General features: G+C 55.9%; 50 protein-coding genes, 1 pseudogene and 1 other annotated feature (2 of these 52 cut by a window edge). Of the genes and pseudogenes, 35 read left to right on the top strand and 16 right to left on the bottom strand.

Going from position 1 to position 57,671, the window contains the following annotated elements:
* The 4 genes in view from FHN83_RS20945 to xthA are tightly spaced (at most 21 nt apart) and all read right to left on the bottom strand, a layout consistent with a single transcriptional unit that may run on beyond the window.
* Window positions 1-276, bottom strand: the 5' end (the start) of a protein-coding gene (locus tag FHN83_RS20945) for an ABC transporter permease subunit (protein WP_139564813.1). 1,260 nt of this gene lie to the left of the window's left edge; only the first 276 of its 1,536 coding nucleotides appear in the window; it begins with the start codon at window positions 274-276; its stop codon lies beyond the left edge, outside the window.
* Window positions 249-1,412 (bottom strand): ABC transporter substrate-binding protein, encoded by a 1,164-nt coding sequence (locus tag FHN83_RS20950; protein WP_419146422.1) that lies wholly within the window; start codon window positions 1,410-1,412, stop codon window positions 249-251. Before FHN83_RS20950 ends, FHN83_RS20945 begins: the two co-directional genes overlap by 28 nt.
* Before the next feature lie 21 nt (window positions 1,413-1,433).
* Complete coding sequence (locus FHN83_RS20955; RefSeq protein ID WP_419146423.1) at window positions 1,434-2,114, bottom strand: TVP38/TMEM64 family protein; 681 nt, start codon at window positions 2,112-2,114, stop codon at window positions 1,434-1,436.
* Between the two features lie 6 nt (window positions 2,115-2,120).
* Window positions 2,121-2,930 carry an exodeoxyribonuclease III gene (gene xthA / locus FHN83_RS20960; protein ID WP_039029044.1) on the bottom strand — a complete coding sequence of 270 codons (810 nt, stop codon included), beginning with the start codon at window positions 2,928-2,930 and terminating at the stop codon, window positions 2,121-2,123.
* A gap of 157 nt (window positions 2,931-3,087) precedes the next feature.
* Here xthA and FHN83_RS20965 point away from each other — a divergent pair, with 157 nt between their 5' ends.
* The 12 genes from FHN83_RS20965 (at window position 3,088) to ves (ending at window position 18,095) form a co-directional block, all read left to right on the top strand.
* Window positions 3,088-5,628: a type VI secretion system Vgr family protein gene (locus FHN83_RS20965; protein WP_139564816.1), complete on the top strand. Its 2,541-nt coding sequence runs from the start codon at window positions 3,088-3,090 to the stop codon at window positions 5,626-5,628.
* A 2-nt stretch (window positions 5,629-5,630) separates the two neighbouring features.
* On the top strand, window positions 5,631-7,583 hold the full coding sequence (locus tag FHN83_RS20970) for a lipase family protein (protein WP_139564817.1): 1,953 nt from the start codon (window positions 5,631-5,633) through the stop codon (window positions 7,581-7,583).
* The gene (locus FHN83_RS28660; RefSeq protein WP_255296450.1) at window positions 7,570-8,226 is read left to right on the top strand and encodes a hypothetical protein; all 657 of its coding nucleotides are present in this window, start codon (window positions 7,570-7,572) and stop codon (window positions 8,224-8,226) included. Before FHN83_RS20970 ends, FHN83_RS28660 begins: the two co-directional genes overlap by 14 nt.
* 165 nt (window positions 8,227-8,391) lie before the next feature.
* Window positions 8,392-9,168 (top strand): hypothetical protein, encoded by a 777-nt coding sequence (locus tag FHN83_RS28665; RefSeq protein WP_255296451.1) that lies wholly within the window; start codon window positions 8,392-8,394, stop codon window positions 9,166-9,168.
* 50 nt (window positions 9,169-9,218) lie between these two features.
* Window positions 9,219-9,992 carry a hypothetical protein gene (locus tag FHN83_RS28670; protein WP_255296452.1) on the top strand — a complete coding sequence of 258 codons (774 nt, stop codon included), beginning with the start codon at window positions 9,219-9,221 and terminating at the stop codon, window positions 9,990-9,992.
* 400 nt (window positions 9,993-10,392) lie between these two features.
* A complete protein-coding gene (locus FHN83_RS20990; protein ID WP_139564818.1) occupies window positions 10,393-11,613 on the top strand; it encodes an aspartate aminotransferase family protein in 1,221 nt (406 codons plus the stop codon).
* Window positions 11,610-12,644 (top strand): arginine N-succinyltransferase, encoded by a 1,035-nt coding sequence (astA, locus tag FHN83_RS20995; protein WP_139564819.1) that lies wholly within the window; start codon window positions 11,610-11,612, stop codon window positions 12,642-12,644. The genes FHN83_RS20990 and astA overlap by 4 nt, the downstream gene beginning before the upstream one ends.
* Entirely contained in the window at window positions 12,641-14,128 is a 1,488-nt protein-coding gene (astD, locus tag FHN83_RS21000) for a succinylglutamate-semialdehyde dehydrogenase (protein WP_139564820.1), read from the top strand. Before astA ends, astD begins: the two co-directional genes overlap by 4 nt.
* Window positions 14,115-15,440 carry an N-succinylarginine dihydrolase gene (gene astB, locus FHN83_RS21005; protein ID WP_139564821.1) on the top strand — a complete coding sequence of 442 codons (1,326 nt, stop codon included), beginning with the start codon at window positions 14,115-14,117 and terminating at the stop codon, window positions 15,438-15,440. The genes astD and astB overlap by 14 nt, the downstream gene beginning before the upstream one ends.
* A 10-nt stretch (window positions 15,441-15,450) precedes the next feature.
* On the top strand, window positions 15,451-16,416 hold the full coding sequence (gene astE, locus FHN83_RS21010; RefSeq protein WP_139564822.1) for a succinylglutamate desuccinylase: 966 nt from the start codon (window positions 15,451-15,453) through the stop codon (window positions 16,414-16,416).
* 338 nt (window positions 16,417-16,754) lie between these two features.
* A complete protein-coding gene (spy, locus tag FHN83_RS21015) occupies window positions 16,755-17,243 on the top strand; it encodes an ATP-independent periplasmic protein-refolding chaperone Spy (RefSeq protein WP_039029050.1) in 489 nt (162 codons plus the stop codon).
* A gap of 294 nt (window positions 17,244-17,537) precedes the next feature.
* Entirely contained in the window at window positions 17,538-18,095 is a 558-nt protein-coding gene (gene ves, locus FHN83_RS21020; RefSeq protein WP_138368773.1) for an environmental stress-induced protein Ves, read from the top strand.
* Here the strand turns inward: ves and cho are convergent.
* Window positions 18,064-18,951 carry an excinuclease Cho gene (gene cho / locus FHN83_RS21025; protein ID WP_176556508.1) on the bottom strand — a complete coding sequence of 296 codons (888 nt, stop codon included), beginning with the start codon at window positions 18,949-18,951 and terminating at the stop codon, window positions 18,064-18,066. The genes ves and cho overlap by 32 nt on opposite strands.
* 85 nt (window positions 18,952-19,036) lie before the next feature.
* On the bottom strand, window positions 19,037-19,864 hold the full coding sequence (gene nadE, locus FHN83_RS21030; RefSeq protein ID WP_039029053.1) for an ammonia-dependent NAD(+) synthetase: 828 nt from the start codon (window positions 19,862-19,864) through the stop codon (window positions 19,037-19,039).
* A 231-nt stretch (window positions 19,865-20,095) separates the two neighbouring features.
* Here nadE and osmE point away from each other — a divergent pair, with 231 nt between their 5' ends.
* From osmE to chbG, 7 genes are all read left to right on the top strand, one after another.
* On the top strand, window positions 20,096-20,437 hold the full coding sequence (osmE, locus tag FHN83_RS21035; RefSeq protein ID WP_039029054.1) for an osmotically-inducible lipoprotein OsmE: 342 nt from the start codon (window positions 20,096-20,098) through the stop codon (window positions 20,435-20,437).
* A gap of 275 nt (window positions 20,438-20,712) precedes the next feature.
* The gene (gene chbB / locus FHN83_RS21040; RefSeq protein ID WP_039029055.1) at window positions 20,713-21,030 is read left to right on the top strand and encodes a PTS N,N'-diacetylchitobiose transporter subunit IIB; all 318 of its coding nucleotides are present in this window, start codon (window positions 20,713-20,715) and stop codon (window positions 21,028-21,030) included.
* Between the two features lie 84 nt (window positions 21,031-21,114).
* Window positions 21,115-22,473 carry a PTS N,N'-diacetylchitobiose transporter subunit IIC gene (gene chbC, locus FHN83_RS21045; protein ID WP_039029056.1) on the top strand — a complete coding sequence of 453 codons (1,359 nt, stop codon included), beginning with the start codon at window positions 21,115-21,117 and terminating at the stop codon, window positions 22,471-22,473.
* 46 nt (window positions 22,474-22,519) lie between these two features.
* On the top strand, window positions 22,520-22,873 hold the full coding sequence (gene chbA, locus FHN83_RS21050) for a PTS N,N'-diacetylchitobiose transporter subunit IIA (RefSeq protein ID WP_039029057.1): 354 nt from the start codon (window positions 22,520-22,522) through the stop codon (window positions 22,871-22,873).
* A 28-nt stretch (window positions 22,874-22,901) separates the two neighbouring features.
* The gene (chbR, locus tag FHN83_RS21055; RefSeq protein ID WP_139564823.1) at window positions 22,902-23,720 is read left to right on the top strand and encodes a transcriptional regulator ChbR; all 819 of its coding nucleotides are present in this window, start codon (window positions 22,902-22,904) and stop codon (window positions 23,718-23,720) included.
* 103 nt (window positions 23,721-23,823) lie between these two features.
* Complete coding sequence (locus FHN83_RS21060; protein WP_139564824.1) at window positions 23,824-25,179, top strand: 6-phospho-beta-glucosidase; 1,356 nt, start codon at window positions 23,824-23,826, stop codon at window positions 25,177-25,179.
* A gap of 11 nt (window positions 25,180-25,190) precedes the next feature.
* Complete coding sequence (chbG, locus tag FHN83_RS21065) at window positions 25,191-25,946, top strand: chitin disaccharide deacetylase (protein WP_139564825.1); 756 nt, start codon at window positions 25,191-25,193, stop codon at window positions 25,944-25,946.
* 97 nt (window positions 25,947-26,043) lie between these two features.
* Here chbG and katE read toward each other — a convergent pair whose 3' ends face one another.
* Complete coding sequence (gene katE, locus FHN83_RS21070) at window positions 26,044-28,302, bottom strand: catalase HPII (RefSeq protein ID WP_139564826.1); 2,259 nt, start codon at window positions 28,300-28,302, stop codon at window positions 26,044-26,046.
* A gap of 197 nt (window positions 28,303-28,499) precedes the next feature.
* Here katE and cedA point away from each other — a divergent pair, with 197 nt between their 5' ends.
* Window positions 28,500-28,754, top strand: coding sequence for a cell division activator CedA (gene cedA / locus FHN83_RS21075; RefSeq protein WP_139564827.1), 255 nt, complete (start codon window positions 28,500-28,502; stop codon window positions 28,752-28,754).
* A 438-nt stretch (window positions 28,755-29,192) separates the two neighbouring features.
* Window positions 29,193-39,041 carry an autotransporter outer membrane beta-barrel domain-containing protein gene (locus FHN83_RS21080; protein ID WP_176556509.1) on the top strand — a complete coding sequence of 3,283 codons (9,849 nt, stop codon included), beginning with the start codon at window positions 29,193-29,195 and terminating at the stop codon, window positions 39,039-39,041.
* Window positions 39,042-39,103: 62 nt separating this feature from the next.
* Here the strand turns inward: FHN83_RS21080 and FHN83_RS21085 are convergent.
* From FHN83_RS21085 to hxpB, 4 genes and pseudogenes are all read right to left on the bottom strand, one after another.
* Window positions 39,104-40,495 (bottom strand): annotated as a pseudogene (locus FHN83_RS21085) (L-cystine transporter).
* Window positions 40,496-40,624: 129 nt separating this feature from the next.
* Window positions 40,625-41,215, bottom strand: coding sequence for a metal-dependent hydrolase (locus FHN83_RS21090; RefSeq protein ID WP_039029065.1), 591 nt, complete (start codon window positions 41,213-41,215; stop codon window positions 40,625-40,627).
* A 92-nt stretch (window positions 41,216-41,307) separates the two neighbouring features.
* Entirely contained in the window at window positions 41,308-42,069 is a 762-nt protein-coding gene (gene kduD, locus FHN83_RS21095) for a 2-dehydro-3-deoxy-D-gluconate 5-dehydrogenase KduD (protein ID WP_139564829.1), read from the bottom strand.
* 149 nt (window positions 42,070-42,218) lie between these two features.
* Window positions 42,219-42,887, bottom strand: coding sequence for a hexitol phosphatase HxpB (gene hxpB, locus FHN83_RS21100; RefSeq protein ID WP_039029067.1), 669 nt, complete (start codon window positions 42,885-42,887; stop codon window positions 42,219-42,221).
* Between the two features lie 145 nt (window positions 42,888-43,032).
* Here hxpB and FHN83_RS21105 point away from each other — a divergent pair, with 145 nt between their 5' ends.
* On the top strand, window positions 43,033-43,569 hold the full coding sequence (locus FHN83_RS21105; protein WP_039029068.1) for a YniB family protein: 537 nt from the start codon (window positions 43,033-43,035) through the stop codon (window positions 43,567-43,569).
* 39 nt (window positions 43,570-43,608) lie between these two features.
* On the opposite strand, the gene FHN83_RS21110 is transcribed toward FHN83_RS21105, so the two are convergent.
* The 3 genes from FHN83_RS21110 to pfkB all read right to left on the bottom strand — a co-directional run bounded on the left by FHN83_RS21110 (window position 43,609) and on the right by pfkB (window position 45,887).
* Complete coding sequence (locus tag FHN83_RS21110; protein ID WP_139564830.1) at window positions 43,609-44,469, bottom strand: fructosamine kinase family protein; 861 nt, start codon at window positions 44,467-44,469, stop codon at window positions 43,609-43,611.
* A gap of 105 nt (window positions 44,470-44,574) precedes the next feature.
* Entirely contained in the window at window positions 44,575-44,865 is a 291-nt protein-coding gene (ghoS, locus tag FHN83_RS21115; RefSeq protein ID WP_139564831.1) for a type V toxin-antitoxin system endoribonuclease antitoxin GhoS, read from the bottom strand.
* Between the two features lie 89 nt (window positions 44,866-44,954).
* Complete coding sequence (pfkB, locus tag FHN83_RS21120) at window positions 44,955-45,887, bottom strand: 6-phosphofructokinase II (protein WP_039029071.1); 933 nt, start codon at window positions 45,885-45,887, stop codon at window positions 44,955-44,957.
* A gap of 292 nt (window positions 45,888-46,179) precedes the next feature.
* Between pfkB and FHN83_RS21125 the strand changes: the two genes are divergently transcribed.
* Window positions 46,180-46,938: a DUF481 domain-containing protein gene (locus tag FHN83_RS21125; RefSeq protein WP_139564832.1), complete on the top strand. Its 759-nt coding sequence runs from the start codon at window positions 46,180-46,182 to the stop codon at window positions 46,936-46,938.
* Window positions 46,939-47,193: 255 nt separating this feature from the next.
* Window positions 47,194-47,427: a hypothetical protein gene (locus tag FHN83_RS21130; RefSeq protein WP_072036628.1), complete on the top strand. Its 234-nt coding sequence runs from the start codon at window positions 47,194-47,196 to the stop codon at window positions 47,425-47,427.
* A 189-nt stretch (window positions 47,428-47,616) separates the two neighbouring features.
* Here FHN83_RS21130 and yniD read toward each other — a convergent pair whose 3' ends face one another.
* Window positions 47,617-47,724, bottom strand: coding sequence for a small membrane protein YniD (gene yniD / locus FHN83_RS21135; RefSeq protein ID WP_138368780.1), 108 nt, complete (start codon window positions 47,722-47,724; stop codon window positions 47,617-47,619).
* A 100-nt stretch (window positions 47,725-47,824) separates the two neighbouring features.
* Window positions 47,825-47,917, bottom strand: a complete 93-nt coding sequence (gene yncL, locus FHN83_RS21140; protein WP_072036629.1) for a stress response membrane protein YncL — start codon at window positions 47,915-47,917, stop codon at window positions 47,825-47,827.
* Between the two features lie 328 nt (window positions 47,918-48,245).
* On the opposite strand from yncL, the gene thrS reads away from it, so the two are divergent.
* From thrS to btuD, 11 genes are all read left to right on the top strand, one after another.
* The gene (gene thrS, locus FHN83_RS21145; RefSeq protein WP_139564833.1) at window positions 48,246-50,174 is read left to right on the top strand and encodes a threonine--tRNA ligase; all 1,929 of its coding nucleotides are present in this window, start codon (window positions 48,246-48,248) and stop codon (window positions 50,172-50,174) included.
* Window positions 50,175-50,177: 3 nt separating this feature from the next.
* A complete protein-coding gene (gene infC / locus FHN83_RS21150; RefSeq protein WP_023616141.1) occupies window positions 50,178-50,720 on the top strand; it encodes a translation initiation factor IF-3 in 543 nt (180 codons plus the stop codon).
* A gap of 97 nt (window positions 50,721-50,817) precedes the next feature.
* Window positions 50,818-51,015, top strand: a complete 198-nt coding sequence (gene rpmI, locus FHN83_RS21155) for a 50S ribosomal protein L35 (protein ID WP_003030583.1) — start codon at window positions 50,818-50,820, stop codon at window positions 51,013-51,015.
* A gap of 51 nt (window positions 51,016-51,066) precedes the next feature.
* A complete protein-coding gene (gene rplT, locus FHN83_RS21160) occupies window positions 51,067-51,423 on the top strand; it encodes a 50S ribosomal protein L20 (RefSeq protein WP_000124850.1) in 357 nt (118 codons plus the stop codon).
* Window positions 51,424-51,540: 117 nt separating this feature from the next.
* Window positions 51,541-51,664, top strand: a sequence feature (Phe leader region).
* Window positions 51,546-51,590 (top strand): pheST operon leader peptide PheM, encoded by a 45-nt coding sequence (gene pheM / locus FHN83_RS21165; RefSeq protein WP_001386830.1) that lies wholly within the window; start codon window positions 51,546-51,548, stop codon window positions 51,588-51,590. It overlaps the preceding feature by 45 nt.
* A gap of 40 nt (window positions 51,665-51,704) precedes the next feature.
* Window positions 51,705-52,688: a phenylalanine--tRNA ligase subunit alpha gene (pheS, locus tag FHN83_RS21170; RefSeq protein WP_039029074.1), complete on the top strand. Its 984-nt coding sequence runs from the start codon at window positions 51,705-51,707 to the stop codon at window positions 52,686-52,688.
* A 15-nt stretch (window positions 52,689-52,703) separates the two neighbouring features.
* The gene (pheT, locus tag FHN83_RS21175; protein WP_139564834.1) at window positions 52,704-55,091 is read left to right on the top strand and encodes a phenylalanine--tRNA ligase subunit beta; all 2,388 of its coding nucleotides are present in this window, start codon (window positions 52,704-52,706) and stop codon (window positions 55,089-55,091) included.
* A gap of 4 nt (window positions 55,092-55,095) precedes the next feature.
* Window positions 55,096-55,395, top strand: a complete 300-nt coding sequence (gene ihfA, locus FHN83_RS21180; protein WP_006820203.1) for an integration host factor subunit alpha — start codon at window positions 55,096-55,098, stop codon at window positions 55,393-55,395.
* Between the two features lie 101 nt (window positions 55,396-55,496).
* On the top strand, window positions 55,497-56,477 hold the full coding sequence (gene btuC / locus FHN83_RS21185) for a vitamin B12 ABC transporter permease BtuC (RefSeq protein WP_139564835.1): 981 nt from the start codon (window positions 55,497-55,499) through the stop codon (window positions 56,475-56,477).
* A 35-nt stretch (window positions 56,478-56,512) separates the two neighbouring features.
* Complete coding sequence (locus tag FHN83_RS21190; RefSeq protein WP_138368784.1) at window positions 56,513-57,064, top strand: glutathione peroxidase; 552 nt, start codon at window positions 56,513-56,515, stop codon at window positions 57,062-57,064.
* A protein-coding gene (btuD, locus tag FHN83_RS21195) for a vitamin B12 ABC transporter ATP-binding protein BtuD (protein WP_139564836.1) crosses the window boundary here: on the top strand, window positions 57,064-57,671 show its 5' portion. Its footprint extends 148 nt past the window's final position; only the first 608 of its 756 coding nucleotides appear in the window; the start codon lies at window positions 57,064-57,066; the stop codon falls past the right edge of the window. The genes FHN83_RS21190 and btuD overlap by 1 nt, the downstream gene beginning before the upstream one ends.

Raw genomic sequence — 57,671 nt, forward strand, 5'->3', positions numbered from 1 at the left:
CAGATGGTTGCACAGCCGCCGCCAGCGGCTGCCGGGCCACAGGGCGGCCACCACCGCGAGGGCCAGCATCAGCGCCCCGGCGGCGGCTATCAGGGTAGAAACCAGGGTGGCGATCAGCGCCTGCGGCAGCTGCGGATCGGCCGCCAGCGCCCGCCAGCTATCCGCAGAAAAAATCGGCGGCAGCAGCAGGCCGAAGGCGGGCAGTAGCGGCAGATACACCGTGCCCAGCAGCAGCCAGACCAGGGCGCTTAGTGGGTGCCGTAGCGACGAAGCCATTCCTGCTCCAGCGCGTTAACCCAGGCGGCATGCGGCTCACCAAGGGTCGGTGGAAGATCCGCCGGAATAAACTGGCGCAGCTTTTCTGCCTGGGAGGCAGGCAGTTTCTGCGGGTCAAGCACGCTTGGGTCGCCCCAGTTGGCCGGGTCCGCCTTGCGGATCTGCGCCTCTGGCGAGAGTAAGAAGTTCGCGACGACCTTTGCCCCCGCGCTGGCCGAGGCGTTAGCCGGGATCGCCACAAAATGGACGTTGCCGATCATCCCCTGGCGGAAGCCAAAGCTGTAGCTGTCAGCTGGCAGCTCCTTGCTGGCGACTTTCTGCCGGGCGTGGGCCGGGTTAAAGGTGATCGACAGGCGTAAATTACCGCTCGCCAGCAAAGCATCCATCCGCGCCGGGGACGGCGGGAAGTCTTTCCCTTCGCGCCACAGATAAGGATGCAGCTTATCCAGATAGGCCCACAGGGGGGCGGTAACGCGGGCAAAGGTGGCGCTGTCCGGCGGCTGTTTCAGCGCCTCCGGCTGGGTGGTCTGCGTCAGCAGGAGCTGTTCCAGGAACGCGGTGCCGGTAAAGTCAGGCGGGCGGGGGTAGGTGACGGTGCCGGGATGTTTGCTGGCGTATTCCAGCAGCGCCCCGGCGTCCGCCAGCGGCTCAGCAAGCTGTTCGCGACGGGCAATAAAGGTGAGCTGGGCGCTGCCCCAGGGGGATTCAGCCCCTTCGGTCGGAATGGCGAAATCTTCGCTGACCGGTTTGGTTGTATCCACATAGCGCCAGTTGGGAAGGGTTTTTGCCCAGCCAGTCTGCAGCAGCCCGGCGGTTTTCAGGGTGCGGAAGTTCTCCCCGTTCACCCACAGCAGATCCACCGAGCCGTTAGTTTTGCGCCCGGCGCTGGCCTCGGTCTGGATCCGCTTCACCGCATCGGCGGCATCCGCCAGACGGACAATCTTCAGGTTGATGGCGTAGTGGCTTTTCATCTCGCCGCTCACCCAGTCCAGGTAGCGGTTCACCGCCTCATCGCCGCCCCAGGCGTTAAACCAGACGGTCTGGCCCCGGGCGTCCTGTTTGATTTTCTGCCAGCCGTCATCGGCCAGCGCCTGTCCTGCCATCAGCAGGCCCGTTAACAACATGCAAAAACGCACACGGCGCATAATGCCTCCCTGTTATGGAGAAGTGCGGGAAAAACGGGCCAGCAGCCAGCGGGTGATGAGCGGCAGCAGCCCCAGTAGCGTGAAGGCAAAAACCACGCCGGGTGAGAGGATATCACGCAGCGAGGCGATCTGCCCCAACTGGTGCCCGGCATTCAGATAGACAATCGCCCCCGGCAGCATGCCGAGCTGGCTGACCCACCAGTAGCGTCTCACACCGAGGGTGGTCACTCCCGCCAGCAGGTTGACCACAAAGAACGGGAACAGCGGCACCAGGCGCAGGGCAAAGAGATAAAACGCCCCGTCGCGGGAGACGCCTTGGTTGACGGTGCGCATTGGCCCGGCAAAGCGGCGCTGCACCCAGTCACGCAGCAGGTAGCGGCTGGTGAGCATCGCCAGCGTCGCGCCAAGCGTCGAGGCGAACGAGACCAGCAGGATCCCCGGCCACAGGCCGAACAGCGCCCCGCCGAGCAGGGTCAGTAGCGCTGCGCCCGGCAGCGACAGGGTGGTGACCAGCACATAGACGATAAAAAAGAGTGCGGCGCTTTTTAACGGTGCCTGCTGGCAGTAAAGCCGCAGGGCCTGATGCTGCGCCTGGAGATTTTCCAGCGTCAGCATGCCGGGAGGCAGTTGCGTAAAGATGATGCTAAAAGCGCCCAGAAGGGCGCATATAAGCAGAAATTTACCGCGATGTATCCGCATTTACTTCACGTCGAAGGTTGCCCATACCGGGGCATGGTCAGACGGTTTTTCCATGCTGCGGATCTCGTAGTCGATCCCGGTTTCGATGCAGCGCTCCGCCAGCGGGGCGCTTGCCAGCAGCAGGTCGATGCGCAGGCCGCGGTTGTCATCAAAGCCTTTAGAGCGGTAATCAAACCACGAGAAACGATCCTGGGTTTCCGGGTTGGCGGTGCGGAAGGTATCCACCAGACCCCAGTCCAGCAGACGTCCCATCCACTCGCGCTCTTCCGGCAGGAAGGAGCACTTTCCGGTGCGCAGCCAGCGCTTGCGGCTGTCCTCGCCGATGCCGATATCCAGATCGGTATGGCTGATGTTCATGTCGCCCATGATCAGCACCGGATTCTCTTTTTTCAGCTCGGTTTCGAGGAAGGACTGCAGATCCTGGTAGAACTTCTCTTTCGCCGGGAACTTCAGGGGATGGTCGCGGCTCTCGCCCTGCGGAAAGTAACCGTTGATCACGGTGATGTTGCCCAGCGGTGAGGGGATTTCCGCCATGATGATGCGGCGCTGGGAATCTTCACCGTCACCCGGGAAGCCGCGACGCACCGAGACCGGCGTCTCTTTGGTGAGCAGGGCCACCCCGTAATGGCCTTTCTGGCCGTGATAGAAGACGTTGTAACCCAGTTTTGCCACCTCTTCGAGGGGGAACATATCGTCGTGAACTTTTGTCTCCTGCAGGCCGATCACGTCAGGCTGATGCTGGTCGACGAGGGCTTGCAGTTGATGAGGACGGGCGCGCAGGCCGTTGATATTAAAAGAGACAAATTTCATAGTCGCTGCCAGTGCAAGGTGAATAGTGCAGGGATGGTAGCAGAATTTTTACGTTAAAACCTGTAGTTATTCCGTTATTGATCCCCCTCTAATTTTAGAGATTATTTGCATGTTATCATATTGATAATTAAGGATAATTATTCAAATGGAATCATAAATGGATTATATAGATAGCCTTAAAAATGCCTCCGTTGATGGACTAAACCGCTACCTTCTTACTTTGGAAGATAGCAATTTACATCTTGATGTCTTGAAATTTGAAGGGCACGAAGGATTAAGTGAGCTTTATCATTACACCATCAATTTTACGTGCCTTAATCATGACATCCAGCCCGAAACGATGCTTCGTAAAGGCTGTACTCTTATCATGCAATTTCTGCCAGATGCACTTACTGGAAAGGTGCAGCTTCCAGTAACCATTAAAACTGTACATGGCATTATCTCCTCTTTTCGTCGTCTGACAGGTTCCCGCGATCAGGTTTCATATGAGATCGCTCTGGAACCTTTTTTGTCCCTGTTGAGTAACCAGCACCGTAGCCATCGCTTTTTTGTTAACACATCAGTGCCTGATGTCATTGAGCAGGTTCTGACAGAGCATGGGCTGAAAAACTGGGAGTTTGAATTCAGGCTAAAAAATAGCTATCCGATACGCGAGCAAATTAACCAGTATCAGGAAAGCGATCTGGCATTTATCCAACGTCTGCTTGCAGAAGTGGGAATCTTTTATTTCTTTACCGTGCAGCAGGATACATGCACGGAAGTCATTCATTTTGGCGACAAGCAAAGCGCCATGACGTTTGGTAAGCAACTGGGGATAAACAGTCCCTCCGGTATGAGCGACAGCGGCTCAGACTCAATATGGGAGCTTAACGTTGAGCATAACGTGGTGGAGGCAAGTGTCACCACAAAAGACTACAACCACAGGTCAGCGCATACTCTATTGAATTCCGCTCCGGCAGATATGACGCGCGGCGAGGGTAGCGATGTTAACTATGGCAATGTGTATCACTATCAAATGAGACATCTGGAGCGGGGGGATAAGTTCGAACCAGCACCGGAAACCGCCAATTTTTATGCTCGCCTTGACCACGAAAGGTTTTTATCTCACCAGACACTAATCACTGCAAAAAGCACTGATGCGACTTTGTCTCCGGCGCAGGTTCTGACTATCACGGACTGCTTCCCCCCAACTTTGCCTGTGCTGCTGCAACAACCCGTACTTATCAGGCATCTGAAATTTACCGGTAGCCGCAAAAAAGCGCTTCTGGTTGAATTGACAGCTATTCCCTACAGCGAAACGATATGCTGGCGGCCGCCATTGCTGCCGCGCCCGAAGGTAACAGGAACAATGACCGCCCGCGTGACAAGCGCGAAGTCGGGAGATGCTTATGCCTGGCTTAATGCTGCTGGTTTGTACCGGGTAAAATTTGATGCCGACCTTGATGGTAAAAACCAGGGACAGGAAAGTATGCCGGTTCGCCTGGCAAAGCCCTATGGCGGGGATACATACGGGTTTCACTTTCCGCTCATACGCGGAACTGAGGTCGCTATTGCTTTCCATGAAGGCGATCCGGATCGTCCTTATATTGCTTATGCTTTGCACGATTCACGACATCCTGACCCTGTCACTGAATTAAACTACACCCGTAACGTTATCCGCACGCCGAAAAACAACAAATTACGGATGGAGGATAAAGCGGGTGAGGAGCATATAAAGCTCAGTACGGAGTATGGCGGCAAAACCCAACTTAACATGGGCCATAATGTAGATGCCCAGCGAGTGGCGCGGGGTGAGGGCGCAGAACTAAGAACGGATGATTGGGTAACCATTCGGGGTGGAAAAGGGATATTTCTGAGTGCGGATCGCCAGTCCGATGCACAAGGGGCAATGCTGGAAATGGAGGCAGCGGTACGTCAGCTTGAGCTGGCCCTGTCACTTGCGCGAAGTTTAAGTAAAGTTGTGCAACGTCAGCACGCCACCCCAGGGGATACAGACAGCCAGGCCAGGCTAAATGAAACTCTGGATGGGCTGAAGCAGGCAGGGCTTTTAGCCCATGCACCGAATGGAATTGGCATCCTTAGCCCGGCGGCTGTCCGGGTGGCTTCTGGTGGTCAAAGCGTTGGTATTATGTCTGGCCGAAATACGGACATCAGTGCAGCTGAATCAGTAACAATCGCCGCAGTAGAGGCGGTTAGCCTTTTTGCGCAAAGCACCGGAATGCAACTTATTGCGGGTAGTGGGAGCATGGAGCTCCAGGCACAGAGTGACACACTCAATGCTCAGGCAAAACGGGATGTCACAATTACCAGCTCTGAAGGACGTGTTGAGATTGCATCAGCTTCTGAGTTGATACTTAAAAATCGCAATGGTTCGTATATCAAAATAGTGGGTGATGATATTGAGCTGGGTTGTAAAGGTAATATTTTGCTCAGGTCCACCAACATGCAAAAAATGGGGCCTGCTACTATCACCACTTCGCAATTTAATTACCAGTATGGCTATGGCGCAGGTTTTACGCTGAAAGACAGTGAAACCGGAAAAATAAAAACCCATACCCGTTATCGTATTACCACTGCGGAAGGTGAAGTTTACAACGGAACATCAGGAGACACAGGTAAAACACTGCCGGTGTATACCATGATGCCAGCCTCATTAAAGGTTGAATTCCCTGACGAGGAAGAGAACAAGGAGCAATAATCATGACTAAAACTGTAACTTCACTTCTTGTCAGATACCCTGATGCCTTTACAGGCAAACAACATACCCACTTTCTTGAAATTCAACTTGTCGATGAACTTAATAAACCTGTCACCGGTATGCCTTATAGGGCTAAAAGTGAAGGCCTCAATGACAAAATTTATGAGGGCAAAAGTGATGCGGATGGTCTTATTCGATTAACAGGTCTCCACTGGCTCGATCTCACATTGACACTGGATGCACAGCATCTGGCGGATGAAATGGAAAATCGGCCACTAGGACTTTCACGCCATCCCGGGAATGCTAAACAATCCAATAGAAATGATCGTTCAGACTGGCGTTCGAATGTGCAGATCGGTGCAGAGCAGAAAGGGTATTTATATCATTATGCGGTCATCGGGGAATTGTGCGACCAGGTGCCGGAAATTGAAGGTTGGGATCGGAAGACGCCACCAATTTATCATTTTCCTGAAGAAACGGCGCTGAAAGGGAAAAGGATAAGCTGTGACCAATTCGATCAACGGCATGTTATTGAGATATGTCCTTTTCGGGCATGGATCCTGGTGCTGCACGACACAAAAGAGTATGCCCTGGCGAACGGCTATAATCTGGGCTTGATGGCGGATATGGCTTATGCTGAAAAGCATATCGTGGAGTCTTTTTTCCTGGAAAAATGTCTGGATCTTTCTGCAACGCCTCAGCATGAAGAATTTCCAGCGTATCCTCATGCATTAACGATTGATGTACCTTTTAGCAAGCGTTATACCACGGCAGCATTCCTGGATACCAAAGCTAAAAAGCCCAGTGAATCATCAAGTCCTTTACTCGATAGTACCCAACTATTTTACGTTGAGTGTGACGAGCATTTAGCCGTTGCGTGGCGAGGGACACAGGAAATTCCCGATTGGTTAACCGATGGAGCATATTCTCCACTACCTTGTCCACCAGAACTGGCTAACGCTGGATGTATTCATGGAGGGTTCTTAGCAGCTTATCAACTGGCGACGGCACGATTTGATTTCGAATTTAATGCGATTGAAGAAGCATTATCAGAAGCTAATGGTAATAAAAAACTCTTCATTTGCGGCCATAGTTTGGGAGGCGCACTTGGTCTCACTTATGCTGCTAAAGTAAAAGAATTTCAGCCGATTCTCTATACATACGGTATGCCTCGTACCTTTACCGCAAATGCAGTGGGAAACATTCATCAAATTACCCATTACCGGCACGTTAACGACACAGATACCATTACCAGTGTTCCCTTTGATGCCAATATGGATAACTGGCTTTACGGCAAATTTGGCCCGATCGGCGCAACGCTGGGGTTCTTCTGGACACTGCTGGTGGAGCTTCCTGTACAGATGGCAGGGGCATATACTGGGGAACACTACTGGCATCATGGCAAACCGGTAGTCTTCTTTCGCACTACGCAGACAAATAGTTGGGAAGAGTGTAGGGTGATGATGAATCCAAACACCTGTCGTCGCCTGAGTTACAGTCTGCCAGCTAAAGCCCGTTTGTTCCTTATTCCGTCGTTATCAGAGGATGAAAATAACAGGGCAAAACAGGCCCAGGAAGATTTCATTCGCAAATATCCTAAGGATGATATCGAGCGTATTTTTCCGCGAAATACTAATCCGTCTTTTGACCATATGACTAACCCTATTAGACATTCCATGGCAAAAGAGTATCTACCATTCCTTAATAATCAACTCCTGGAATCCGCATGGCCGGAACTGCAAATGGTGCGTAAATCCCGGCGTGAGATTTTTAACCGACAGATGGAGCGTTATGCTCAAAACACCCCTGAGGAGGAGTTAACCCGCAACAGGATATTTCTTGGGTTGCAGGAGGAGCTTCACAGAGCGCTTGTATTAACAAAAGCATTACCCTGCGGGGAGAATGCATTAATTCGTTTTAAATCAGTTGCGGAGGAAGAAATTGAAATCAATTAATTGTTTATTTATGCTGACATTGATGTTCCCTCTGGCAGGTTGTGCAAGTCGACCGGATTATACTCTCAATCCACCTGCCAATGCTAATTGGATAGATATAGCTTTAAAATTACCAGCACAGGTAGAAGTAATGCCTATGGATGCGTTGTATCGTTCGGAAAAATGCCAGCGTGAAATTTATGACCAAAAAATAGAGTCGCACAGAAGTTTGGAAAATGGAAAAAATCCTCAGGTTGTTAGGATGATTAAGCAGAAAAATAGTGATATATGGCAACATCGCTTCGCGCTAAATGGTGGAGGTAAATGTGAGTGGAAACTCAGCACCGTCAGGGTTGATATGAAATTAATGAGAAACACTCCCCTGACACAAGGAAAAAATCCCACATCGGTAAGTTATGTCTTTGCCTTCGATGATGAATTTTATAGCGGAGGGGGGATGCCCGGACAAAGAAAGAGGTGCATGGCAACCTGGAGATTAAAACGGATTTTTTCCCTATGGTCTATATCAATCATGCCTTCAACGAAATCGATATCGATATGTTTGGTGGTAATGTCAGAAAAACAGAGTGGAGCAGACATTACAGAGTACATGATACTCAGAAAATTGTTATTACCCCAGTCCTCCATGCTAGCAAAGTCGTGACGCTGGAAAGTCCGCCTACGCCACCAGGCAAAGTGACGGTAACCTATCCCGATGGGAGTAAAGAGAGCGTTTCGGGGATTATTCCGGATTACGCAAAATTGCTTTCAATGATGTAACAAGACACCTGACCAGAAGCTTTTAGGATTTTCATCAAGGAGGAATACCGTGAAGCATATTAACATCGCACTATTACTATTAGCGCTTCCATTGAATGGATGTGCCCGTCGCCCCGACTATACTCTTAACCCACCGGCCAGAACTGAGTGGGTGAACGTTACGGTGGAGTTGCCCCCTTATACTGAAGTAACGCCGATGGACGTGTTATACCGATCGGATAAATGCCAGCGAGAGGATTATGACAGTACGACTGAATCTCACGTTCGAAATGAACGAGGTTTTAATCCTCAGATTTTCAGAATGATTCGACAGGAAAACAGCAATATATGGCACAGTCGTATTGCTCTGGATGGTGGCGGCAAATGCGAATGGAAACTGAGCGTCTTACGCATTGATATTCAGCCAGTGCATACCCTTCCTTTAGCGAAGGAAAAAAAACTTATTCAGACAAGCTATGCCTTTAGCTTTGATAGTGAGGATTATGTTGGTGGTGGGGGCGTAGGGATTGTCAGAAAAACTCAGGGTGATCTTACAATTAATACAGTGCTTTTCCCAATGGTGGTAATCAATCATGCTCTAAATAAACAAACATTAAGATTTTTTGCGGGTGATACTGATAAGGAGAAATGGAGCAGACATTACAGAGTCGATAAAATAAAAAATATAGGAATAAAACCTGATTTGTTTATTGATAAGGTTGTCGTGCTTGAAACGCCAAAAAAGAAAACCGATCCGGCAGGCATGACCATAACTTACCCTGATGGCACAGTAGAACTTAAACGAACTATTATCCCGGACTACACGAAATTGCTTTCAATGATGTAACAAGACACCAGCCCAGAAGTTTTTTAGGATTTTCATCAAGGAGGAATACCGTGAAGCATATTAACATCGCACTATTACTATTAGCGCTTCCATTGAATGGATGTGCCAGTCGCCCCGACTATACTCTTCACCCACCGGCCAGAACTGAGTGGGTGAACGTTACGTTGGAGTTGCCCCCTTATACTGAGGTAACGCCGATGGACGTGTTATACCGATCGGATAAATGCCAGCGAGAAGTCTATGATGAAAAAATAGAATCGCATAGAAGTCTTGAAAGAGGAAAAAATCCCAGAGTCGTAAGAATGATCCAACAAGGGAACAGCAATATATGGCACAGTCGTATTGCTTCAGATGGTGGCGGCAAATGCGAATGGAAACTCAGCGGAATACGTATTGATCTCCAGCCGCAAAAAACGCTGCCACTTGCCGCCGGGAAAAAAATCATACCGACGAGCTACGAATTTGCTTTTGACGATGACGCTTATTCTGCTGGAGAAGGTTCGGGTACCAGAAGAGAAGCCTATGATGATGTGTATATCAAGACGGTACTTTTCCCTATGGTTATCCACCATCGGGATAATGAGGTCGTTCTGAAGTTTTTTGGCGGGAATACCAATAAATTACAATGGAGTCGATTTTACAGGGTGCATGATGTTAAAAATATCACTATTGAACCACTATTGTATCTTAAAAAAGTTGTTTCGCTTGAAGCACCCAAAAGCAGCCGCGCCCCAGCAGGCATGACCATAACCTACCCTGATGGCACAGTAGAAATTAAGCGGGCCATCATCCCTGACTACGAAAGGTTACTGTCATTGCCATAACAGATGCTCGCTCCTCGATGGTTCATTTAATCCAATAGTTCGTTAACGGAACACGCTCAAGTTACGGTGCAATTTCTGCACCGTTCTGGCGCGTAACGCCCTCTGATGGCGCGTAAAAGCTATACAAATTTCGCGAGCGATCACAATTCCAGAATTATATTTGGCCTATGCATAATATTTCTGTTTTTCCTTCGGTAAAGCGCCGCTTGTTGTAAAAATATTCACTTTTTATGCAATAACAGTGAATAACTCCATATTGTAACCTGTTGATATTTCGTTACCTCATCCCGTTTATGCATTTTTATCGCTGGCTGGCACGAACGCTGCAATCTACATTCACAGGGCAAACACATAAATATTTAACATTTTATCAACCTTTTATTTACCGGATGAGGTCGCTATGTCTCTGTCAGTTACGCGTGAAAACTTTGATGAATGGATGATGCCGGTTTACGCCCCGGCGGCTTTTATTCCGGTACGGGGAGAGGGCTCGCGCCTGTGGGATCAACAGGGTAAAGAGTATATCGACTTCGCCGGCGGTATTGCGGTCAATGCCCTGGGACACGCCCATCCGGCCCTGCGTCAGGCGCTGAACGACCAGGCGGCGAAGTTCTGGCATACCGGCAACGGCTACACCAACGAACCCGCGCTGCGTCTGGCGAAAAAACTGATCGACGCCACCTTTGCGGAAAAAGTGTTCTTCTGTAACTCGGGCGCGGAGGCCAACGAAGCCGCGCTGAAACTGGCGCGCAAATATGCTCACGATAACTTCGGCAGCCAGAAGAGCGGCATTGTGGCCTTCAAAAATGCCTTCCACGGTCGCACCCTGTTTACCGTCAGCGCCGGCGGGCAGCCTTCCTATTCCCAGGACTTCGCGCCGTTGCCGCCGGATATCCGCCACGCGGTCTATAACGATCTGCAGTCTGCCAGCGAGTTGATTGACGATACCACCTGCGCGGTGATCGTCGAGCCGATGCAGGGTGAAGGCGGCGTGCTGCCCGGGGATAAAGTCTTCCTGCAGGGGCTGCGCGAGCTGTGCGATCGTCACAACGCGGTGCTCATTTTTGACGAAGTGCAGACCGGCGTCGGGCGCACTGGCGAGCTGTATGCCTATATGCACTATGGCGTCACGCCGGATGTGCTCTCTACCGCCAAGGCGCTGGGCGGCGGCTTCCCGGTCGGGGCAATGCTGACCACCGACAAATTTGCCCGCGTGATGACCGTCGGTACCCACGGCACCACCTACGGCGGCAACCCGCTGGCGTCGGCGGTGGCAGGTCAGGTGCTGGATATCATCAACACCCCGGAAGTGCTGAACGGCGTGAAGCAGCGTCACGACTGGTTCGTCGAGCGTCTGCAGGCCATTAACAGCAAAACCGGCCTGTTCAAAGAAATTCGCGGTCTGGGGCTGCTGATCGGTTGTGTACTCACGGACGAATTCGCCGGAAAAGCTAAACTTATTTCACAGGAAGCGGCAAAAGCGGGCGTGATGGTGTTGATCGCCGGGGCTAACGTGGTGCGGTTTGCGCCTGCGCTGATTGTCAGCGAAGAAGAGGTGCGGACCGGGTTAGATCGCTTTGCGCTGGCCTGTGAACAGGTGAAGTCCGGGGTGTCATCATGATGGTCATCCGTCCCATTGAGCGCGGTGATTTACCCGCCCTCATGCAGCTTGCCGGTAAGACGGGAGGCGGGCTGACCTCGCTTCCCATTGATGAAAATACGCTCTCGGCGCGCATCGAGCGCTCCATCGAGACCTGGCAAGGGACGCTGCCGAAAGGCGAACAGGGTTATGTGTTTGTGCTGGAAGATACTGACACCGGCACCGTCGCGGGGATCTGCGCCATTGAGGTGGCGGTGGGCCTGAACGATCCCTGGTACAACTACCGCGTGGGCACGCTGGTGCATGCCTCGAAAGAGCTGAACGTCTACAACGCGCTGCCGACGCTGTTTCTCAGTAACGATCACACCGGCAGCAGCGAACTGTGCTCGCTGTTTCTCGACCCGTCATGGCGCAAGGAGGGCAACGGCTATCTGCTCTCCAAATCGCGCTTTCTCTTTATGGCCGCCTTCCGCGATCGCTTTAACGAAAAAGTGGTCGCCGAGATGCGCGGCGTGATCGACGAAACCGGCTTCTCACCGTTCTGGAAAAGCCTGGGCGAGCGTTTCTTCTCCATGGAGTTCAGCAAGGCGGACTACCTGTGCGGCACCGGGCAGAAAGCCTTTATCGCCGAACTGATGCCGAAACACCCCATCTATACCCATTTCCTCAGCCCCGAGGCGCAGGCGGTGATTGGCGAAGTGCATCCGCACACTGCCCCGGCACGCGCGGTGCTGGAAAAAGAGGGCTTCCGCTACCGCAACTATGTCGACATCTTCGACGGCGGCCCGACCCTGGAGTGCGATATTGACCGGGTGCGGGCGATCCGTAAAAGCCGTCTGGTGGAGGTGGCCGAGGGCCAGCCTGCGCCGGGGGAATTTCCCGCCTGCCTGGTGGCAAACGAGCAGTATGACCATTTCCGCGCCACGCTGATCCGCGTGGACCCTGATTGTGAACGTCTGGTGCTGACCCCTGCGCAGCTGGATGCCCTGAAATGCCGCGCTGGCGATCGTATTCGCATGGTGCGCCTGTGCCCCGAGGAGAAATCGGTATGAACTTATGGATTAACGGCGACTGGGTCACCGGCGAAGGTGAGCAACGCAGCAAACACAACCCGGTAGGCCAGGAGTTGCTGTGGCAGGGGGCGGACGCCAGCCCGGCGCAGGTTGAACAGGCCTGCCGCGCGGCGCGCAGCGCTTTCCCCGGCTGGGCGAAGCAGCCGTTCAGCGCCCGCCAGGCGATTGTCGAGAAATTTGCTGCCCTGCTGGAGGCGAATAAACAGGAGCTGACCAGCATTATTGCCCGCGAAACCGGCAAGCCGCGCTGGGAGGCGGCGACCGAAATCACCGCCATGATCAACAAGGTCGCCATTTCGATAAAGGCCTACCACACCCGCACCGGCGAGCAGCGCACCGAGATGGCAGACGGTGCCGCCACGCTGCGCCATCGCCCGCACGGCGTGCTGGCCGTGTTTGGCCCCTATAACTTCCCCGGCCATCTGCCGAACGGCCACATCGTGCCCGCGCTGCTGGCGGGCAACACCCTGATCTTCAAGCCGAGCGAGCTGACGCCGTGGAGCGGTGAGGCGGTAGTCAAACTGTGGGAGCAGGCCGGGCTGCCGCCGGGCGTGCTTAATCTGGTGCAGGGCGGACGCGAAACCGGCCAGGCCCTGAGCGCCCTCGGCGACATCGACGGGCTGCTGTTTACCGGCAGCGCCGGGACCGGCTACCAGCTGCATCGCCAGCTCGCCGGTCAGCCGGAAAAAATTCTGGCTCTTGAGATGGGCGGCAACAATGCGCTAATCGTTGACGACCCGTCGGATATCGACGCCGCGGTTCACCTGACGATCCAGTCAGCCTTTATTACCGCCGGGCAGCGCTGCACCTGCGCCCGTCGCCTGCTGGTAAAAAGCGGGGCAGAAGGCGATGCCTTCCTGGCCCGTCTGGTCGAAGTGAGCGGACGCCTGCTGCCGGGCGCGTGGGATGCCAGCGACCAGCCGTTTATCGGCGGGCTGATTTCCGAGCAGGCGGCAAAAAATGTCTATCACGCCTGGCGGGAGCATGTCGCCCGTGGGGGCCAGTCGCTGCTGGAACCGCGTCTGGTGAAAGCGGGCACCTCCTTACTGACCTCGGCCATTGTTGAGATGACCGGCGTGCGCGACGTGCCGGATGAAGAGGTCTTTGGCCCACTGCTGTGCGTCTGGCGCTACGACGATTTTGACCAGGCCATCGCCATGGCGAACGCCACGCGCTACGGCCTGTCCTGTGGGCTGATCTCCCCGGATCGCGAGCGCTTTGACCAGCTTCTGCTGGAGGCCCGCGCCGGGATCGTCAACTGGAATAAACCGCTTACCGGCGCGGCCAGTACCGCACCTTTTGGCGGGGTGGGGGCATCCGGCAACCACCGCGCCAGCGCCTGGTATGCGGCAGATTACTGCGCCTGGCCGATGGCGAGCCTCGAGACAGCCGCCATCGTCCTGCCGGAGCAGCTGAATCCGGGTCTCGATTTTACACGGGAGAAGCGTCATGAAAGCGCGTGAAGTTAACTTCGACGGGCTGGTGGGGCTGACCCACCACTACGCCGGACTGTCGTTCGGCAATGAGGCCTCTACAAAGCACCGCTTTCAGATCTCCAACCCACGGCTGGCGGCGAAGCAGGGTCTGTTAAAGATGAAGGCGCTGGCCGATGCGGGCTTCCCTCAGGCGGTGATCCCGCCCCAGGAGCGGCCCAACGTCGGCGTGCTGCGTCAGCTTGGCTTTACCAGCACGGACGAGCAGGTGGTGGAAAAGGCGGGCACCCAGATGCCGCAGCTTCTCTCCGCCGCCAGCTCAGCTTCCTCTATGTGGGTGGCTAACGCCGCCACGGTGGCCCCGTCTGCGGATACGCTCGACGGGAAAGTGCATCTGACGGTGGCGAATCTTAACAACAAGTTTCACCGCGCCAGTGAGGCCGGCACCACGGAACAGGTACTGCGCGCCATCTTCCGCGATGAATCCCGCTTCAGCGTGCATACGGCGCTGCCGCAGGTGGCGATGTTCGGCGACGAAGGGGCGGCCAACCATAACCGTCTCGGCGGCGATTACGGCGAGCCGGGTCTGCAGCTGTTTATCTATGGCCGTGACGAGGGGGCTGGCCGTGCGCCTGCCCGCTACCCGGCCCGCCAGACCCTGGCCGCAAGCCAGGCCGTGGCCCGCCTGAATCAGGTCAATCCGGGGCAACTGATGTTTGCCCAGCAAAACCCGCTGGTGATTGACCAGGGTGTGTTCCATAACGACGTGATTGCGGTATCAAATCGTCAGGTGCTGTTCTGCCACGAGCAGGCGTTTGTCGATCAGCCCGCGTTGTTGCAGTCCCTGCGCGATCGCGTGCCCGGCTTTATGCCTATTGTGGTGCCGACCGGGGCGGTCCCGGTGCAGGACGCGGTGGCAACCTACCTGTTTAACAGCCAGCTTTTGAGCCGCGACGACGGCAGCATGATGCTGGTTCTGCCCCAGGAGTCGCAGAACCACCCGGGCGTCTGGCGCTACCTGAGCCAGCTGGTGGCAGAGGATAACCCCATCAGCGAGCTGCGGGTGTTCGATCTGCGTGAAAGCATGGCCAACGGTGGCGGTCCGGCGTGTCTGCGCCTGCGCGTGGTGCTGACCACCGAAGAGCAGCGGGCGGTGAACCCGGCGGTGATGATGAACGATACCCTGTTCAACACGCTTAACGACTGGGTGGATCGCTACTATCGCGACCGTCTGACCCAGGCCGATCTGATCGACCCGCTGCTGCTGCGGGAAGGGCGCGAGGCGCTGGATGCCCTGACGCGCATTTTGCAGCTCGGCTCCGTCTATCCGTTCCAGCAATAAAGGAGGCGTTATGGAAAACTTTCTGGCGCTGACGATGGCCGATGAACCCCCCGCCCAGCGCGAAGGCAACGGGGCGTCGTTTCACTGGCGCTGGCTGGCACGCGGCGTGCTGGAGCTAATCCCGGAGGCGGCAAGCGAGCGCGCCCTGGTGCTTTCTGCCGGGATCCACGGCAACGAAACGGCCCCGGTGGAGATTGTCGACCTGCTGGTCAGGGCGCTGTTTCGCGGTGAACTGACCCTGCGCTGCCGTCTGCTGGTCATCTACGGCAATCCTCCGGCGCTGCGGGCCGACAAGCGCTACCTGACCTGCGACATCAATCGCCTGTTCAGCGGGCGCGGAGCGCAGTTCCCGGCCTGCGATGAGACCGAACGGGCGGCGTTGCTGGAGACGCTGGTTGAAGCCTTTTACCAGCAGGCGGGGGCCGATCGCTGGCATCTCGATCTGCATACCGCCATTCGTGCCTCTTATCATGAGCGATTTGGTGTGTTGCCCCAGCGCAGTCAGCCCTGGGACGAGGCCTTTATTGAGTGGCTGGGGGATGCCGGGCTTGAAGCGCTGGTGTTTCATCAGGCACCGGGCGGTACCTTTACCCATTTCACCTGCGAGCGTTTTGGCGCGCTGGCCTGCACGCTGGAGCTGGGCAAGGCGCTGCCGTTCGGGCATAACGATCTGACGCGATTTGCCACCACCCATCAGGCGCTGCGGGCGTTGCTGAGCGGTGTGGCCTCGACGCCGCACGCTGAGCCGGTGGAGCAGTATCGGGTGGTGCAGCAGATCACCCGGCGCAGCGAGGCATTTGTCCTGCATATGGCCGGGCATACCCTCAACTTTACCCCTTTCCGCCAGGGCGTTTTACTGGCAGAGGATGGGGACGAGCGCTATGAGGTGCAAAAGCCGACCGAGTACGTGCTGTTCCCCAATCCGGCAGTGGCCTTTGGCTTACGCGCCGGGCTGATGCTGGAAAAAATCGGCTGATAAATACCTGGCCCCAATAAGCGCAACGCGGCGGGGCCGGTTATTCACGCACTCATTTCTTTATCACTGCTTTTATTACAGATTATTCCTGGCTGTTTGCTTTATTATTAATCTGTTTGTCGGTATACTCCTTCATAATCTCTTTAAAATCATGTTATTGCATATTTCTGTTTCAACTCTCCACGCTTTATCCTTATTTTCTCCATATTTGACGATAATTTGTTTTTTACACTTTCATTGTTTTACTGTTGCTCTGACTAATTGACGATAAACCCCGTAAAGTGAATCTCGTCAACACGGCATAGCGCCGAAGAATAACTGAAAGGAAGGACAAAATTATGCGTAAATTAACTGCACTGTTTGTTGCCTCTACCCTGGCTCTGGGCGCTACCAGCGCGGCATTCGCCGCAGATACCGCCACCACCACGGCAGCACCGACCGAAGGCAAAATGATGCATCACAAAGGTAAGCCGGGTATGCATCACGACATGATGTTTAAAGACCTGAACCTGACCGATGCGCAGAAACAGCAGGTTCGCGACATCATGAAAAGCCAGCGTGACCAGATGAAGCGTCCGCCGGTAGAAGAGCGCCGCGCAATGCATGACATCATCGCCAGCGACAGCTTCGATAAAGCGAAAGCCGAGGCGCAGGTAGATAAGATGGCCGAGCAGCATAAAGCCCGCATGCTGGCGCACATGGAAACCCAGAACAAGATCTACAACATTCTTACCCCGGAACAGAAAAAGCAGTTTAATGCCAATTTTGAGAAGCGTCTGACAGAACGTTCAGCGCCGGAAGGTAAAATGACCCCACCAGCCGAATAATCGGTTCAGCCATTCAAGACCGCCGGAGTCCTGTTCACCCAAGCGTATTCGCTGTGGACAGGTCCGGCGGTTTTTTCTTTTCCTGCCTCTTGCCAGCCGCCGCCATCCCGGTATTCTCCTGTTATCGATCTGCAGAATGTGTTTGAAATGTCTGACGTTACTTTTTTTCACCGTCGGACTAAGGCCCACCCGCACATCTGCCGATATTGATCCGCAGCGACCTAATGATAACAAACAATAAGCAACCGCCCCCGGCGGGATGCTCTGGCGCGCATTGCGCCATTTGGAGTGGTGATGGACTTTTTTGATATCCGCAAAATGCCGGTTAACCTCTGGCGCAACGGCGCAGGCGAGACGCGCGAAATATGCTGTTTCCCTCCTGCAACCCGGGACTTTACCTGGCGCGCCAGTATTGCGTCCCTTGCCAGCAACGGCGATTTTTCCGTTTCGCCCGGCATCGACCGGGTGATTACCCTGCTGGAAGGGGGTGAAGTGAAGCTGGATGGCGGGCAGGCGTTTAACCACACCCTGCGACGTCATCAGCCCTTCAGCTTTGCCGGAGAGTTGCCTGTCAAGGCGGAGCTGCTGGAAGGGCAGATGTCGATGGACTTTAACATCATGACCCGCCGGGACATCTGTCGGGCGAAGGTGCGGGTGGCGGATCGCACCTTCACCACCTTTGCGTCACGCGGCGGGGTGGTCTTTGTGCTGAGCGGGGCCTGGCAGTTGGGCGACAAACTGCTCACCGCCGACCAGGGCGCGTACTGGCATGACGGCGATCACACCCTGCGGCTGCTCAAGGCAGAGGGCACCCTGCTGTTCAGCGAGATTTTCTGGCTTCCAGGTCACTGAGCGGAATGATCTCATAGTTCCCGGCCAGCAGCGGCTTGCAGAGAATTTTATACCCATCCTGATCAAAACCGGCGGGGGCGCGCAGCAGTTCCGCCGCCTCGTCGAGGCTGTCCACCGCGCCCAGCCAGAGCCAGTTATGGATGATATGATAATGGGTCATCTCCGGGCGCGACTCTTTCAGCGCCACGGCGCAGTCCCACGGCCAGCAGGTGACGCCAATCGCCTGCAACCCTTCAACCAGCCGCTGCTGGTGATCCTCAACGCTCTCTTTTCCGCAGCACGCCCCCGCACAACGCTTCAGCGCCGAACGGAAACAGGCCCGCCCGCGGGTTAACGACTCAAGCCCCAGCAGGCCATAACAGAGCTGGCGCTCATCGGCCAGCGCCTGCAGGGTTTGCAGCGCCGCCCGGCGATTAGCAAACAGGCCAAACAGGTTCGGGGTGTGGGAGAAATCCACCTCCCGGGCATACACAATCTGCGGTTTTCCCTCGGTGATCTGCAGCGAGCAGAGCTGGCGATTGCGGCGTAACCGTTTATTGAACAGCGGCTGCTGCTCCTTGATTAAACGTGCTTCCAGCAGCAGCGCGCCCAGCTCACCGGCGGTTTGCGTCCAGGTGATCCGCCGGGACTGGCGCAGCATGGCGGCCTCGTCCGGGGTGCGCAGATGCGACAGCACCCGGCTGCGAATATTGACGCTCTTGCCGATATACAGGGGCATGGCGTCGCTTTCGCCATGAAAGAAGTAGACGCCAGGCTGTTTGGGCAGAGCCTCAAGCCACGGGCGAAGATGTTCGGGATATTCATAGATGGCGGCCGCTTCGAATTCAAGCCGCGGTGCCGATTGACGCCTGCTCACAACATACTCCTGATACTGTTCAGGCATACAGTGTAGCAGCAGTTATGTGGTTAAAAAAGAGGCGGCAGACGCCGCCCCTGCAGAATTACTGTTTCCAGAAGTCGTCGAATACCGTGATCGGCGGACGACGTTTGTGCTCGGTCTTCAGGTACCAGCCTTCAATAATGCGGGCGGTGCCTTCGTCCAGGGTCTTGCCTTCCAGATAATCATCAATGTTTTCATAGGTCACGCCCAGCGCGGCTTCGTCTGGCAGGGAAGGGCGATCGTCTTCCAGGTCCGCGGTTGGGGCTTTCTTATACAGATGCTCCGGGCAGCCCAGCGCGGCCAGCAGCTGTTTGCCCTGGCGCTTGTTGAGACGGAACAGCGGGTTGATGTCGGTGCCGCCGTCGCCATATTTGGTGAAGAAGCCGGTCAGCGCCTCTGCGGCATGGTCGGTACCCACCACCACGCCGCTGGTCATCCCGGCGATGCTGTACTGGGCTTTCATACGCTCGCGGGCTTTTTCGTTGCCGCGGACAAAATCGCTCAGCTCAATGCCGGCTTCACGCAGCGCTTTTTCGCTGGCCAGCACCGCTTCTTTAATGTTCACGGTCAACACGCGATCGGGCTGAATAAAGGCGATGGCATCCTGGCAGTCCTGCTCGTCGAACTGTACGCCGTAGGGCAGGCGCACGGCGATAAACTGCAGGTCGTTGTTGCCTGTCTCTGCACGCAGTTCACTGATAGCCATCTGGCTCAGTTTACCGGCGAGAGTGGAGTCCTGCCCGCCGCTGATGCCCAGCACCAGCGTCTTCAGGAACGGGAAGCGGGTTAGATAGGATTTTAAAAAATCAACGCTGCGGCGGATCTCGTCTTCCGCATTGATGGTGGGTTTGGCACCCAGCGCCTGGATAATCTCTTGTTGTAGAGCCATCTGGCCCCTCCGTTACACAAATTTGCCTGATGAATGTTCTGTTAAAGCTAACCTGTCATGCGGAAAACGACAAGGATCACAGATTTGAATGCAGCGAATTAGAGCGATTCAGCAGGTTATATTGGTTTTACAGGAATTTTCCTAAAAAACTCTGCCGTCACGCTTAGGGTTGAAAAATGTGGTTTTCTATTCCAGGCTTACTTAACACGCTGATAAACAAGAGGACGGAATATGAACAAGAACGTAGCAGGAATGTTAGGCGCAGCGGCTGTACTGACTTTACTGGCGGGCTGTACCGCCTATGACCGCACAACAGATCAGTTTAAAGAGCCAGTAGTAAAAGACGTTAAAAAAGGGATGACCCGTGCTCAGGTTGAGCAGCTGGCCGGCAAGCCGTCATCAGAGGTGACGATGATCCACGCTCGCGGTACCTGCCAGACCTACATCCTGGGTCAACGGGATGGTAAAACCGAGACCTATTTTGTTGCATTAGATGACACAGGTCACGTTATGAACTCCGGCTATCAGACCTGTGCCGAATACGACACCGATCCACAGGCGCCTAAAGCCTAATCAGGCTCCTTCCTGAGCAGACAGACAAACCGGCCCTCTGGCCGGTTTTCTTTTTGCCGCCCCGCAATCTTATTTCTTATCGCGAATTATTTGCCTGAAATGTGAAGGCAGTCATAACCGCAGGTCAATGAGAGACAATTCCAAAACATTCTGGATTATCCCCAGCAATTCCCTTGCCGTATACTCATCCCATCAGACAGGCCAGCGAGACGAGACGCCAGGTAACGGCGCTGATATCGCGGCTAACGCGGTGGCCATATAAGAGGGAAGTCATTATGGAAAAGAAACATATCTATCTGTTTTGCTCAGCGGGCATGTCAACGTCACTGCTGGTGTCAAAGATGCGCGCGCAGGCAGAGAAGTACGAAGTGCCGGTTGTGATTGAAGCCTTCCCGGAAACCCTGGCGGGTGAGAAGGGCACCAGCGCAGACGTCGTGCTGCTGGGTCCGCAAATTGCGTATATGTTGCCGGAAATTCAACGTCTATTACCGAATAAACCGGTGGAAGTGATCGACTCTGTGCTGTACGGCAAAGTGGATGGTTTGGGTGTTCTTAAAGCTGCTGTAGCGGCGATTAAAAAAGCTGCTAATTAATTTAATTTTTTATTTTTCCCGTCAAAGAGCAATTTCACACACACTTACGCCGCAATATTATTGCGGCATTTAAGGGCATTTTCTATGAGTAGATTTATTGCTGCGCTTGAAAAGGTACTCCTTCCTTTTGCAGTTAAAATAGGAAAGCAACCGCATGTCAACGCCATTAAAAACGGTTTTATTAAGGTAATGCCGTTAACCCTGGCCGGTGCCATGTTCGTTTTAATTAACAACGTTTTTCTGAGCTTCGGTGATGGTTCATTTTTCTATTCATTAGGTGTTCGTTTAGATCCCTCAACTATTGAAACGTTAAATGGTTTCAAGGCCATCGGCGGCAATGTGTACAACGGTACGCTGGGTATTATGTCGCTGATGGCGCCTTTCTTTATCGGGATGGCGCTGGCGGAAGAGCGTAAAGTCGACTCGCTGGCCGCCGGTTTATTATCTGTCGCTGCCTTTATGACCGTGACCCCTTACAGCGTCGGTGAAGCTTACGCGGTGGGTGCCAACTGGCTGGGCGGGGCGAACATTATTTCCGGTATTGTGATCGGTCTGGTCGTGGCGGAAATGTTTACCTTTATTATTCGTCGCAACTGGGTGATCCGCTTGCCGGACAGCGTCCCGGCATCAGTGTCGCGCTCCTTCTCGGCGCTGATCCCAGGCTTCATTATTCTCTCCATCATGGGGACCATCGCCTGGGCGCTCTCTCACTGGGGCACCAACTTCCACCAGATCATTATGGATACCATCTCCACACCGCTGGCATCCATGGGTGGCGTGGTGGGCTGGGCTTACGTCATCTTCACCTCCCTGCTGTGGTTCTTCGGTGTTCACGGCTCTCTGGCGCTGGCCGCGCTGGACAGCGGCATCATGACCCCATGGGCGCTGGAAAACGTGGCACTCTACCAGCAGTACGGCTCCGTTGACGCGGCGCTGGCGGCAGGCAAGACCTTCCACGTCTGGGCGAAACCGATGCTCGACTCCTACATCTTCCTGGGCGGTACCGGGGCGACGCTGGGTCTGATTATCGCGGTGTTTATCACCTCCCGTCGTGCGGATCACCGTCAGGTGGCGAAACTGGCCCTGCCGTCAGGCATCTTCCAGATTAACGAGCCCATCCTGTTCGGTATGCCGATCATCATGAACCCGGTTATGTTCATTCCGTTCATCCTGGTGCAGCCGCTGCTGGCCGCCATTACCCTGACGGCGTATTACCTGGGCATTATCCCGCCTATCACCAACATCGCACCGTGGACGATGCCAGCCGGTCTGGGCGCCTTCTTCAACACCAACGGCAGCGTTGCGGCATTCCTGTTAGCGATATTCAACCTTGGTGTGGCAACCCTGCTCTACATGCCGTTCGTCGCCATCGCCAACAAGGCCCAGACCACAATTGATGAAGAAGAGAGCGAAGAAGATATCGCCCTCGCACTGAAATTCTGATGTCGTATGACGCGGGGCAACCCGCGTCAGTACAGGAGAACAAGAGATGTTTGATTTAGAGAATGTTGTAGCAGAGCCAGAAGACGTAGCAGAGAACGATCTTGAAGAAGTGGTGATGGGGCTTATCATCAACTCCGGACAGGCGCGCAGCCTGGCGTACGCGGCGCTGAAAAAAGCCAAGCAGGGCGATTTCGATTCCGCCAAAGAGATGATGGCCCAGTCGCGCACCGCGCTGAATGAAGCCCATCTGGTGCAAACAAAACTGATCGAAAGCGATCAGGGTGAAGGTAAAATGAAGGTGAGCCTGGTGCTGGTACACGCCCAGGACCATCTGATGACCTCCATGCTGGCCCGTGAGCTGGTGGCGGAACTCATCGAACTTCACGAGAAAATGCAGTAAATCAGTCTGATAGCAGGAGGTCAGCACCATGGAAATCACTACCGCCCGGGAACAACAGCTGTTCAATGGTAAAAATTTTCATGTGTTTATCTACAACAAGGTGGAGAGCATCAGCGGTCTGCATCAGCATGACTACTATGAGTTCACCATTGTGCTGACCGGCCGCTATTATCAGGAGATCAACGGCAAGCGGGTGCTGCTGGAGCGCGGGGACTTTGTCTTTATCCCGATGGGGTCGCACCATCAGAGCTTTTATGATTTTGGCGCCACGCGCATTCTCAACGTCGGCATCAGTAAACGCTTCTTCGAAACCCACTACTCGCCGCTGCTGCCGTTCTGCTTTGTCGCCTCGCAGGTTTATCACGTTAAAAGTGAATTCCTGAACTGGATCGACACCGTGATTGCCTCGCTTAACTTCCGTGACAATGAGTTCGATGAATTTATTGAAACGGTGACCTTTTACGTCGTCAACCGCCTTCGCCACTATCGCGAAGAGCAGCAGGCAACTGACGATATCCCGCAATGGCTGCGCACCACCGTTGAAATGATGCACGACAAGCTGCGTTTTGGTGAAAACGCGCTGGAGAATATGGTGGCGCTGTCGGGTAAATCACAGGAATACCTGACCCGCGCGACCCAGCGTTATTATCAGAAAACGCCGGTGCAGATTATTAATGAAATACGGATCAATTTCGCCAGAAAACAGCTGGAAATTACCAACTATTCGGTGACGGATATTGCTTACGAATCCGGTTACAGCAGTCCGAGTCTGTTTATTAAGACCTTTAAGAAATTGACCTCATTTACACCTAACAGCTACCGGAAAAACCTCACGGTTATTAATTAACGTCCGGCGGTGTTACCGCCGGGAATATTGATTTAAATGATTGCCCAAAATAGATGGGAAGGGACCGCTATACTCAAAAAGCGGATCGCCCAGGGAGAATATTATGCAAAAGAAACTTAAAGTAGTGACCATCGGCGGCGGAAGCAGCTATACCCCGGAATTACTGGAAGGCTTCCTCAAGCGTTACCATGAACTGCCGGTCAGCGAATTGTGGCTGGTTGACGTGGCCGAGGGCCAGGAGAAGCTGGATATTATTTTTGACCTCTGCCAGCGCATGGTGAAAAAAGCGGGCGTGCCGATGACCGTGCATAAAACCCTCGACCGCCGCCAGGCGCTAAAGGATGCCGATTTCGTCACCACCCAGCTGCGCGTCGGCCAGCTGAAGGCCCGCGAGCTGGATGAGAGTATCCCGCTGAGCTACGGCTATCTGGGCCAGGAGACCAACGGGGCTGGCGGCCTGTTCAAAGGGCTGCGTACCATTCCGGTGGTGTTCGACATCATTAAAGACGTGCAGGAGATCTGCCCGCAGGCGTGGGTGATCAACTTCACCAACCCGGCCGGAATGGTGACCGAAGCGGTTTATCGCCACACGGATTTCAAACGCTTTATCGGCGTCTGCAACATTCCTATCGGCATGAAGATGTTTATTCGCGACGTGCTGGCCCTGACCGACAGCGACGAGCTTTCCATCGACCTGTTTGGCCTGAACCACATGGTGTTCATCAAAGACGTACTGGTTAACGGCAAGTCTCGCTTCGCGGAGCTGCTGGACGGCGTGGCGAGCGGCACCCTGAAAGCCAGTTCGGTGAAGAACATTTTTGACCTGCCGTTCAGCGAAGGGCTGATCCGCTCCCTGAACCTGCTCCCGTGCTCCTATCTGCTTTACTACTTTAAGCTGAAAGAGATGCTGGCGATCGAGATGGGCGAATACTACAAAGGCGGCGCCCGCGCGCAGGTCGTACAGAAGGTAGAAAAACAGCTGTTCGATCTGTACAAGAACCCGGATCTTAACGTGAAGCCGAAAGAGCTGGAGCAGCGCGGCGGGGCTTACTACTCCGACGCGGCCTGCGAAGTGATCAACGCCATCTACAACGACAAGCAGGCGGAACACTACGTCAACGTGCCGCACCACGGCCACATTGATAATATTCCGGCGGACTGGGCGGTGGAGATGACCTGTATTCTGGGCCGCGACGGCGCGAAGCCGCATCCTCGTCTGACCCATTTCGATGACAAGGTGATGGGGCTTATCCACACCATCAAGGGCTTTGAGGTGGCGGCAAGCCAGGCGGCCATCAGCGGCGAGCTGAACGACGTGCTGCTGGCGCTGAACCTGAGCCCGCTGGTGCAATCCGATCGCGATGCCGAGAAGCTGGCGTGCGACCTGATTCTGGCCCATGAAAAATGGCTGCCGAACTTCGCTGCTACCGTCGATAAACTGAAAAGCGAGCAGCACTGAGAGGGATCGCTATGGAATATCTGCTGATCGTCAATGCCGATGATTTTGGCCTCTCAAAAGGGCAGAACTACGGCATTCTGGACGCCTGTCGGAACGGGGTGGTGACCTCCACCACCGCGATGGTTAACGGCGATGCCGTTGAGCACGCTGCGGCGCTGAGCCGGGATCTGCCTGAGCTGGGGGTAGGCATGCACTTTGTGCTGACCCTCGGCATGCCGCTGACCTCCATGCCGGGGCTGACCCGGGACGGCGTGCTCGGCAAGTGGATCTGGGAGATGGCAGAGCAGGGGACGCTGCCGCTGGAGGAGATTGCCCGCGAGCTGGACTGTCAGTTCAATCGCTTCGTCGATCTCTTCGGGCGCGAACCGACCCATATCGACAGCCATCACCATGTGCACATGATCCCGGCCATCTTCCCGCTGGTGGCCGAATTTGCCCGTCGCAAAGGGGTGGCATTACGGGTGGATCCTCAGGTTGAAGGGATCGAACGGGATGCCGGCCTGCCGCCTACCACCGACGGCTTCAGCAGCGCGTTCTATGGCGATGACATCAGTGAAGCGCTGTTTTTGCGCGTGCTGGATGAGTCAGTGCTGAAGGGAGAGCGCTCGCTGGAGGTGATGGCACATCCGGCGTTTATCGATAACACCATCCGTAAAAGCGCCTACTGCTGGCCGCGACTGACGGAGCTGGACGTGCTCACCTCGACATCGCTGAAATATGCCATTGCCGAGCGCGGGTACCGGTTGGGAACGTTCAGGGATCTGTGAGGAAACGCCGGGTGGCGCTTGCGCTTACCCGGCCTACAATGTCTACAAAAGCACCGAAACGTAGGCCGGGTAAGGCGTAGCCGCCACCCGGCTTTTTTTACGCCGGAATGGCCGCGATTTTACTGCTGCGGGACCACACCCGGTGCGCCGCCATCAGCAGCGTCAGTTCATCCATAAACGCGCCTGCCGCCGTATCGCCTTCGATAATACCTTCTTCGCCCTGATCTGCCACCTTCAGCAGCGGCTTGAACTGACGGGCATCGCCTGCCAGCGCAATCGGCTTGAGGTGCTTATAGGCTTCCAGCAGATAATAGGCCGCATCGCCGTTAGTGAGCAGACCCTGAATATCCCCGCACGGCACCACCACCGCATCCACGGTCAGCGACGGAGAACCGGCGAAGGTTCCGGCCACCGGCAGCACCGAGCCGTCGTCGGCAATGACTTCACCCATTCGCGAGTAGAGCAGCTTCGCATGCACGCCTTTGGCCTTCAGCGCCTGCAGCACCGCCAGCACATCGCTGGCGCGAGGCTTATCGTTCAGCAACACGGCCACCACGCGACCTTTGATATCGCCGCCGGGAACGGCATACAGGCTGAGGGACGGATCCTTTTTCAAGCCGTTCACATCCTGCGGCGGAACAAGGTTGCGCTGCTCGTCGGTCAGGGTGATACCCAGATTGTCCGCCACGCCCTGGGCCAGGGTGATATCAATATGCGCCAGCTGATCCACCACCCGCTCGCGGATGTAGGTGCGCACCACCTTGCTCAGCTCAAAGCTGAAGGCACCGATAATATGCTCCTGCTCCACCGGCGTCTGGCTGTGCCAGAACAGGCGTGGGTGGGCGTAGTATTCGGCGAAGGAGGGGCTGCGCTCGCGGATTTTGGTCCCTTCCACGCGCTCCTGGTACGACTCAAAGCCGCCGCGTTTTGGCCCCGGAGGGGTTTCGCGCGGCCAGTTGTCGTTGATTGAGTTCGGCTCGTAGTTGGCCGGGTTGGTGTCGATCTCCATGCGGTGCATCCCGTCCCGCTGGAAGTTATGGTAGGGACAGGTTGGTTTGTTGATCGGGATTTCGTGGAAGTTCGGCCCGCCGAGGCGGCTGATCTGCGTATCGGTGTAGGAGAACAGACGCCCCTGCAGCAGCGGGTCGTTAGTGAAGTCCAGCCCCGGAACGATATGCCCCGGGTGGAAGGCGGCCTGTTCGTTCTCGGCAAAGAAGTTGTCCGGGTTACGGTTGAGCACCATTTTGCCCACCAGCTGCACCGGCACCAGCTCCTCGGGGATCAGCTTGGTAGGGTCGAGAAGATCAAAGTCGAATTTGAACTCGTCCTCTTCCGGGATCAACTGGAAACCGAGCTCAAATTCCGGGAAGTCGCCCGCCTCAATGGATTCCCAGAGATCGCGGCGGTGGAAGTCCGGATCGCGCCCGGTAAGCTTCTGCGCCTCATCCCACACCAGCGAGGCTTTACCGGCCACCGGCTTCCAGTGGAAGCGCACAAAGGTGGCTTTGCCTTCGGCATTGATCAGGCGGAAGGTGTGGATGCCAAAGCCTTCCATGGTGCGATAGCTGCGCGGAATACCGCGGTCAGACATCGCCCACATCACGTTGTGCAGGGTTTCCGGCTGCAGGGAGACATAATCCCAGAAGGTGTCGTGCGCGCTCTGACCCTGCGGGATCGCCCAGTGCGGCTCTGGTTTTACCGCGTGTACAAAATCGGGGAACTTGTGTGCGTCCTGAATAAAGAAGATCGGCGTGTTGTTGCCCACCAGATCAAAAACGCCCTCTTCGGTGTAAAACTTGGTGGCGAAGCCGCGAATGTCACGCACCGTATCGGCGGAGCCTGCGCCGCCCTGCACCGTAGAGAAACGGACAAAGACCGGGGTAATTTTATCCGGGTCGGAGAGGAAATCGGCTTTAGTTAAATCGCTCAGGTTTTTATACGGCTGAAAATAGCCGTGCGCGGCCGAACCACGGGCGTGCACAATACGCTCCGGGATGCGCTCATGGTCAAAGTGAGTGATCTTCTCCCGCAGGATAAAGTCTTCCAGCAGGGTCGGGCCGCGGGTTCCGGCGCGCAGGGAGTTCTGATCGTCCGCGATGCGCACCCCCTGGTTAGTGGTCAGCGGGAAGTTCTCGCCGCCTTTGCGGACTTCATCCAGCGCATTCAGTTTCTGGTTGCCGGTATCGGGTGCCTTCAGGCTGCCGGGCGCTGTGGGCTCCTGGCCCGGTGGCGTAGGGACCGGGCTGGCGAGGTGAGAACCGTCCGCCGGGGCCAGCGAGTCCATTCCGGGCTCTGCTTCATGGGCGTCGTGAAGCGGGGATTGTTCGGGTTTATGTGTCTTATCATTTTGCGACATTGCACTCGTCTCCTGTTTTCATTGCTGAAACGCGGTCGTATTTGCCTTAAAACCCAATAACTATAGAACATTAAGGGTTATAAGCTGGGTGAATACCCAATTTCGGACTACCGCTTACGCTTCAGCTGGCACGTGGGGCGCGACGCAGAAGGGGCAATCGGCTATGATAGGAATTTACTGATTTTTAAGTTTGTTTAGTGAACCCGCTGCTTATGAAACCTCTTCGCCAACAAAATCGTCCTGTAATCAGCTATCAGCCCCGCGTTGAACCCGCGCCGCCCGACCACGCCACTAAAATGGATGGCTTTCGTGACGTCTGGCTGTTACGCGGTAAATATGTGGCTTTTGTACTGATCGGCGAACGTTTTCGTCGTTCCCCGGCGTTTAATGTGCCGGAGTCTGCCCAGCGCTGGGCGGTTCAGGTCCGGCAGGACGAAGATATTCAGGATTAATTATTCTGTGTCATGGTGATCCCGTTAATTAACGGGATCACAGGATAATTATTGTCTATAGCAAATTATTGTTTTATTCCCATTGGGCATTAATTATTTTTTAAATTCATACCTTCTCTCTATTTACTTTTGGTAATCTTTTCAATGGCTTTTTTAGCGCGTGATTTAACTTTTTGATTTACATTGGGAAATATAATGTAATATTTCATGCGTTTAATTCTATCCTTTTAGTGTTGCGTCTTTTTCTAATACTATCTGGACAGAAAAATGAATAAAACCCACACCTCAATGATGACGGGATTTACTCTTTCTCGTCTCACTGTCGCGATCCGAAACGCGATCCCTGTATTGGTCCTGGCATCCCTGCCCGTGTACGCCGACACTATTATTCCCAGTCAAAGCACGACTTATACCCTATCCGGAACTGAACCCTTTGTGATGCCTTCGCCTAATGCAATTACCGTCACATCGGGTAGTGCTATTACCGGCGATGTCACGCAGGACTGGCAGGTGACCGTTGATGATGGCGCAACGGTTAACGGAGCAGGTTTTGGTCTGAACCTGGGATCGTTGACGGGGGGAACCGTGCTTAATCTCGGCGGAGATGTCACCACTACCGGGGGCGGATCCGGCGGCAACGCTGCAGGTATTAAGCTCAATCAAGGCGGAACGATCAACATACTAAGCACCGGGTCCGTGGCCAGCAGCAGTGACGGGATATTTCTCACTAACGGCGGCACAATAAATAGCAGCGGATCGGTAAGCGGTACCGGTGGCGGCACTTCGGTCTATTTAAGCTCCGGCACAACCGTCTATAATGGTGATGCATCGTCGTCGATTGGCGGAGGATACGGCATTATTGTTGATAGCGGTTCTGGGACCCTGACCAATGCCGGTAATATTAATGTGCTTCATAACGGAATTTGGGTACGTGATAGTGGAAATGCCGTCATTAATAACCAGGCTGGCGGGGTTATCAATTCAACCAGTACTTCTAATAATGGGATTGATATTGGCAGTTCTGGTACGGTTGATATTACCAATGCGGGAACCATCAGCGGCAATGCCGGTATTTACATAGGATCGGCTGGCAATACGCTCACCAATAGCGGCGCGATCACTGGTACCGGCGGCACGGCAATCTCGCTGGGCGGTAACAATAATACTGTCATTTTTAATACCGGCACCGAAATCGGGGGAAATATCACCTCAAGCGGCAGCGGAAATACATTAACGTTAAACGGGCAAGGTGCACTGGGGGGGAACGTCACGGGTCTGGCAAGTATTACCAGCGCGGCGGATCCAGGTCTTGCCTGGCTGTTGAACGGTACAACCTACAGTACATCCGGCACCACGGCAGATTCACTGCTGATTCAAAGTGGTACCTTGATTCTGAATGGCGCCCTGACCCACAGCGGAACAGGGGGCGGTACAACTATTAACCCGGACGCCATATTCCAGTTGGGGAATAATTCCGCCAGCGGCAGCGTCACGGGCAATATCATTGATAACGGCACGCTGCGTTTCTCCCGCACGGACAGTTCCACCTTTGCTGGCGTGATAAGTGGAGACGGGCTGGTTAACCAGGCGGGAAGCGGCGAAACCATTCTCAGCAGCGCGAACACCTATACGGGCGGGTCGACTGTTGATGGCGGCACTCTGAATGCAGGCAATGCCGGAGCCCTGGGCACGGGCGATGTTGCAATCAACAGCGGCGGGACGCTGGTGCTCTCCTTCGGTGCTGGCACCTTTGCCAACGCCATTGCCAACGGCGGGCTGCTGAACGTCACCGGCGCGGGGAACACGCTCAACAGCGTGATTACCGGGGCGGGTGAGAACCGCATCAGCGCGACTGATACCGTCATCGCGGCAGATAACAGCGGGTTTTCCGGCCTGTGGAATATCCTTAATAGCGGTTCGATGGATATCACAGCCAGTAATAACCTCGGCACCGGGGCCGTGCAGTTAAACGGCATTCTGAACATTGCGCCGACAGCGGGCGGCTTCACCCTGGCGAACGCCCTTTCCGGGGCGGGTACGTTAACCGTTTCGCTTGTAGGGGGCACTCCCTTTGATTTCGCCAGTAGCGTCGGAACGCTGTTTACCGGGGTGCTGGCGATGGGGCCGGGCACTTTCAACCTCGCCGGTAACAACACCCTGGCATTAACCAACGCCCGGTTGCAGCTGGATACCGGCAGCATCACGACGGTGGGCAGCGGCACCCAGGCTATCGGCAACCTGACCCTTAACGGCGGTATTCTCAGCTTCAATAACCTGCCGACAGGGGTGATTAATACCGGACAGCTGGATAAGACCTCCGGGACGGTGCGCGTTGATCCGACTGTCATCGCCGCTAACAACGCCAGCAATTTACTGCTGGTTGACGATGGCTCGGGCACCCAGTTAATCACCTCCACCGGCAATACCGGCTCGTCGGCCAATCTGACACTGCAGGATCTCTCGGGAAATGCGATTGACTCTTCCTCAACCTCTCAGGCGAACGTTACCCAGGGCGGTAACACCGTTGCGATTGCCACCTATGGCAATTTCGGCCTCAACGACACTAACGGGCTGGGCGTCGGCTACTCTCTGAGCCAGCTCGATCTACAGGCGGCGCAAACCCTGACCCTCTCCGGGGATACCACCACCCCGGCCGGTGCGGCGGATATGAAGGCGCTAATAACCGGGGCGGGCAATCTGGCGATCAACGCCACCGATGCGATTACCCTGACCAATGCAGGCAACACCTTTACCGGCACCACGACGGTAAACAGTGGCGTACTTCGCGCTGGTGCCGTCAATGTGATTGACGACAGCAGCCAGCTGAATTTAAACAGCGGCACAGCCTTCGATTTGAATGGTTTCGATCAGAGCGTGAATAATCTGACCGGGGCGGGTAACGTCACGCTGGGGGCCAATGCCCTGACGGAAAATACCACCGGCAGCGTTGCCTACGCCGGGACCATTACCGGCAGCGGGGCGGTCACCGCAGCGGGGGCGGGAACCTGGATCCTGACGGGTAACAATAACTGGACCGGTGGTACAACCATAGATACAGGGGTTTTGCAGCTGGGCGCGGGCGGAACCAGCGGGGCGTTAACCGGGAACATCACCAACAACGGCGCTCTGATCGTCAATCGCTCCGATGCCCTCACGCTTTATGACACCATCAGTGGTTCGGGTACGGTTACTCAGAACGGCACCGGGGCAACGACCCTGAGCGGGGCGAACAGCTATGCCGGTGGCACCGCGGTAAACGCGGGGACGCTGAACGTGGCCAATGCCACCGCCATGGGGACGGGTACCGCAACGGTCAGCAGCGGCGCAACGGCCAATCTCACCTTTACCGGCGGGACCCTGACCAACGCTATCGCCAACGCCGGGCTTGTTAACGTGACCGGCGCGAATAACACCCTCAACGGCGCCATTACCGGGGCAGGAGAGAACCGCATCAGCGCGGCCGGGACGGTGCTGGGAGGCGATAACAGCGGATTTACCGGCAACTGGAATATTCTCACGGGTGCCGCCGCAAACATCACGGCTGCGCAGAACCTGGGTGATACTGCTGCGGTTCAGCTTGATGGCACCCTGAATATCGCAAGCGGGCCTTACACCTTCACCAATACCCTGACCGGGGCCGGGCTGATGACCGCCACGCTGACCAGCGGCAGTGCCTTTAACTTTGATAACACCGTTGGCAGCGCCTATACCGGGACACTCCGGCTCGGGCAGAGCAATTTTGCCCTCTCGGGCGATAACACCAGCACCTTGACCAACGCCACCCTGCAGCTGGATAGCGGCAACACCACTACCGTCGGCGCGGGGACGCAGAATATCGGCAACCTGACGCTGAACGGCGGCACGATGAGCTTCGCCAATATGCCCACCGGCGTGGTAAACACCGGTGCGCTAACATTGACCGCCGGGACGGTGCAGATCGATCCCACCCAGGTGGCAGCCAGCGGCGGCAATCTGCTGATCGAGGATGAAGGCGCTGGCGAGCAGCTGATTACCGCCGCCAACACCAGCGGTTCTGCGGCGAATCTGACCCTGACGGATCTGCTGGGCAACGCGCTCAGCAGCTCGCAGGTGAATATCGATCAGAACGGGGCCACGGTCGCCATCGGCACCTACGGTTACAGCCTGAACAATACCAACGGGCTGGGCGTCGGGTTTACCCTCAACCAGCTTGATGTGCAGGCGGGCCAGACCCTGACCCTCTCCGGCGATACCACCACCCCTGCCGGGGCGGCGGACATGAAAGCGGCCATCATCGGCAGCGGAGATCTGGCGATTAATGCCACCGACGCCATCACCCTCACCAATGCCAGCAATGCTTATACCGGGGCCACCACGGTTACGGGCGGCATACTGCGTGCGGGCGCAGCTAACATCATTGATGACAGTAGCCAGCTCACGCTGAACGCGGGAACGGCATTTGATCTGAACGGTTTTGACCAGAGCGTGAATAACCTCACTGGCGCGGGTAACGTCACGCTGGGGGCGAATGCCCTGACGGAGAACACCGCCGGAGACGTCACTTACGCGGGTGTGATCGGCGGTTCCGGGCCGGTTACCTCTGCGGGGACCGGCACCTGGATCCTCACCGGCGACAATACCTGGACCGGCGGCACCACGCTGAGCGGCGGCACATTGCAGCTGGGGGCGGGCGGCACCAGCGGCTCGATTGTGGGCGACGTGGTCAACAACGCGGCCATGGTGGTTAACCGTTCTGACGACGTGACGCTGGCGGGCGCGATAAGCGGCTCCGGCACCCTGACCCAGAACAGCTCCGCAACCGGCACCACCACCCTGACGGGAGACAACAGCTATACCGGCGCGACCACCGTGCAGCAGGGTACGTTGCAGTTGGGCGACGGCGGCACCAGCGGCGGGCTTGCCGCCGGGAGCGCGGTGACAATCGACACCGGCGCAACCCTGGCATTCAATCGCAGTAATCTCCTGACGGTGGCGAACACCCTTGGCGGTGATGGCAACGTGGAGCAGCGGGGCAGCGGAACAACCCTGATCGGCGGAACCAATGCCTACACCGGCGGAACCACCGTTGAAGCGGGCACGCTAAACGCGACAAACGCCAGCGCGCTGGGAACCGGGGCGGCGACCGTCAACAGCGGCGCGGCGCTGCTGCTCTCGTTCACTAACGGCACCTTTGCCAACGCCATTGCTAATGCCGGGCTGCTGGACGTGACGGGAGCGGGAAATACCCTCAACAGCGCCATCTCCGGGGCCGGGATTAACCGCATCAGCGCGCAAAATACGACCCTCGGCGGGGATAACACCCTCTTTACCGGCACCTGGGACATTACTAGCGGCGCGTCGGCGAACGTGGCGGCCTCGCAAAATCTGGCCGATGCCGCAGTGCAGCTGAACGGCACGCTGAATATTGCGCCACCGACCGGCGATTACACCTTTACCAACACCCTGACCGGCAACGGCCTGATGAACGTCGCGCTTGCCAGCGGCAGCAACTTTGCGTTTGATAACGCCGTCGGCAGCGCCTATACCGGCACGCTCCAGCTCGGGCAAAGCCTGTTCGATCTGTCCGGAGACAACACCACCGCCCTGACCGGCGCCACGCTGCAGCTCGACGCTAACAGCCTGGCGACCGTCGGCACGGGAACCCAGACCATCGGTAATCTGACCATGAACGGCGGGGCGCTGGTCTTCAACGGCCAGGTACCGCCCGGGCAGCCTGATGGCTCGGTTGCGGTGGGCAATTTAACCCTGACCAGCGGCCAGATCCGCACCGAAGCGCCCACATCCGGCGTGCCTAACCCGGCACCGTCGGGGCAGAACCTGATGGAAGAGGATGACCAGGCGATCCTCTCTCAGCTGGTCTCCGCCTCCGGCACGGTAACCGGAACGGCAGGCAACCTGACCCTGACCGATCACGACGGTAACGCCATCAGCGATCCGCAGCAGTTTGCGGTAACTGAAGGGGGCACCGCCGTGGCGAATGCCACCTACAACTATGCCCTGAGCACCGGAACCAATAACGACGGCCTCTATATCCAGTACGGCTTAACCACGCTGGATCTGATCAACGCCCAGACCCTGCACCTGGCGGCGGATGCGGGCACCGTCGGCGCGGCGGCCACCCTCTCGGCACAGGTGACCGGCAGCGGAAACCTGGACGTGAACGCCAGCGCGGCAGGCGCGCAGACCGTTACGCTCAGCAACAGCGGCAACAACTACACCGGGATGACTACCGTATCCGGCGGAACGCTGCGTCTGGGCAGCAATCAGGCGCTGGGCAACACCAGCCTGCTCACCATCAACAGCGGGGCTAACACCAACATCAACGGGATGACCCAGACCATCGGCGCCCTGGCGGGCGACGGCGGGCTGGCGATTGACGGCGGTAACCTGACCATCAGCAACGGTGGGACCTTTGGCGGGGTCGCCAGCGGCGCGCTCGGCAACCTGACCCTCTCCGGCGGCACGCTGATCATGACGGGGGCCAATACCTACACTGGATTAACCAACATCAACACCGGGGCAACGATGCAGGTGGGGGCAGGCGGAACCACAGGCAGCGTGGCCGGGCCGATCGTTGACAACGGCATTCTGACCTTTAATCGCAGCGATAACGTTATCCTGCCGGGTGCGGTGGAGGGCAGCGGGGAACTGCATCAGGACGGGGCCGGGACGCTGTTTATCAACAATGACGTTGCCGTCACCGGGCCGGTGGTGATCAACGCCGGGACGGTCAGCATCGGGGATGGCACTGCCGACGGCAGCGTCGCCGGAAATATCGTTAACAACGGCGCGCTGCAGTTCAACCGCGGCGACTGGAGCTACGGCGGAGAAATTAGCGGTACGGGGACCGTTGAACAGGTAAGCGGCAGCCAGACCACCCTCACCGGCGCGAACAGCTACAGCGGGGCGACAACGGTAAGCGCGGGTACGCTGAACGCGGCGAATGTTGCCGCCCTCGGCACCAGCGCCGCCACGGTAAACAGCGGCGCGACGCTGGCGCTCTCGTTCGCTGATGGCATTTTTAGCAATGCGGTCGCCAATAACGGCGTGCTGGATGTGATCGGCGCCGGGAATACTCTCACCACCAACGTCACCGGCTCGGGGATCAACCGCGTCAGTGCTAATCAAACCACTCTTGCCGGGGACAACAGCGGCTTTAGCGGTAGCTGGGATATCACCTCCAGCGGCGGGGCGACCATCACCACCCAGGAGAATCTCGGTGCTTCGCCGGTGCAGTTAGACGGCATCCTGAACGTCAGTCCGGCCAGCGGCGGGTTTACCTTTGTTAATGCCTTGACCGGCAGCGGCCTGCTCGCCGCGACCATGGGCAGCGTCAGCGACGCCTTTAATTTCGCGGCCACGGCGGGCAACGCGTTTAGCGGTACTCTGGCGCTGGCTCGTGGCACGCTGGCGCTGGAAGGCGACAATACCAGCGCCTTATCCGCTGCAACGCTCTTCCTGGGGGCTGATGCCACGGCCACTCTGACCAGCGACCAGACTATCGGCAACCTGACCTTTAATGGCGGGCTGCTGGATGTGGCGATGAAGACGCCATCGACGGCCGATATTCTGACGGTCAATAACCTGAACGTCGATCCGGCCACCAGCACGTCTGAGGTGGGCGTGGTGAATCTGCGGGCCGGCGAGTTGCCTCCATCAACAAAACCGGACGATAACTTCCTCGATCAGGATAACGAGGTGGATAACGGCATTCAGGTGGTGAAAGCGACTACCGTCAGCTCGGAAGGGACGCAACTTACCCTGCTGCTGGACGGGGCCGCCCCGGCGGATGAAGTCGATCAGGTCTCCGACGGCTTTGGTCACGACGATGTGCTGGCCACCTATGGATATACCGCCGTCATGACTGCGGGGGCGAATGCCCCTGGCGGCCCGGGACTCTACGCGGGCTATATGCTGAAGGTGCTGAACAGCCAGTCGACGGCGGTGATTGACACTACGGGCGCGACGGACAACACCCTCGGTGCGAAACTGACCGGGGTGGGTGATTTCGAGTTCCGGGCCAACGATGACACCCTTACGCTTGCCAATACCGCCAACGATTATCAGGGGCAAACCACCGTCACCAGCGGCACTGTTCAGCTCGGGGGAAATAACACCCTCGGACAAACCCGCGCCCTGAATATCGCGGCTGACGCCACAACGGATCTCAACGGCTTTAGCCAGACCATCGGGGCGTTGAACGGTGCGGCGGGCAGTACCCTGGCGCTGGATGGTGGCGCGCTGACCATCACCAACGGCGGGCAGAGCGACGGGGCCTTGACCGGCGGCGGCAATCTGAACCTGACCGGCGGTGAACTGACTATCAGCAATGCCAACGACGACCTTAGCGCGGCGGTAGATATTGCCAGCGGTGCCACGGCGCGGCTGAAAGACGGCGGCGCGCTTGGCAGCGGTGATGTCGCCCTTGACGGCACGCTGGTGCTGGATACGGTAAGCGGATCCTTCGCCAATGCGGTGCAGGGTGCGGGCACGATGAACCTGGCCAACGGCAGCGATGTGTCGCTCACCGGGAATAATGCCGGGTTTAACGGCACCGTCGATATTGACGCCGCCAACCGTCTGACGGTGCAGCAGCCGTCGAACCTCGGCAGCGCCGCTATCACCAACGATGGCGAACTGGTGCTGGACGCGAGTGATACCTGGGCGTTCGCGAATGCCATGAGCGGCAGCGGTCTGTTAACCAAAGCGGGCACCGGGATGGTCACGCTTGGCAGCGATTATGCCCATACCGGCGGAACGCACGTCGAAGCCGGTACCCTGGCGCTGGATAACAGCGCGGCGGCGCTCTCCGGCGGCGGTGCGGTCACTGTGGATGAGGGGGCAACGCTTGGCGGTTACGGTACCATTGTGGGCGATGTCACCAGCCGGGGTACTGTCTCCGCGGGTGATGCCATTACGTCGCTGACCGGTGGTGCAGGCAATCTGACGATTCAGGGCAACCTGAACAACTTCAACGTCGTCAATCTGGCGGGCAATACCGTCGGCAACACCCTGACGGTGACCGGGAACTACGCCGCCCAGAGTACGCTGGTGCTCAATACGGTGCTCGGCGGCGATGATTCGCAAACCGACAAGCTGATTGTGCAGGGCGATACCAGCGGTCATACCGATGTTATCGTCAACAACAAAGGCGGAAGCGGGGCCCCGACCGTCAACGGCATCCAGGTGATTGAGGTAAACGGCGCGTCGAACGGCGACTTCACCCTCGCCAACCGCGTGGTGGCCGGTGCCTATGACTATCAGCTGTTAAAAGGCACACCGACCAGCAACGACGGCGACTGGTATCTGCGGGTGCCCGTTGAGCAGCCGGTAGTGCCGATTCGTCCGGAAGCGGGGGCGTATCTGGGTAACCAGAGTGCGGCGATGGATATGTTTACCCACAGCCTGCACGATCGTCTGGGGGAAAGCCTGTTTGTCACCGGGAACGGACAGCAGGTTGACGCCCCGTCGGCGTGGATCCGCACCTTCGGCAGCCGTACCGACAGCCGCAGCGCGGGCCAGATTGGTCAGGACACCTGGAGCAACGGCCTGCAGCTCGGGTTCGATCTCGCCAGCAACCTGCAGGTGCAGAACCGCTGGCAGGTGGGGGTTATGGCGGGCTACGGCTCGGCGAGAACCCGTAACCAGAGCGATGGCCAGGACACGGTGGCGCGCAGCGAAGTGGACGGTTACAGCGTAGGGCTGTACGGCACCTGGTTTGCCGACGGGCGGCCGCAGGGCACCGGGCCGTACATCGATACCTGGACGCAGTATGGCTGGTACAACAACAAAGTGAACGGGCAGGGGCTGCCGGAACAGAAATACGACAGCACCACCCAGGCCGTGTCAGTTGAAGGCGGCTGGGCCTTTAACGTCTATAACACGGAGCTGATGAGCTTCTTCATTCAGCCGCAGGAGCAGGTGATCTACACCCATTACGATGCGGATGACGTGAAAGAAAACAACGGTACTAAAGTCAAAATGAACGATGGCGGGTTCAGCAACCGCCTTGGGGTGAGGGTGTACGGCTACTCTTCCGACCGCGAGGGTCGCCAGTGGCAACCGTTCATCGAAGCCAACTGGCTCTATAACGGCTATACCGACAGCGTAAAAATGGACAGCACCCGTCTGGAATCTGATACGCCGAAACACCGCTACGAAGTGAAAGGTGGCGTGGAAGCGAAATTCAATAACCAGTGGAGCATGTGGGCAAACGTCGGCACCCAGCAGGGCGGCAGTGACTACCGCAGCATTGAGGGTGGTCTCGGGGTGAAATACACCTGGTAAATGCCGCAGGCATAAAAAAAGCCCATCAGGAAACTGATGGGCTTTTTTGGTTCCGGGAGCGATTAACGGTGCGCGAGTTCCGCGTCGTCTTCGCTTTCCAGAACGGCTTTGTCGGTCTGCTTCAGCCACTGGCTGGTCAGCGTCCCGGCGGTCATGGAGCCGCTGACGTTCAGCGCGGTACGGCCCATGTCGATCAGCGGTTCAACGGAGATCAGCAGCGCCACCAGCGTTACCGGCAGACCCAGCGCAGGCAGGACAATCAGCGCCGCGAAGGTTGCGCCGCCGCCCACACCGGCTACACCGGCAGAGCTCACGGTCACAATCCCGACCAGAGTCGCAATCCACACCGGATCCAGCGGGTTAATGCCTACCGTTGGGGCAACCATTACCGCCAGCATGGCCGGGTAGAGACCGGCACAACCGTTCTAACCAATGGTCGCGCCGAAGGAGGCGGAGAAGCTGGCGATGGATTCCGGCACGCCCAGACGACGGGTCTGCGCTTCCACGTTCAGCGGAATGGAGGCTGCGCTGGAGCGGCTGGTAAAGGCGAAGGTCAGCACCGGCCACACTTTGCGGAAGTATTTCAGCGGGCTTACGCCGTTCACAGTCAGCAGAATGGCGTGGACCACAAACATGATGCCCAGACCGAGGTAAGAAGCAACCACGAAGCTGCCCAGCTTGATGATGTCCTGCAGGTTAGAGCCGGCAACCACTTTGGTCATCAGCGCCAGGACGCCGTACGGGGTCAGCTGCATCACCAGACGCACCAGCTTCATCACCCAGCTCTGCAGGGTGTCGATGGCGGTCAGCACGCGCTGGCCTTTCGGGGCGTCATCTTTCAGCAGCTTCAGTGCAGCCACGCCGAGGAAGGCGGCGAAGATCACCACGCTGATGATGGACGTCGGGTTCGCGCCGGTCAGATCCGCAAACGGGTTTTTCGGGATAAAGGAGAGCAGCATCTGCGGAACGGTGAGATCCGCCACTTTACCCGCATAGTTGGTCTCGATGGCGGTCAGACGCGCGGTTTCCGCGGTGCCCTGCACCAGGCCTTCTGCCGTCAGGCCAAACAGGTTGGTCACCAGCACGCCGACCAGCGCCGCGATAAGCGTGGTAAACAGCAGCGTACCGATGGTCAGGAAGCTGATTTTACCCAGCTGTGAGGCGTTATGCAGACGGGCCACCGCGCTCAGAATAGAGGCGAAGACCAGCGGCATGACGATCATCTGCAGCAGCTGCACATAGCCGTTGCCGACCACGTTAAACCACTGGATAGACTCTTTCAGCACCGGGTTGCTGGAACCGTAAATGGCCTGCAGCGCCAAGCCAAAGACCACGCCCATCACCAGACCGACCAGCACTTTTTTGGCCAGGCTCCACTGTTTATGACGCGCCTGCGCCAGCAACAGCAGTAAGCCGACGAACACCACGATGTTCGCGATTAATGGAAAATTCATCCCCGTTCTCCTGATTTAATATCAGATCGGTATCAGTCCGACCTTATTGGCGCAAGGTTAGCAGAAGTGTGATCCCGTCGCTTATATCCAAATGGAATGGTTTATTCCAAACGCGCTAAATTTGTCGAATTAGCGCTCAATCTGATGATGGATAAAGCGGTTGAACTGAAATTGCAGGGAATTGATCATGTGCGAGGACCAGCGCACGGCACCGTTTTCCGGTAGCGTCTGCGGCATCCACACCGCCCAGGCGAACAGCGCCATGCACAGGGCGCGCTCCAGCTGGTTACCTTTTTGTGGGCGGAGGATCGGCAGGCGAAAACGCCAGCGGCAGGGCCACAGCAGGGGAACGCCCGCCGGGGTAAGCATGTCGGCCAGAATATGGCTCAGATAGCCCAATACCATTCCCTGGATAGCGTCCGCCGGGATCAGCCAGCTGTCCGGCACTTTTAAGTAGAAAAGGGTCAGGGCAGCGAACACCGCCAGCAGGCTGTGGGTAAAGCCGCGATGCCCGCAGGCGCGGGCAATGGGTTTGGAGATCCACTTCAGCCGCTGCCCGAGCAGCGACTTGGGATGATCGATATCCGGCAACAGGCAGGTCAAAACCGCCGATGGCACGATATGCCACCAGTCACCCTGCGCCAGCACCGGTGTAAGCTCCGCATTTTTGGCAAACACTGCGCAGGCGAGAGAAAAGAGCAGATGACCTTCCGCCGTCATGATAAAACCCACTAAACTGTCGATGCATCCAGTATAGGGATTTTATACAGTATACGGAAGTAGTGACGGTGTAACTCTTTGTCACAAAGCTGTTAACGCGCCAGCCAGCCACCATCGACGGCCAGGGTGTAGCCGTTCACATAGTCCGACGCGGATGAAGCGAGAAAGACCGCCGGGCCCTGCAGATCGTCCGGCTTACCCCAGCGCCCCGCGGGGATACGGTCGAGGATCTCTTTGCTGCGCTGTTCGTCGTCGCGCAGCTGCTGGGTGTTATTGGTCGCCATATAGCCCGGCGCGATGGCGTTGACGTTGATGCCGTGGTGCGCCCACTCGTTGGCGAGCAGGCGGGTGATCCCCAGCACGCCGCTTTTGGAGGCGGTATAAGAGGGAACGCGGATCCCGCCCTGGAACGACAGCATGGAAGCGATATTAATGATTTTGCCGCCCTGACCCTGGGCAATGAACTGGCGGGCCACGGCCTGCGAGAGGAAAAAGACCGATTTCAGGTTGAGGTTCATCACGTCATCCCAGTCCTTTTCGCTGAAGGTCAGCGCGTCTTCCCGACGAATGGTCCCGGCGTTGTTCACCAGAATATCCACACGACCCATTCCGGCAACCGTCTGTTCGACAATACTGTCGATGGCATCCTGCTTGCTGAGGTCGGCCTGAATAGCCAGAAACCGACGTCCCAGCGCCTTAACGCCTGCGGCGGTCTCTTCTGGGATGCGACGGTTGACGCTGACGATGTCGCAGCCAGCCTGCGCCAGACCCAGCGCCATGCCCTGGCCGAGGCCGGTATCACAGCCGGTAACGATGGCAACTTTTCCTGAAAGATTAAAGGCATCCAGTATCATACGGACCTCAGAGTGTAGGGGGGGTATTATTGTTCTGAGATAAGCATAGAAGCAGTTAGAAATAAGATCAAACTAAAATGAAATGGCGTTTTAAAAATTTGAAATGCGATCGTATTTGCGGGCAACGGTGCGCTGCCCGCCATTGACACTCACCCGCGCAGATGCGCCACGGTGAGTTCCTGCAGGGAGGTCAGTTTTACATCCGCCAGCGCGTAACGGGCGTCGTGCTGGTTCTCTTCAGCAGGGACGACGATAGAACGCATCCGCGCCGCCTTGCTGGCGATCATGCCATTCACCGAGTCTTCCAGCGCCACGCAGGCTGTCGGATCAACGCCCAGCTTCGCGGCGCAGTCCATGTACACCTGCGGGTGCGGCTTGCTGTAGGGCAGCTTTTCAGCCGAGGCCATGGCGTCGAAACTGTCGCGCAGATCGAACATGATCAGCACTTTTTCCAGCATATGTAGCGGCGAAGCGGAAGCCAGTCCGACCTTCAGTCCCTGTTCTTTGCACAGCGCCACGGCTTCACGCGCGCCTTTGAGCAGCGGGCGGTTCTCCTCCACCAGGGTAATGGCGCGGTTGATGATGCGATCGGTCACCTCATCACGCCCCGGGCCGACCCACGGCTGGTGGGCGTACCAGAGCTCAACCACCATATCGATGCGCAGGCCGAGCGTATCCGGCAACTCGTGGCGGCGGGTGATATCCACGCCCAGGCTGGCCATCACATCCAGTTCAGCCCGATCCCACAGCGGCTCGGAATCAATCAGTAATCCATCCATATCAAAAATGGCAGCAACAATTTGACGCGGCGTCGACATGCAACCTCTCCTTTCGTTGGTTTTAGCAGGGGGTAAGCGCTACCTCACCCTGGCAATTTAGCATATCACCCGTAAAGAGCGGGCGAAAATGACAACCAGCAGGTAGACTTAGCCTCAAAGGATGTAATTTGAAAATGAGGAATCAATGACATATCAACAAGCTGGACGTATCGCGATACTGAAACAGGTCGCTGGATGGGTGATTTTTATTCCGTCAGTGATCTCGACCATTATTTCCGTCCTGAAATTTATCTATGACCACAGCGAGAAACAGGCGGGCATCAACGCCGTGATGCTTGATTTTGCCCATGTCATGATTGAGATGATGCGATTCAATACGCCGTTCCTGAATTTCTTCTGGTACAACTCGCCGACGCCCGACTTCCGTCAGGGGATGAACATCGCCTTCTGGATTATTTTTGCTCTGGTCTTCATTGCCCTGGCGCTGCAGGCCTCTGGCGCGAAGATGCGCCGTCAGACCCGCATGATCCGCGAAGGGTTAGAAGCTCAATTGATTCTGGAGAACGCGAGAGGGGAAGAGGGGTTAACCCGCGAGCAGATCGAATCACGCATTGTGGTGCCGAATAACACCATTTTCCTGCAAATCTTTACGCTTTACGTGCTGCCGGTGCTGATGATTGTCGCCGGGTATTTCCTGTTTACCCTGCTCGGCCTGCTGTAAGCGTTTGCTGCCGGGTCAGGACGCCCGGCAGCCTGCGCGCTATGCCGCCAGCACTCTCTCCAGCGCTCTCTGCGCCTTCACCAGATGCTCGCCGCCAAACAGAATGGCTCGGTTCATCAGTGTATAGAGCTGATAAACCGGCTGTCTTTCCAGGAAATCAGCCGGGAGCGGGGATATCGACTGATAGCCGTCGTAAATCTGCGGCGGCTGCTCAGGATGGAGCGGCAGCATGGCGAGGTCGCACTCTCTGTCTCCCCAGTAGCAGGCCGGGTCGAAGATATAGGGACCCTGAGGACCCAGCGCGCAGTTGTCTGACCATAAATCGCCGTGCAGCAGGGAAGGCTGCGGCTGGTGCGAGGCCAGACGCTGCTGAATATGATCGACAATGGCGTCGATATTGCCGAACTCCAGCCCTTTTTCCGCCGCCAGCTCCAGCTGCCAACCAATACGCTGCTCGGCAAAGAAGGTCGACCAGCGTCGTTGCCAGGCGTTGGGCTGCGGGGTGGTGGAGAGATCGTTGTCAAAATCGAGGCCAAACTGCGGCTGATCGCTCCACTGGTGCAGGCGGGCGATCTGCTGCCCCAGAATAAAGGCGTTATGGGCATCCAGCGGGCGGGGCGGGAGATAGTCCATCACCAGAAAGCTGTAGTCGCGATCGCTGCCGACGGCCCGGACCTGGGGAACATGTACGGTTTTGCTGCGGGAGAGCAGTTCCAACTGGTCAGCTTCTGCCGTGAAGATAGGTAACAGCTCGCGTTCGTCACACTTTACGAAAAGTTCACGACCCGCATAGCGCAGATGCCACGCGGCGTGGATCTCACCCCCTGGCAGCTCGTTACGCAGTTCAATTTCACCTTCGCCCAGTTGTTCACTTAAAAGATGACTGATAGCCTGCCACATGATCGCTCTCCCATGTTGTCTGCCAGATCATAAAGTTAGCGTGAAACTATGGTTAAAAAATACGAGCTAACGCACAGTTGGGCCGTTTGGCTGGCCCGGGGGCACTTATTGTTGCTCTTTTTGCCAGGTTTCCCAGCGCGTCACCTCAACCTGCGGCTCTTTTCCGGTTGCGCTCTCCACGAGCCCTGATGCCAGCGCTTTTACCTCATCTTCACTCAGCGGACTGACCAGGCCATAGGTATGGCTGCCCAGCTCGTGCAGATTGCCCTCATCGTCGGTCATGGTCATTAAAAAACCGCCGCGAGTAAGGTTGTTGTTGATTTCATTGAGTTCTGTCAGCGTGTCTTCATGAACTTTGATGGTTACCACATAGCGCGCGATGTCTCCGCTGCTCATAATTCACCTCGTTGTTATCCCGAAAGTTTTTTTAGCATAGTTGATTCATACCATTTGTCGCCCTCACCGGGTAACCGGGAGGGCAGTCATTACACACTGGCCAGATAGGTGAATATCTTCTGCGTGTCCTCCAGCGAGCACAGGCGGGTGCCATGATTGATGGTCGCCGCGCTGCCTGCCGCCACGCCGTACTGGGTCATCTCCCGTAATGAGGCCCCCTGCGCCAGCTTCAGGGTCATTGCGCCCACCATGCTGTCGCCCGCGCCGACGGTGCTCTGGCTTTTCATTGGCGGGGGCACAACCTGCACCGAGCCGGTCTCATCAACGGCCAGCGCGCCCTGAGGACCCAGGGAGACCACCACCCGCCGCGCTTTACCGCTTTTCACCAGCTCCTCGGCGGCCTTACGCACGTCATCAGGCTGGCTAAGATCGCGATTGACCAGCGCACTCAGCTCTTTCTGGTTGGGTTTGACCAGCTCGATGTTGCCGAGCGTCAGCGCGGCGCTGAGCGCCTCGCCGGAGCTGTCGACAATGCAACGAATGCCGTTTTGCTGGGCGGCGCGGATCAGCTGCGTCAGTTTTTCGGTTTTCACCCCGGGCGGCAGACTGCCGCTGATAACCAGCAAAGCGCCGCTCTCGATAGCCAGCACTTTCTCTTCGAGCTGGCGGAACTCATCATCACTCAGCGTCGCGCCTGGCATGACAAAGCGGTACTGCTCGTGGGTGGATTCAACGTGGACGTGCAGGTTTTGCCGGGTCCAGTCCTGGGCCTCGACCGTATCGACGGCGACCTGCTCGTCAGCAAGAAGCGAGACCAGATGTTCCCCCGTCGCGCCGCCTGCGGGAAAGATGGCGGTGGCTTTGCCGCCAAGGTGGGTAATAGCGCGGGCGACGTTAATGCCGCCGCCGCCGGGCTCAAAAACCGGCACGCTGCAGCGGAGTTTACCCTCAGGATAGAGTTGTGCCGTCAGGGTTGCGCTGTCCAGAGAAGGGGAGAGCGTCAACGTAAAGATACGATCCATGCTTATCTCCTGTCAGTGAGGTTCGCATTAAGCCTGGCACCGAACCCACAGAAGCGAAAGTATTAACAATATGATTTTCAATATAAATACCTTTACGTACCCTGACTTTTATTTATAAATATCGGGCTGGTTTAAGATCGTTCTTATTCCAAAAATGAAACAAGAAATCATTGCTATGTTATTTGAGCCTTTTTATAATTTGTAACCTTTCTAAGGATCCCATGGCATTGATCCGCAAGAAAGTTTCCGGGACCGTAATGGTCTCTTTTTTTGTTGTACGGACTCTTTATAAATGAAGCTCTTAAAGACAGTACCCGCCGCGATGATGTTGGCGGGAGGCCTGCTTGCGTCACTGAATGCGGCAGCCGATGATTCCGTTTTTACTGTCATGGACGATCCCTCCACTGCACAGAAACCCTTCGAAGGCACCCTTAACGCAGGTTATCTGGCGCAATCGGGCAATACGAAAAGCTCTTCCCTGACTGCCGACACCACCCTGACATGGTACGGCAACACCACAGCCTGGTCGCTGTGGGGTAACGCCAGCAACACCTCCTCTAACGATGAGCGCTCTTCCGAGAAATATGCGGTGGGCGGACGTAGCCGTTACAACATGACTGACTATGACTATCTGTTTGGTCAGGCGAGCTGGTTAACCGATCGCTACAACGGCTACCGCGAGCGTGATGTGGCAACCGCCGGTTACGGTCGCCAGTTCATGAATGGTCCGGTACACAGCTTCCGCTTTGAATTTGGTCCGGGTGTTCGCTATGACGAATACACCGACGGTGATACGGAAACCCAGCCGCTGGGTTACGCATCCGGAACCTACGCCTGGCAGATGACCGATAACGCGAAGTTCAGCCAGGGCGTCTCCGTCTTTGGCGCTGACGATACCACCGTCAACTCCGAGACCGCCCTCAACGTGGCGATCAACGCGCATTTCGGGCTGAAAGTTGCATATAACGTGACCTGGAACTCCGAGCCGCCAGCGTCTGCACCGGAACACACCGATCGCAGAACCGTCGTCTCTCTGGGCTACAAAATGTAATTACCGCGGGCCAATAATATATTGGCCCGTTTTTAATTTTTGTGCTGATAAATAATAAACACTGTTTTAAAATATAGCGGTAGCCGATATCTCCATATTCTCTCCATAATCCCTCGTTTTGTTAACCATTCAGTTTATTTGACACGAATTGATAAATATTTTGACTATGCAAAAGTGTGATCCAGATCTAAACTGTGAATACAGGCTAGATATTGCCTAAGTTGGTCTGTATTAATTCAGTAAGAGAAAAATATTATGAATAAAATCACAACTGCATCTGCAGCATTAGTACTTTCTGCATTGTCATTCGGCGTCTTTGCCGCTGACTCTGTATATAACTCTGCCAGTGACACCTCTACACAAATTGGCATTACCAAAGCCTCTGATGTAGAAGCCGGTTCGAACATCGCCCCGGGCTCACAATCGACCGGGCAATCCATGGATGACGCGTTCGACGTGCATAAACTGGTTGCCGGTGAATGGTCCTGATTGATTTGTCAGATGTGATAAATGCATTTTCGGCCACTTATTGCCGCTAAAAAAAAACCGGATCCAGATGTACCGGTTTTTTTATTTCTGTAATTTGTGTAAAGATAAATAAAACGTAAGTTTATATTTGTGCTGGTTGTGCAAACCAGTCGATAAATATCCTGATCTGCAGGGGCAGGGAAGATGAGATTAACCCCAAAGCATCGCCGCCCAGCGTAATAACAGCATAGCGGCACATATGGCGATTAAGACAATCACCATCTTCCAGTGTTTTTTTGAAAAGCGTTTCGTCGGCATCACGTCATCCTTGTTCTTTGGTGAAAGCAGTTTACCAAAGAGCAATGATAATTGCGCATCGCCGGAATGCTACAGCTTCAGGTGCTTGCAACAACGCGCTTCAGAACCAGTGAAACTTATCTGCCAGAATCACGAGTAGTGCGGTGGCAGAAAGAATGTTAAGGATAACGACTGTTCTGCTTGATACGTTCATAATTCGCCCCAATAAAGTGTTGAAGGACCTGTTCAAGAATAGCTCAGCAACCCGGTATTGCGAGAAACTGTCTGAAATTCCACATCAAAGTCATGCAAAAGTATTAACGCATGCATTCTGCCTGTGGAGGGTGTTTTCACCCTTTTGTTAGTGTTACCATCTACAGGCTGATCGTAAATTGTCATTTATCTGATTTCGATCCTGTGCATGGTTGCGAGCCAATTTGACGATTGTTGGTCAGATGGTTTTGCAATTCACTGTAAATTAAAGATTATTTTCTTTGCATATGCTCTTATGTGTGGGGCATCACTGCAAATAAGGACATAAAATGCCTGTTATTACTCTTCCTGATGGCAGCCAACGCCATTTTGACCGTGCCGTCAGCCCAATGGATGTTGCGCTGGATATCGGCCCGGGTCTGGCGAAAGCCACTATTGCTGGCCGCGTAAACGGTGAGCTGGTTGATGCTTCCGATTTAATTGAAAACGATGCGAAGCTGTCGATCATCACCGCGAAAGACGAAGAAGGTCTGGAGATCATTCGTCACTCCTGCGCACACCTGCTCGGTCATGCGATCAAACAGCTGTGGCCTAACACCAAAATGGCTATCGGCCCGGTTATCGACAACGGTTTCTACTACGACGTTGACCTTGACCACACGCTGACCCAGGAAGATATCGAAGCCCTCGAAAAGCGTATGCACGAGCTGGCTGAGAGCAACTATGACGTCATCAAGAAGAAAGTGAGCTGGCACGAAGCGCGTGAAACCTTCGTGAAGCGTGGCGAAAGCTACAAGGTCACTATTCTTGATGAAAACATTGCTCATGATGACAAGCCTGGCTTGTATCACCATGAAGAATACGTCGACATGTGCCGTGGACCGCACGTGCCGAATATGCGCTTCTGCCATCACTTCAAGCTGATGAAAACCGCAGGCGCTTACTGGCGTGGCGACAGCAACAACAAGATGCTGCAGCGTATTTACGGTACTGCCTGGGCCGACAAAAAAGCCCTGAGCGCGTACCTGCAGCGTCTGGAAGAAGCGGCGAAGCGTGACCACCGTAAAATCGGTAAACAGCTCGACCTGTATCACATGCAGGAAGAAGCGCCGGGTATGGTGTTCTGGCATAACGACGGCTGGACAATCTTCCGTGAACTGGAAACCTTCGTGCGTTCCAAGCTGAAAGCGTACCAGTATCAGGAAGTGAAAGGCCCGTTCATGATGGACCGTGTGCTGTGGGAAAAAACCGGCCACTGGGACAACTACAAAGATGCGATGTTCACCACCTCTTCCGAGAACCGTGAATACTGCATCAAGCCGATGAACTGCCCGGGTCACGTTCAGATCTTCAACCAGGGTCTGAAATCCTACCGCGACCTGCCGCTGCGTATGGCGGAGTTCGGTAGCTGCCACCGTAACGAGCCGTCAGGCGCGCTGCATGGCCTGATGCGTGTTCGTGGCTTTACGCAGGATGACGCGCACATTTTCTGTACTGAAGATCAGGTGCGTGATGAAGTTAACGCCTGTATTCGTATGGTCTACGATATGTACAGCACCTTTGGCTTCGAGAAGATCGTGGTCAAACTCTCAACTCGTCCTGAAAAACGTATCGGCAGCGACGAGACCTGGGATCGTGCTGAGGCGGACCTGGCCGTCGCCCTGGAAGAGAACGGTATCCCGTTTGAATACCAGTTGGGCGAAGGTGCATTCTACGGTCCGAAAATTGAATTTACCCTGTATGACTGCCTCGATCGTGCATGGCAGTGCGGAACGGTACAGCTGGACTTCTCCCTGCCGAAGCGTTTAAGCGCCTCTTACGTTGGCGAAGACAACGAGCGTCAGGTTCCGGTAATGATTCACCGTGCGATTCTCGGTTCACTGGAGCGCTTCATCGGCATCCTGACCGAAGAGTTCGCTGGATTCTTCCCAACCTGGCTTGCGCCGGTGCAGGTAGTGGTGATGAACATTACCGATTCTCAGTCTGAATACGTTAAAGAATTGACGCAGAAACTACAAAATGCGGGCATTCGCGTAAAAGCGGACTTGAGAAATGAGAAGATTGGCTTTAAAATCCGCGAGCACACTTTACGTCGTGTCCCATATATGCTGGTCTGTGGTGATAAAGAGGTGGAAGCAGGCAAAGTTGCCGTTCGCACCCGCCGTGGTAAAGACCTGGGCAGCCTGGACGTAAATGAAGTGATTGAGAAGCTGCAACAAGAGATTCGCAGCCGCAGTCTTCAACAACTGGAGGAATAAGGTATTAAAGGCGGAAAACGAGTTCAAACGGCACGTCCGAATCGTATCAATGGCGAGATTCGCGCCCAGGAAGTTCGCTTAACAGGTCTGGAAGGCGAGCAGCTGGGGATTGTGAGTCTGAGAGAAGCAATCGAAAAGGCTGAAGAAGCTGGAGTAGATTTAGTTGAAATCAGCCCTAACGCCGAACCGCCAGTTTGTCGTATCATGGACTACGGCAAGTTCCTTTATGAAAAGAGTAAGTCTTCTAAGGAACAGAAGAAGAAGCAAAAAGTTATCCAGGTTAAGGAAATTAAATTCCGTCCTGGTACCGACGATGGCGATTATCAGGTAAAACTCCGCAGCCTGATTCGCTTTCTGGAAGATGGCGATAAGGCCAAGATCACACTGCGTTTCCGCGGTCGTGAGATGGCCCACCAACAGATCGGTATGGAAGTGCTTAACCGCGTCCGTGACGATCTGAGTGAACTGGCAGTAGTCGAATCCTTCCCTACGAAGATCGAAGGCCGCCAGATGATCATGGTGCTCGCTCCTAAGAAGAAACAGTAAGGCCTTCAAGTAGCAATTCCTGTGGAGCCTACAGGCTTCGCAGGTTTTGTTCGCCTACGTTTCGTTTATTTAACAATGCGAAGTGGAAGTTATTAAGATGCCTAAAATTAAGACCGTACGCGGTGCTGCTAAGCGCTTCAAAAAAACCGGTGGTGGTGGATTTAAGCGTAAGCACGCAAACCTGCGTCATATTCTGACCAAAAAATCTACTAAACGTAAACGTCACCTGCGTCCAAAAGGCCTCGTGTCTAAAGGCGATCTGGGTCTGGTTATCGCGTGCCTGCCGTACGCATAAGCCGTTAACGTTTAATTTTTTTACTAAGAATATAGATACAGGAGAGCTCACATGGCTCGCGTAAAACGTGGTGTAATTGCTCGTGCACGTCACAAAAAAATTCTGAAACAAGCTAAAGGCTACTACGGTGCGCGTTCTCGCGTATACCGCGTTGCCTTCCAGGCTGTTATCAAAGCTGGTCAGTACGCTTACCGTGACCGTCGTCAACGTAAACGTCAGTTCCGTCAGCTGTGGATTGCACGTATCAATGCGGCAGCACGTCAGAACGGTATTTCTTACAGCAAATTCATCAACGGCCTGAAAAAAGCCTCTGTTGAAATCGACCGTAAGATCCTGGCTGACATCGCAGTATTCGACAAAGTAGCGTTCACCGCTCTGGTCGAAAAAGCGAAAGCAGCACTGGCATAAGCCAGTTGGAAGAGGGAGCTTTGCTCCCTCTTTTCGTTTCAACAGCATCAAAACATTGACAATTTTCTGGCGACCCTTTTCAATAAGGCGACAGGTTCCGTATCACACAAGGTAACGCAAGCATGAATGCTGCTATTTTCCGCTTCTTCTTTTACTTTAGCACCTGACATCAGGAGGCTAGCGCGTGAAAGACGAAACGGAAAACAGCGCCAGAAAGCCTCCTGATGGAGGCTTTTTTCGTATCTGCCGCTTGTAAATATCGCTACATAACGAGGAAAACCATGTCACATCTCGCAGAGCTGGTTGCCAGTGCAACGGCCGCCATTAACCAGGCCTCAGATGTTGCCGCGTTAGACAACGTCCGCGTCGAATATCTGGGCAAGAAAGGGCACCTGACCCTTCAAATGACTACCCTGCGTGAATTGCCGCCAGAAGAGCGCCCGGCTGCAGGTGCGGTAATTAACGAAGCCAAAGAGCAGGTTCAGCAGGTGCTGAACGAGCGTAAAAACGCGCTGGAAAGCGCCGCGCTGAATGCGCGTCTGGCTGCAGAAACCATCGACGTCTCCCTGCCGGGTCGTCGCATTGAAAACGGTGGCCTGCACCCGGTTACGCGCACTATCGACCGCATTGAAAGTTTCTTCGGTGAGCTCGGCTTTACCGTGGCGACCGGCCCGGAAATCGAAGACGATTACCATAACTTCGATGCCCTGAATATCCCAGGCCACCACCCGGCGCGTGCTGACCACGACACTTTCTGGTTCGATGCTACCCGTCTGCTGCGTACCCAGACCTCTGGCGTGCAGATCCGTACCATGAAAGAGAAGCAGCCGCCAATCCGCATTATTGCCCCGGGCCGCGTCTATCGTAACGACTACGATCAGACCCACACCCCAATGTTCCATCAGATGGAAGGGCTGATCGTTGATAAAAACATCAGCTTTACCAACCTGAAAGGTACCCTGCACGACTTCCTGAGCAACTTCTTTGAAGAAGATCTGCAGATTCGTTTCCGTCCGTCCTACTTCCCGTTCACAGAACCTTCTGCCGAAGTTGACGTGATGGGTAAAAACGGCAAGTGGCTGGAAGTGTTGGGCTGCGGCATGGTGCACCCGAACGTCCTGCGTAACGTTGGCATTGATCCGGAAGTGTACTCCGGCTTTGCATTCGGTATGGGCATGGAGCGTCTGACCATGCTGCGTTACGGCGTAACCGACTTACGCGCTTTCTTCGAAAACGATCTGCGTTTCCTCAAACAGTTTAAATAAGGGCAGGACAGAACAATGAAATTCAGTGAACTGTGGTTACGCGAATGGGTGAACACCGCGCTCGACAGCGAGGCGCTCTCTAACCAGATCACCATGGCAGGCCTGGAAGTGGACGGCGTTGAGCCGGTTGCGGGCGCGTTTAATGGCGTTGTTATCGGCGAAGTCGTGGAGTGCGGCCAGCACCCGAACGCCGACAAACTGCGTGTGACGAAAGTGAACGTGGGCGGCGAACGCCTGCTGGATATCGTCTGCGGCGCTGCAAACTGCCGTCAGGGCCTGAAAGTGGCCGTGGCGACCGTGGGCGCGGTGCTGCCAGGCGATTTCAAAATCAAAGCGGCGAAACTGCGCGGCGAGCCGTCTGAAGGCATGCTGTGCTCTTTCTCTGAGCTGGGTATTTCCGACGACCACTCCGGCATCATTGAGCTACCAGCGGATGCGCCAATTGGCACCGATCTGCGTGAATACCTGAATCTCGATGACAACACCATCGAAATCAGCGTGACCCCGAACCGTGCTGACTGCTTAGGCATTATCGGCGTGGCCCGCGACGTGGCGGTCCTGAATCAGACCGAACTGAACGCGCCAGAGATTGCCCCGGTTGCCGCCACCATCAACGACACGCTGCCGATTCAGGTTGATGCGCCAGACGCCTGTCCGCGCTACCTCGGCCGTGTGGTCAAAGGCATCAACGTTAAGGCGCCCACTCCGCTGTGGATGAAAGAGAAGCTGCGCCGCTGCGGCATCCGCTCTATCGATGCGGTGGTTGACGTGACTAACTACGTCCTGCTGGAGCTGGGTCAGCCGATGCACGCGTTCGATAAAGATCGTATCGAAGGCGGCATTGTGGTGCGTATGGCGAAAGAGGGCGAAACCCTGGTTCTGCTCGACGGTAGCGAAGCCAAACTTGGTGCCGATACCCTGGTTATTGCCGATCACGGCCAGGCGCTGGCCATGGGCGGTATCTTCGGTGGCGACCACTCTGGCGTGAATGATGAAACCCAGAACGTGCTGCTGGAGTGCGCCTTCTTCAGCCCGCTGTCCATTACCGGTCGCGCGCGCCGTCACGGCCTGCATACCGATGCCTCTCACCGCTATGAGCGCGGCGTGGATCCAGCCCTGCAGTACAAAGCGATGGAGCGCGCTACCCGCCTGCTGATCGACATCTGCGGCGGCGAAGCCGGTCCGGTTATCGATGTGACCAGCGAGGCGCATCTGCCGAAGCCTGCGACCATCACCCTGCGCCGCAGCAAACTGGACCGCTTGATTGGTCATCACATTGCCGATGCGCAGGTGAGCGACATTCTGCGCCGTCTGGGCTGCGACGTGACCGAAGGTCAGGATGAGTGGACCGCTGTCGCGCCGAGCTGGCGTTTCGACATTTCGATCGAAGAAGATCTGGTGGAAGAAGTGGCCCGCGTATACGGCTACAACAACATTCCTGATGAGCCGGTACAGGCAGGCCTGGTGATGGGTTCCCATCGCGAAGCCGACCTCTCCCTGAAGCGTGTGAAAACCATGCTGAACGACAAAGGCTACCAGGAAGTGATCACCTACAGCTTCGTTGACCCGAAGGTGCAGCAGCTGATCCATCCAGGCCAGGAAGCGCTGATCCTGCCAAGCCCTATCTCCAGCGAAATGTCCGCCATGCGGCTGTCGCTGCTGACCGGCCTGCTGGGCACCATCGTCTACAACCAGAACCGTCAGCAGAGCCGCGTGCGCATCTTCGAAACCGGTCTGCGCTTTGTTCCGGATACCCAGGCAAACCTCGGCATCCGTCAGGATCTGATGCTGGCGGGTGCAATCTGCGGCAACCGCTATGAAGAGCACTGGGATCTGAGCAAAAACAGCGTTGATTTCTACGATCTGAAAGGCGATCTGGAATCAGTCCTCGATCTGACCGGTAAATTGTCTGAAATTGAGTTCCGCGCAGAAGCCATTCCGGCCCTGCATCCGGGCCAGAGCGCCGCGATTTATCTGAAAGGTGAACGCGTTGGTTTCATTGGTGTTGTGCATCCGGAACTGGAGCGCAAGCTCGATCTCAATGGCCGCACGCTGGCGTTTGAACTGGAGTGGAACAAGGTCGCAGACCGCGTCATTCCTCAGGCTCAGGAGGTTTCTCGCTTCCCGGCAAACCGTCGTGATATCGCCGTCGTGGTGGCCGAAAATGTGCCTGCCGCAGATATTTTGGCCGAATGTAAGAAAGTTGGCGTAAATCAGGTAGTTGGCGTAAACTTATTTGACGTGTACCGCGGCAAGGGCGTAGCAGAGGGCTTTAAGAGCCTGGCTATCAGCCTGATCCTTCAGGATACCAGCCGTACACTCGAAGAAGAGGAGATTGCCGCTACCGTCGCCAAATGTGTAGAGGCATTAAAAGAGCGATTCCAGGCATCATTGAGGGATTGAACCTATGGCGCTTACAAAAGCTGAAATGTCCGAATATCTGTTTGATAAGCTTGGGCTTAGCAAACGGGATGCCAAAGAGCTGGTTGAGCTGTTTTTCGAAGAGATCCGTCGCGCTCTGGAAAATGGTGAGCAGGTAAAACTCTCCGGCTTTGGTAACTTTGATTTGCGCGACAAAAATCAACGTCCGGGTCGTAACCCGAAGACGGGTGAGGATATTCCCATTACAGCTCGCCGCGTGGTGACCTTCAGACCCGGACAGAAGTTAAAAAGCCGTGTCGAAAACGCTTCACCCAAAGCAGAGTGAGATGATCTAACCAAAAAGGCCGCATTCGCGGCCTTTTTTCTTTGCGCTGCTCTGAACCCACCGTAAAATCAATCACATCATTCACCCGCAAAATGATTCCAATGCCTGAATTTGCCCGTCTGCAGTACCGTTCCGACCTGCGTAAAGTGCTCTTCCTGCTGCTGGCGCTGGTTCTCGCGCTGGGGCTGAGCCTGTGCGCGGGCGATCAATGGATCGGGCCGCCGTCGTGGTTTAGCCCGCAGGGGGAGCTGTTTATCTGGCAGATCCGTCTGCCGCGGACCCTGGCCGTGGTGCTGGTTGGAGCGGCGCTGGCGCTGAGCGGCACCATCATGCAGGCGCTGTTTGATAACCCACTCGCCGAGCCGGGGTTGTTAGGCGTATCAAACGGGGCCGGCGTCGGGCTGATTGCCGCCGTCATGCTGGGCGGAGGCGTGCTGTCCGGATGGGAACTGAGCCTCTGCGCCATTGCCGGGGCGCTGATTGTTACCCTTATTCTGTTGCGCTTTGCCCGCCGTCATCTCTCGGTCAGTCGCCTGCTGCTCGCCGGGGTGGCGCTGGGAATTATCTGCAGCGCCCTGATGACCTGGGCGGTCTACTTTTCCACCTCCTTTGATCTGCGCCAGCTGATGTACTGGATGATGGGCGGCTTCGGCGGCGTGGACTGGGGGCAGGGCTGGCTGATGCTGCTGCTGGTACCGGTTATCGTCTGGGCCTGTTTTCAGGCCGCACCCCTGAATATCCTGGTGCTGGGGGAGATTTCGGCCCGCCAGCTCGGACTGCCGCTCACCTTCTGGCGCAACATCCTGGTGGTCGCTATCGGCTGGATGGTGGGCGTAAGCGTGGCGCTGGCCGGTGCCATCGGCTTTGTCGGCCTCGTTATCCCCCATATGCTGCGTTTGTGCGGCATAACCGATCACCGGCTGCTGCTGCCTGCTGCGGCCGTGACAGGCGGCGCGACGCTGCTTATCGCCGACATCATCGCGCGCATGGCGTTAACGGCGGCAGAGTTGCCGATCGGCGTTGTCACCGCTACGCTGGGTGCACCGGTATTTATCTGGCTATTATTAAAAGCTGGCCGCTAAGGCTGCCAGTCTGAACCACAACCTGAGGGAATGCTATGCCGAACGATATTCTGAACACCGAAGTGACGACCATCGATGGAGAAAAGACCACCCTGGAAGGCTATAAGGGCAAGGTTCTGCTGGTGGTGAACGTGGCATCGAAATGCGGTCTGACGCCGCAGTATGAGCAGCTCGAAAACATTCACAAAGCATGGGAAAAGGACGGTTTTACCGTGCTCGGTTTCCCGTGTAACCAGTTTCTCGGCCAGGAGCCAGGTAGCGAAGAGGAGATCAAAACCTTCTGCAGCACTACCTATGGCATCACCTTCCCGATGTTCAGCAAAGTCGAGGTCAACGGCGAAGCGCGTCATCCGCTGTATCAAAAGCTGATTGCCGCAGCCCCGGTGGCTGTTGCGCCTGAAAGCAGCGGTTTTTATGAGCGTCTGGCGAGCAAAGGCCGTGCGCCGCTCTATCCTGATGACATTTTATGGAATTTTGAAAAATTCTTGATCGGTCGCGATGGCGAAGTGGTTCAGCGTTTTGCGCCGGATATGACGCCTGAAGATCCGATCCTGATGGAAGCGATCAAGCTGGCGCTCGCGAAGTAATGTCGATCCTGATGCAGCTCAATGGGGTGTCGGAATCCGGTCGTCTGCAGCCGCTTTCCGCACAGGTTAATGCGGGGGAGATCCTGCACCTGGTCGGCCCGAATGGGGCAGGTAAGAGCACATTGCTTGCCCATATGGCCGGGCTGAGTAGCGGGCAGGGCGAAATCCTGTTGCAGGGGGAATCGCTATCCCGTTGGTCCTCCGCGTCGCTGGCGAGCCGCAGGGCGTATCTGGCGCAGCAGCAAACTGCGCCGTTCGCCATGCCGGTCTGGCACTATCTGACGCTGCATCAGCACAATAGTCAGCAAAAAGCGCTGTTAAGTGACGTCGCAGCCATGTTGGGTATTGAGGATAAACTGTCCCGGCACGTCAGCCAGCTCTCCGGCGGAGAGTGGCAGCGCGTGCGGCTGGCGGCGGTGATCCTGCAAATTCATCCCCAGGGCAATCCGCACGGTCAGTTGCTGTTGCTGGACGAGCCGATGAGCAGTCTCGATGTTGCCCAGCAGGTGGCGCTGGACAGAGCGTTAAGCGCTCTGTCGCAGCAGGGTATTGCGGTGGTGATGAGCAGTCATGACCTCAACCATACCCTGCGTCATGCGCATCGCGT

This window comes from Leclercia adecarboxylata (assembly GCF_006171285.1).
Lineage (GTDB): Bacteria > Pseudomonadota > Gammaproteobacteria > Enterobacterales > Enterobacteriaceae > Enterobacter > Enterobacter barmai.

Bases quoted from the DNA above. Each gene is read 5' to 3' on its own strand.
- yniD (WP_138368780.1), bottom strand. From the start codon at position 47,724: ATGCCGACGAAACGCTTTTCAAAAAAACACTGGAAGATGGTGATTGTC.
- astA (WP_139564819.1), top strand. From the start codon at position 11,610: ATGATGGTCATCCGTCCCATTGAGCGCGGTGATTTACCCGCCCTCATG.
- astD (WP_139564820.1), top strand. From the start codon at position 12,641: ATGAACTTATGGATTAACGGCGACTGGGTCACCGGCGAAGGTGAGCAA.
- pheS (WP_039029074.1), top strand. From the start codon at position 51,705: ATGTCACATCTCGCAGAGCTGGTTGCCAGTGCAACGGCCGCCATTAAC.
- btuC (WP_139564835.1), top strand. From the start codon at position 55,497: ATGCCTGAATTTGCCCGTCTGCAGTACCGTTCCGACCTGCGTAAAGTG.
- FHN83_RS21130 (WP_072036628.1), top strand. From the start codon at position 47,194: ATGAATAAAATCACAACTGCATCTGCAGCATTAGTACTTTCTGCATTG.
- chbA (WP_039029057.1), top strand. From the start codon at position 22,520: ATGTTTGATTTAGAGAATGTTGTAGCAGAGCCAGAAGACGTAGCAGAG.
- FHN83_RS21125 (WP_139564832.1), top strand. From the start codon at position 46,180: ATGAAGCTCTTAAAGACAGTACCCGCCGCGATGATGTTGGCGGGAGGC.
- astB (WP_139564821.1), top strand. From the start codon at position 14,115: ATGAAAGCGCGTGAAGTTAACTTCGACGGGCTGGTGGGGCTGACCCAC.
- FHN83_RS21090 (WP_039029065.1), bottom strand. From the start codon at position 41,215: ATGACGGCGGAAGGTCATCTGCTCTTTTCTCTCGCCTGCGCAGTGTTT.
- pfkB (WP_039029071.1), bottom strand. From the start codon at position 45,887: ATGGATCGTATCTTTACGTTGACGCTCTCCCCTTCTCTGGACAGCGCA.
- FHN83_RS21105 (WP_039029068.1), top strand. From the start codon at position 43,033: ATGACATATCAACAAGCTGGACGTATCGCGATACTGAAACAGGTCGCT.
- pheT (WP_139564834.1), top strand. From the start codon at position 52,704: ATGAAATTCAGTGAACTGTGGTTACGCGAATGGGTGAACACCGCGCTC.
- FHN83_RS20970 (WP_139564817.1), top strand. From the start codon at position 5,631: ATGACTAAAACTGTAACTTCACTTCTTGTCAGATACCCTGATGCCTTT.
- xthA (WP_039029044.1), bottom strand. From the start codon at position 2,930: ATGAAATTTGTCTCTTTTAATATCAACGGCCTGCGCGCCCGTCCTCAT.
- hxpB (WP_039029067.1), bottom strand. From the start codon at position 42,887: ATGTCGACGCCGCGTCAAATTGTTGCTGCCATTTTTGATATGGATGGA.
- FHN83_RS21060 (WP_139564824.1), top strand. From the start codon at position 23,824: ATGCAAAAGAAACTTAAAGTAGTGACCATCGGCGGCGGAAGCAGCTAT.
- osmE (WP_039029054.1), top strand. From the start codon at position 20,096: ATGAACAAGAACGTAGCAGGAATGTTAGGCGCAGCGGCTGTACTGACT.
- FHN83_RS21190 (WP_138368784.1), top strand. From the start codon at position 56,513: ATGCCGAACGATATTCTGAACACCGAAGTGACGACCATCGATGGAGAA.
- rpmI (WP_003030583.1), top strand. From the start codon at position 50,818: ATGCCTAAAATTAAGACCGTACGCGGTGCTGCTAAGCGCTTCAAAAAA.
- kduD (WP_139564829.1), bottom strand. From the start codon at position 42,069: ATGATACTGGATGCCTTTAATCTTTCAGGAAAAGTTGCCATCGTTACC.
- FHN83_RS21110 (WP_139564830.1), bottom strand. From the start codon at position 44,469: ATGTGGCAGGCTATCAGTCATCTTTTAAGTGAACAACTGGGCGAAGGT.
- ves (WP_138368773.1), top strand. From the start codon at position 17,538: ATGGACTTTTTTGATATCCGCAAAATGCCGGTTAACCTCTGGCGCAAC.
- spy (WP_039029050.1), top strand. From the start codon at position 16,755: ATGCGTAAATTAACTGCACTGTTTGTTGCCTCTACCCTGGCTCTGGGC.
- chbG (WP_139564825.1), top strand. From the start codon at position 25,191: ATGGAATATCTGCTGATCGTCAATGCCGATGATTTTGGCCTCTCAAAA.
- chbC (WP_039029056.1), top strand. From the start codon at position 21,115: ATGAGTAGATTTATTGCTGCGCTTGAAAAGGTACTCCTTCCTTTTGCA.
- ghoS (WP_139564831.1), bottom strand. From the start codon at position 44,865: ATGAGCAGCGGAGACATCGCGCGCTATGTGGTAACCATCAAAGTTCAT.
- ihfA (WP_006820203.1), top strand. From the start codon at position 55,096: ATGGCGCTTACAAAAGCTGAAATGTCCGAATATCTGTTTGATAAGCTT.
- nadE (WP_039029053.1), bottom strand. From the start codon at position 19,864: ATGGCTCTACAACAAGAGATTATCCAGGCGCTGGGTGCCAAACCCACC.
- FHN83_RS20965 (WP_139564816.1), top strand. From the start codon at position 3,088: ATGGATTATATAGATAGCCTTAAAAATGCCTCCGTTGATGGACTAAAC.
- astE (WP_139564822.1), top strand. From the start codon at position 15,451: ATGGAAAACTTTCTGGCGCTGACGATGGCCGATGAACCCCCCGCCCAG.
- chbB (WP_039029055.1), top strand. From the start codon at position 20,713: ATGGAAAAGAAACATATCTATCTGTTTTGCTCAGCGGGCATGTCAACG.
- katE (WP_139564826.1), bottom strand. From the start codon at position 28,302: ATGTCGCAAAATGATAAGACACATAAACCCGAACAATCCCCGCTTCAC.
- yncL (WP_072036629.1), bottom strand. From the start codon at position 47,917: ATGAACGTATCAAGCAGAACAGTCGTTATCCTTAACATTCTTTCTGCC.
- thrS (WP_139564833.1), top strand. From the start codon at position 48,246: ATGCCTGTTATTACTCTTCCTGATGGCAGCCAACGCCATTTTGACCGT.
- rplT (WP_000124850.1), top strand. From the start codon at position 51,067: ATGGCTCGCGTAAAACGTGGTGTAATTGCTCGTGCACGTCACAAAAAA.
- chbR (WP_139564823.1), top strand. From the start codon at position 22,902: ATGGAAATCACTACCGCCCGGGAACAACAGCTGTTCAATGGTAAAAAT.
- FHN83_RS21080 (WP_176556509.1), top strand. From the start codon at position 29,193: ATGCCTTCGCCTAATGCAATTACCGTCACATCGGGTAGTGCTATTACC.
- FHN83_RS20990 (WP_139564818.1), top strand. From the start codon at position 10,393: ATGTCTCTGTCAGTTACGCGTGAAAACTTTGATGAATGGATGATGCCG.